The sequence below is a fragment of the Streptomyces sp. NPDC046759 genome (genome assembly GCF_040645475.1).
Taxonomy (GTDB): domain Bacteria; phylum Actinomycetota; class Actinomycetes; order Streptomycetales; family Streptomycetaceae; genus Streptomyces.
The window spans coordinates 228,002-282,873 of sequence record NZ_JBEYYJ010000006.1; the positions used below are offsets into that span (position 1 = coordinate 228,002).

55 protein-coding genes, 1 tRNA gene and 3 pseudogenes (1 of these 59 cut by a window edge) are annotated in these 54,872 nt (G+C 70.5%); 33 read left to right on the top strand and 26 right to left on the bottom strand.

Annotated features, from left to right (window positions below; all coding sequences use genetic code 11):
* The first annotated feature begins 62 nt into the window (after positions 1 to 62).
* The 5 genes from ABZ919_RS11045 (at position 63) to ABZ919_RS11065 (ending at position 4,964) form a co-directional block, all read left to right on the top strand.
* Positions 63 to 971, top strand: coding sequence for a serine/threonine-protein kinase (locus tag ABZ919_RS11045; RefSeq protein WP_361245477.1), 909 nt, complete (start codon positions 63 to 65; stop codon positions 969 to 971).
* Between the two features lie 201 nt (positions 972 to 1,172).
* On the top strand, positions 1,173 to 2,111 hold the full coding sequence (locus ABZ919_RS11050; RefSeq protein WP_361245480.1) for an ATP-binding cassette domain-containing protein: 939 nt from the start codon (positions 1,173 to 1,175) through the stop codon (positions 2,109 to 2,111).
* Positions 2,108 to 2,959 carry an ABC transporter permease gene (locus ABZ919_RS11055; protein WP_361245483.1) on the top strand — a complete coding sequence of 284 codons (852 nt, stop codon included), beginning with the start codon at positions 2,108 to 2,110 and terminating at the stop codon, positions 2,957 to 2,959. Before ABZ919_RS11050 ends, ABZ919_RS11055 begins: the two co-directional genes overlap by 4 nt.
* A 17-nt stretch (positions 2,960 to 2,976) precedes the next feature.
* Positions 2,977 to 4,299 (top strand): histidine kinase, encoded by a 1,323-nt coding sequence (locus ABZ919_RS11060; protein ID WP_361245486.1) that lies wholly within the window; start codon positions 2,977 to 2,979, stop codon positions 4,297 to 4,299.
* Positions 4,296 to 4,964, top strand: coding sequence for a response regulator transcription factor (locus tag ABZ919_RS11065; protein WP_361245488.1), 669 nt, complete (start codon positions 4,296 to 4,298; stop codon positions 4,962 to 4,964). Before ABZ919_RS11060 ends, ABZ919_RS11065 begins: the two co-directional genes overlap by 4 nt.
* A gap of 218 nt (positions 4,965 to 5,182) precedes the next feature.
* Here ABZ919_RS11065 and ABZ919_RS11070 read toward each other — a convergent pair whose 3' ends face one another.
* Positions 5,183 to 6,679, bottom strand: coding sequence for an MFS transporter (locus tag ABZ919_RS11070; protein ID WP_361245491.1), 1,497 nt, complete (start codon positions 6,677 to 6,679; stop codon positions 5,183 to 5,185).
* Positions 6,680 to 6,781: 102 nt separating this feature from the next.
* On the opposite strand from ABZ919_RS11070, the gene ABZ919_RS11075 reads away from it, so the two are divergent.
* On the top strand, positions 6,782 to 7,654 hold the full coding sequence (locus ABZ919_RS11075; RefSeq protein ID WP_361245494.1) for a helix-turn-helix transcriptional regulator: 873 nt from the start codon (positions 6,782 to 6,784) through the stop codon (positions 7,652 to 7,654).
* 57 nt (positions 7,655 to 7,711) lie between these two features.
* On the opposite strand, the gene ABZ919_RS11080 is transcribed toward ABZ919_RS11075, so the two are convergent.
* Positions 7,712 to 8,371 (bottom strand): sulfotransferase, encoded by a 660-nt coding sequence (locus ABZ919_RS11080; RefSeq protein WP_361245497.1) that lies wholly within the window; start codon positions 8,369 to 8,371, stop codon positions 7,712 to 7,714.
* 515 nt (positions 8,372 to 8,886) lie between these two features.
* On the opposite strand from ABZ919_RS11080, the gene ABZ919_RS11085 reads away from it, so the two are divergent.
* The 7 genes from ABZ919_RS11085 (at position 8,887) to ABZ919_RS11115 (ending at position 16,890) form a co-directional block, all read left to right on the top strand.
* Positions 8,887 to 9,384: a MaoC family dehydratase N-terminal domain-containing protein gene (locus ABZ919_RS11085; protein WP_361245499.1), complete on the top strand. Its 498-nt coding sequence runs from the start codon at positions 8,887 to 8,889 to the stop codon at positions 9,382 to 9,384.
* Entirely contained in the window at positions 9,381 to 9,815 is a 435-nt protein-coding gene (locus ABZ919_RS11090; protein WP_361245502.1) for a MaoC/PaaZ C-terminal domain-containing protein, read from the top strand. Before ABZ919_RS11085 ends, ABZ919_RS11090 begins: the two co-directional genes overlap by 4 nt.
* Before the next feature lie 373 nt (positions 9,816 to 10,188).
* A complete protein-coding gene (gene pabB, locus ABZ919_RS11095) occupies positions 10,189 to 12,300 on the top strand; it encodes an aminodeoxychorismate synthase component I (RefSeq protein ID WP_361245505.1) in 2,112 nt (703 codons plus the stop codon).
* Positions 12,297 to 13,214 carry an aminotransferase class IV gene (locus ABZ919_RS11100; protein WP_361245507.1) on the top strand — a complete coding sequence of 306 codons (918 nt, stop codon included), beginning with the start codon at positions 12,297 to 12,299 and terminating at the stop codon, positions 13,212 to 13,214. Before pabB ends, ABZ919_RS11100 begins: the two co-directional genes overlap by 4 nt.
* A 6-nt stretch (positions 13,215 to 13,220) precedes the next feature.
* The gene (locus tag ABZ919_RS11105) at positions 13,221 to 14,162 is read left to right on the top strand and encodes a diiron oxygenase (protein WP_361245510.1); all 942 of its coding nucleotides are present in this window, start codon (positions 13,221 to 13,223) and stop codon (positions 14,160 to 14,162) included.
* Between the two features lie 54 nt (positions 14,163 to 14,216).
* The gene (locus tag ABZ919_RS11110; RefSeq protein ID WP_361245513.1) at positions 14,217 to 15,353 is read left to right on the top strand and encodes an acyl-CoA dehydrogenase family protein; all 1,137 of its coding nucleotides are present in this window, start codon (positions 14,217 to 14,219) and stop codon (positions 15,351 to 15,353) included.
* Between the two features lie 259 nt (positions 15,354 to 15,612).
* Positions 15,613 to 16,890 (top strand): vanadium-dependent haloperoxidase, encoded by a 1,278-nt coding sequence (locus ABZ919_RS11115; RefSeq protein ID WP_361245515.1) that lies wholly within the window; start codon positions 15,613 to 15,615, stop codon positions 16,888 to 16,890.
* Positions 16,891 to 16,933: 43 nt separating this feature from the next.
* Here the strand turns inward: ABZ919_RS11115 and ABZ919_RS11120 are convergent, their stop codons facing one another.
* The 9 genes and pseudogenes from ABZ919_RS11120 to ABZ919_RS11160 form a co-directional block, all read right to left on the bottom strand.
* Positions 16,934 to 17,230, bottom strand: a complete 297-nt coding sequence (locus ABZ919_RS11120) for an SCO5918 family protein (protein ID WP_361245518.1) — start codon at positions 17,228 to 17,230, stop codon at positions 16,934 to 16,936.
* Between the two features lie 20 nt (positions 17,231 to 17,250).
* Positions 17,251 to 17,586 carry a CBS domain-containing protein gene (locus tag ABZ919_RS11125; RefSeq protein ID WP_361245764.1) on the bottom strand — a complete coding sequence of 112 codons (336 nt, stop codon included), beginning with the start codon at positions 17,584 to 17,586 and terminating at the stop codon, positions 17,251 to 17,253.
* 151 nt (positions 17,587 to 17,737) lie between these two features.
* The gene (locus tag ABZ919_RS11130) at positions 17,738 to 19,231 is read right to left on the bottom strand and encodes a DEAD/DEAH box helicase (protein ID WP_361245521.1); all 1,494 of its coding nucleotides are present in this window, start codon (positions 19,229 to 19,231) and stop codon (positions 17,738 to 17,740) included.
* 216 nt (positions 19,232 to 19,447) lie between these two features.
* Positions 19,448 to 19,651 carry a cold-shock protein gene (locus ABZ919_RS11135; RefSeq protein WP_361245524.1) on the bottom strand — a complete coding sequence of 68 codons (204 nt, stop codon included), beginning with the start codon at positions 19,649 to 19,651 and terminating at the stop codon, positions 19,448 to 19,450.
* 230 nt (positions 19,652 to 19,881) lie between these two features.
* On the bottom strand, positions 19,882 to 20,220 hold the full coding sequence (locus tag ABZ919_RS11140; RefSeq protein WP_361245527.1) for a MerR family transcriptional regulator: 339 nt from the start codon (positions 20,218 to 20,220) through the stop codon (positions 19,882 to 19,884).
* 210 nt (positions 20,221 to 20,430) lie between these two features.
* Positions 20,431 to 20,601: pseudogene (locus ABZ919_RS11145) on the bottom strand (DUF5994 family protein); the annotation flags it as partial.
* 43 nt (positions 20,602 to 20,644) lie between these two features.
* Positions 20,645 to 21,154, bottom strand: a complete 510-nt coding sequence (locus ABZ919_RS11150) for an STAS domain-containing protein (RefSeq protein ID WP_361245530.1) — start codon at positions 21,152 to 21,154, stop codon at positions 20,645 to 20,647.
* A 71-nt stretch (positions 21,155 to 21,225) separates the two neighbouring features.
* The gene (locus tag ABZ919_RS11155; RefSeq protein ID WP_361245533.1) at positions 21,226 to 21,660 is read right to left on the bottom strand and encodes a DUF5994 family protein; all 435 of its coding nucleotides are present in this window, start codon (positions 21,658 to 21,660) and stop codon (positions 21,226 to 21,228) included.
* Between the two features lie 357 nt (positions 21,661 to 22,017).
* Entirely contained in the window at positions 22,018 to 22,278 is a 261-nt protein-coding gene (locus tag ABZ919_RS11160; RefSeq protein WP_361245536.1) for a hypothetical protein, read from the bottom strand.
* A gap of 442 nt (positions 22,279 to 22,720) precedes the next feature.
* Between ABZ919_RS11160 and ABZ919_RS11165 the strand changes: the two genes are divergently transcribed.
* The 4 genes from ABZ919_RS11165 (at position 22,721) to ABZ919_RS11180 (ending at position 26,045) form a co-directional block, all read left to right on the top strand.
* Positions 22,721 to 23,395 carry a hypothetical protein gene (locus ABZ919_RS11165; RefSeq protein ID WP_361245539.1) on the top strand — a complete coding sequence of 225 codons (675 nt, stop codon included), beginning with the start codon at positions 22,721 to 22,723 and terminating at the stop codon, positions 23,393 to 23,395.
* A 180-nt stretch (positions 23,396 to 23,575) separates the two neighbouring features.
* The gene (locus ABZ919_RS11170) at positions 23,576 to 24,547 is read left to right on the top strand and encodes a GlxA family transcriptional regulator (RefSeq protein WP_361245542.1); all 972 of its coding nucleotides are present in this window, start codon (positions 23,576 to 23,578) and stop codon (positions 24,545 to 24,547) included.
* Complete coding sequence (locus tag ABZ919_RS11175) at positions 24,544 to 25,179, top strand: DJ-1/PfpI family protein (RefSeq protein ID WP_361245545.1); 636 nt, start codon at positions 24,544 to 24,546, stop codon at positions 25,177 to 25,179. The genes ABZ919_RS11170 and ABZ919_RS11175 overlap by 4 nt, the downstream gene beginning before the upstream one ends.
* The gene (locus ABZ919_RS11180) at positions 25,164 to 26,045 is read left to right on the top strand and encodes an MOSC N-terminal beta barrel domain-containing protein (protein WP_361245548.1); all 882 of its coding nucleotides are present in this window, start codon (positions 25,164 to 25,166) and stop codon (positions 26,043 to 26,045) included. The genes ABZ919_RS11175 and ABZ919_RS11180 overlap by 16 nt, the downstream gene beginning before the upstream one ends.
* Before the next feature lie 64 nt (positions 26,046 to 26,109).
* Here the strand turns inward: ABZ919_RS11180 and ABZ919_RS11185 are convergent, their stop codons facing one another.
* Entirely contained in the window at positions 26,110 to 26,898 is a 789-nt protein-coding gene (locus ABZ919_RS11185) for a GvpL/GvpF family gas vesicle protein (RefSeq protein ID WP_361245549.1), read from the bottom strand.
* A 3-nt stretch (positions 26,899 to 26,901) separates the two neighbouring features.
* The gene (locus ABZ919_RS11190; protein WP_361245551.1) at positions 26,902 to 27,300 is read right to left on the bottom strand and encodes a gas vesicle structural protein GvpA; all 399 of its coding nucleotides are present in this window, start codon (positions 27,298 to 27,300) and stop codon (positions 26,902 to 26,904) included.
* A 433-nt stretch (positions 27,301 to 27,733) separates the two neighbouring features.
* On the opposite strand from ABZ919_RS11190, the gene ABZ919_RS11195 reads away from it, so the two are divergent.
* Entirely contained in the window at positions 27,734 to 28,015 is a 282-nt protein-coding gene (locus tag ABZ919_RS11195) for a hypothetical protein (protein ID WP_361245552.1), read from the top strand.
* Positions 28,016 to 28,436: 421 nt separating this feature from the next.
* On the opposite strand, the gene ABZ919_RS11200 is transcribed toward ABZ919_RS11195, so the two are convergent.
* Complete coding sequence (locus tag ABZ919_RS11200) at positions 28,437 to 28,973, bottom strand: hypothetical protein (RefSeq protein ID WP_361245555.1); 537 nt, start codon at positions 28,971 to 28,973, stop codon at positions 28,437 to 28,439.
* Between the two features lie 219 nt (positions 28,974 to 29,192).
* Here ABZ919_RS11200 and ABZ919_RS11205 point away from each other — a divergent pair.
* Positions 29,193 to 29,358: pseudogene (locus ABZ919_RS11205) on the top strand (site-specific integrase); the annotation flags it as partial.
* A 90-nt stretch (positions 29,359 to 29,448) separates the two neighbouring features.
* On the opposite strand, the gene ABZ919_RS11210 reads toward ABZ919_RS11205, so the two are convergent.
* A tRNA-Gly gene (locus ABZ919_RS11210) sits at positions 29,449 to 29,522 on the bottom strand.
* A gap of 280 nt (positions 29,523 to 29,802) precedes the next feature.
* Between ABZ919_RS11210 and ABZ919_RS11215 the strand changes: the two genes are divergently transcribed.
* From ABZ919_RS11215 to ABZ919_RS11225, 3 genes are all read left to right on the top strand, one after another.
* Positions 29,803 to 29,961, top strand: coding sequence for a hypothetical protein (locus ABZ919_RS11215; RefSeq protein WP_361245558.1), 159 nt, complete (start codon positions 29,803 to 29,805; stop codon positions 29,959 to 29,961).
* Positions 29,962 to 30,089: 128 nt separating this feature from the next.
* Positions 30,090 to 30,665: a dCTP deaminase gene (dcd, locus tag ABZ919_RS11220; protein WP_361245561.1), complete on the top strand. Its 576-nt coding sequence runs from the start codon at positions 30,090 to 30,092 to the stop codon at positions 30,663 to 30,665.
* 13 nt (positions 30,666 to 30,678) lie between these two features.
* Positions 30,679 to 31,197 carry a phosphoribosyltransferase gene (locus ABZ919_RS11225; protein WP_361245564.1) on the top strand — a complete coding sequence of 173 codons (519 nt, stop codon included), beginning with the start codon at positions 30,679 to 30,681 and terminating at the stop codon, positions 31,195 to 31,197.
* Positions 31,198 to 31,401: 204 nt separating this feature from the next.
* Here the strand turns inward: ABZ919_RS11225 and ABZ919_RS11230 are convergent, their stop codons facing one another.
* Together ABZ919_RS11230 and ABZ919_RS11235 are read right to left on the bottom strand one after the other, a co-directional pair.
* On the bottom strand, positions 31,402 to 32,169 hold the full coding sequence (locus tag ABZ919_RS11230) for an alpha/beta hydrolase (RefSeq protein ID WP_361245566.1): 768 nt from the start codon (positions 32,167 to 32,169) through the stop codon (positions 31,402 to 31,404).
* Positions 32,170 to 32,480: 311 nt separating this feature from the next.
* Positions 32,481 to 33,425: a Yip1 family protein gene (locus ABZ919_RS11235; protein ID WP_361245569.1), complete on the bottom strand. Its 945-nt coding sequence runs from the start codon at positions 33,423 to 33,425 to the stop codon at positions 32,481 to 32,483.
* Positions 33,426 to 33,649: 224 nt separating this feature from the next.
* Between ABZ919_RS11235 and ABZ919_RS11240 the strand changes: the two genes are divergently transcribed.
* Positions 33,650 to 33,979, top strand: a complete 330-nt coding sequence (locus ABZ919_RS11240) for an antibiotic biosynthesis monooxygenase (protein ID WP_361245572.1) — start codon at positions 33,650 to 33,652, stop codon at positions 33,977 to 33,979.
* A 90-nt stretch (positions 33,980 to 34,069) separates the two neighbouring features.
* Here the strand turns inward: ABZ919_RS11240 and ABZ919_RS11245 are convergent, their stop codons facing one another.
* Complete coding sequence (locus ABZ919_RS11245; protein ID WP_361245574.1) at positions 34,070 to 34,507, bottom strand: YrdB family protein; 438 nt, start codon at positions 34,505 to 34,507, stop codon at positions 34,070 to 34,072.
* Between the two features lie 182 nt (positions 34,508 to 34,689).
* The gene (locus ABZ919_RS11250) at positions 34,690 to 36,957 is read right to left on the bottom strand and encodes a (Fe-S)-binding protein (protein ID WP_361245577.1); all 2,268 of its coding nucleotides are present in this window, start codon (positions 36,955 to 36,957) and stop codon (positions 34,690 to 34,692) included.
* Positions 36,958 to 37,130: 173 nt separating this feature from the next.
* On the opposite strand from ABZ919_RS11250, the gene ABZ919_RS11255 reads away from it, so the two are divergent.
* From ABZ919_RS11255 to ABZ919_RS11275, 5 genes are all read left to right on the top strand, one after another.
* Positions 37,131 to 38,150, top strand: a complete 1,020-nt coding sequence (locus tag ABZ919_RS11255) for an MraY family glycosyltransferase (protein WP_361245580.1) — start codon at positions 37,131 to 37,133, stop codon at positions 38,148 to 38,150.
* A gap of 94 nt (positions 38,151 to 38,244) precedes the next feature.
* Complete coding sequence (dnaK, locus tag ABZ919_RS11260) at positions 38,245 to 40,083, top strand: molecular chaperone DnaK (protein ID WP_361245582.1); 1,839 nt, start codon at positions 38,245 to 38,247, stop codon at positions 40,081 to 40,083.
* Positions 40,080 to 40,742, top strand: a complete 663-nt coding sequence (gene grpE / locus ABZ919_RS11265) for a nucleotide exchange factor GrpE (protein WP_361245584.1) — start codon at positions 40,080 to 40,082, stop codon at positions 40,740 to 40,742. The genes dnaK and grpE overlap by 4 nt, the downstream gene beginning before the upstream one ends.
* A gap of 36 nt (positions 40,743 to 40,778) precedes the next feature.
* Positions 40,779 to 41,954: a molecular chaperone DnaJ gene (gene dnaJ, locus ABZ919_RS11270; RefSeq protein WP_361245587.1), complete on the top strand. Its 1,176-nt coding sequence runs from the start codon at positions 40,779 to 40,781 to the stop codon at positions 41,952 to 41,954.
* Between the two features lie 5 nt (positions 41,955 to 41,959).
* On the top strand, positions 41,960 to 42,409 hold the full coding sequence (locus ABZ919_RS11275; RefSeq protein ID WP_361245589.1) for a helix-turn-helix domain-containing protein: 450 nt from the start codon (positions 41,960 to 41,962) through the stop codon (positions 42,407 to 42,409).
* Here ABZ919_RS11275 and ABZ919_RS11280 read toward each other — a convergent pair.
* Positions 42,322 to 43,230 carry a PA14 domain-containing protein gene (locus tag ABZ919_RS11280; RefSeq protein ID WP_361245592.1) on the bottom strand — a complete coding sequence of 303 codons (909 nt, stop codon included), beginning with the start codon at positions 43,228 to 43,230 and terminating at the stop codon, positions 42,322 to 42,324. The two genes, ABZ919_RS11275 and ABZ919_RS11280, sit on opposite strands and share 88 nt — an antisense overlap.
* Positions 43,231 to 43,525: 295 nt before the next feature.
* On the opposite strand from ABZ919_RS11280, the gene ABZ919_RS11285 reads away from it, so the two are divergent.
* Positions 43,526 to 44,632 carry a substrate-binding domain-containing protein gene (locus ABZ919_RS11285; RefSeq protein WP_361245767.1) on the top strand — a complete coding sequence of 369 codons (1,107 nt, stop codon included), beginning with the start codon at positions 43,526 to 43,528 and terminating at the stop codon, positions 44,630 to 44,632.
* A gap of 400 nt (positions 44,633 to 45,032) precedes the next feature.
* The gene (locus tag ABZ919_RS11290) at positions 45,033 to 46,079 is read left to right on the top strand and encodes a LuxR C-terminal-related transcriptional regulator (protein ID WP_361245595.1); all 1,047 of its coding nucleotides are present in this window, start codon (positions 45,033 to 45,035) and stop codon (positions 46,077 to 46,079) included.
* Here ABZ919_RS11290 and ABZ919_RS11295 read toward each other — a convergent pair.
* The 4 genes and pseudogenes from ABZ919_RS11295 to ABZ919_RS11310 form a co-directional block, all read right to left on the bottom strand.
* Positions 46,042 to 47,024, bottom strand: a pseudogene (locus ABZ919_RS11295) (helix-turn-helix transcriptional regulator). The gene ABZ919_RS11290 and the pseudogene ABZ919_RS11295 sit on opposite strands and share 38 nt — an antisense overlap.
* Positions 47,021 to 48,019: a helix-turn-helix transcriptional regulator gene (locus ABZ919_RS11300; RefSeq protein WP_361245597.1), complete on the bottom strand. Its 999-nt coding sequence runs from the start codon at positions 48,017 to 48,019 to the stop codon at positions 47,021 to 47,023. The pseudogene ABZ919_RS11295 and the gene ABZ919_RS11300 overlap by 4 nt, the downstream one beginning before the upstream one ends.
* A 76-nt stretch (positions 48,020 to 48,095) precedes the next feature.
* Entirely contained in the window at positions 48,096 to 49,040 is a 945-nt protein-coding gene (locus ABZ919_RS11305; RefSeq protein ID WP_361245770.1) for a helix-turn-helix transcriptional regulator, read from the bottom strand.
* 244 nt (positions 49,041 to 49,284) lie between these two features.
* Positions 49,285 to 49,407: a hypothetical protein gene (locus ABZ919_RS11310; protein ID WP_361245600.1), complete on the bottom strand. Its 123-nt coding sequence runs from the start codon at positions 49,405 to 49,407 to the stop codon at positions 49,285 to 49,287.
* A gap of 24 nt (positions 49,408 to 49,431) precedes the next feature.
* Here ABZ919_RS11310 and ABZ919_RS11315 point away from each other — a divergent pair, with 24 nt between their 5' ends.
* Positions 49,432 to 49,767, top strand: a complete 336-nt coding sequence (locus ABZ919_RS11315) for a hypothetical protein (RefSeq protein ID WP_031172594.1) — start codon at positions 49,432 to 49,434, stop codon at positions 49,765 to 49,767.
* A 138-nt stretch (positions 49,768 to 49,905) separates the two neighbouring features.
* Here the strand turns inward: ABZ919_RS11315 and ABZ919_RS11320 are convergent, their stop codons facing one another.
* Positions 49,906 to 50,298, bottom strand: a complete 393-nt coding sequence (locus tag ABZ919_RS11320) for a PPOX class F420-dependent oxidoreductase (RefSeq protein WP_361245603.1) — start codon at positions 50,296 to 50,298, stop codon at positions 49,906 to 49,908.
* A 115-nt stretch (positions 50,299 to 50,413) separates the two neighbouring features.
* Between ABZ919_RS11320 and clpB the strand changes: the two genes are divergently transcribed.
* Together clpB and ABZ919_RS11330 are read left to right on the top strand one after the other, a co-directional pair.
* Positions 50,414 to 53,011 carry an ATP-dependent chaperone ClpB gene (gene clpB / locus ABZ919_RS11325; protein ID WP_361245606.1) on the top strand — a complete coding sequence of 866 codons (2,598 nt, stop codon included), beginning with the start codon at positions 50,414 to 50,416 and terminating at the stop codon, positions 53,009 to 53,011.
* Positions 53,012 to 53,212: 201 nt separating this feature from the next.
* Positions 53,213 to 53,743, top strand: a complete 531-nt coding sequence (locus ABZ919_RS11330; RefSeq protein ID WP_361245609.1) for a YbjN domain-containing protein — start codon at positions 53,213 to 53,215, stop codon at positions 53,741 to 53,743.
* 15 nt (positions 53,744 to 53,758) lie between these two features.
* On the opposite strand, the gene ABZ919_RS11335 is transcribed toward ABZ919_RS11330, so the two are convergent.
* A protein-coding gene (locus ABZ919_RS11335) for a hypothetical protein (protein ID WP_361245772.1) crosses the window boundary here: on the bottom strand, positions 53,759 to 54,872 show its 3' portion. It continues 2 nt past the right edge of the window; 1,114 of the gene's 1,116 nt are visible here — the last part of the coding sequence; its start codon straddles the right edge of the window (only 1 of its three bases is visible, at position 54,872); it ends in the stop codon at positions 53,759 to 53,761.

The window sequence follows — 54,872 nt, forward strand, 5'->3', positions numbered from 1 at the left end:
TCCCGCCTCCGCCCGGCCCCGCCGTGGTTCCGGCCCCGACGCCTCGGGCAGAATGTCGCCGCATGCAGAAGCTGGGCCGTTATCTCCTCGAGGAGAGACTGGGAGCCGGTTCGTTCGCCACCGTCTGGAAAGCATACGATCCCGAGCTCGACACGGATGTCGCGGTCAAGGTGCTGGCCGACAACTGGGCGTCGAACGCCGATGTACGACAGCGATTTCTGGCCGAGGCGAGGCTGCTCCGCAGGATCTCCAGCCCACGTGTCGTACGGGTGCACGACGTCGGTGTCCAGGACGACCGGCCCTACTTCGTCATGGACTACGTCCGGGGCGGCACGCTGGCCGAGCGGATCGGGCACTGCCGGCCCGCGGAGGCGCTGCATCTGGCGGCCGAGGCCGGGTACGCCGTCCAGGTGCTGCACGACGCAGGCGTCGTCCACCGTGACATCAAGCCGTCGAACCTCCTGCTCGACACCGGCCGCACGCCCACGGCCGTACTAGTCGCGGACCTCGGCAGCGCGAAGCAACTGGCCGACGCGTCGGGACTGACCGTGACCACCGGCACCCCCGCCTACATGGCACCCGAACAGGCGTTCCAGACCGGCGGATTCGACGGCCGAGCCGACGTGTACGCCCTCGGTGCCGTCACGTTCGAACTGCTCACCGGGCGCAAGCCGTTCGGTCCGGGCGGCCGCACCATCCCCCCGACGGGGCAGGCATCGGCGTCGACGTCGCCGACGATTCCCGGAGAGCTGGGCGTTCCGAACGGCATCTCCACACTTCTTCGCGCCGCGCTGTCCGTGGAACCGGAGGGCCGGCCGAGAACCGCGCAGGCGTTCGCGGACGCGCTGCTGTCACCGGGAGGACAGGAGTGGGCGTCGGCCGGGCCCACGGGGCCGGCACGCCTCCTGGTCTGGCTCGCGGCGGTCGTCGTGTTCCTGGTGACAGCGGTGCTGACCTGGCTGGCCCGCTGAACGCGGACGACGACCGCGTCCCGCACGAAGCCGCCGGGAGGGCGACCGCTTCAGGCGGTGCGGCGAAGCCGTAGTACCCCGGTACCACCTGCCCGCCAGGGATCGGCCCCCGGTACCACCGGATCGGGGAGACCCCGACCTTAGCGTGGAGGAGGAGGCGTCGGGCGTGCCGGGCGCCGGAGTCCGAGAGAGAGAACGCGAATGATCGAGGCCCAGCAGCTCACCAAGAGGTACGGGGAGAAGACCGCCGTCGACGGTCTGGACTTCACCGTGAAGCCGGGTACGGTGACCGGATTCCTCGGCCCGAACGGTGCGGGCAAGTCCACGACGATGCGCATGATCGTCGGCCTCGACGCGCCGACGAGCGGCTCCGTCACGGTGAACGGGCAGCGCTACGCCCGCCACCAGGCACCGCTGCAGGAGGTCGGGGCGCTGCTGGAGGCGAAGTCGATCCACCCGGGCCGCTCGGCCTACAACCACCTCCGCGCCCTCGCACTGACCCACGGCATTCCGCGCCGCCGCGTCGACGAGGTGGTCGAACTCGCCGGTCTCGGCAGCGTCGCGAGGAAGCGGGCCGGTGCCTTCTCCCTCGGCATGGGACAGCGGCTCGGCATCGCGGCGGCCCTGCTCGGCGATCCGCAGACCGTGATGCTGGACGAGCCCGTCAACGGGCTGGACCCCGAGGGCGTCCTCTGGATCCGGAACCTGCTCACCGCCCTCGCGGCCGAGGGGCGTACGGTGTTCGTCTCCTCGCACCTGATGAGCGAGGTGTCGCTGGTGGCGGACCACCTCATCATCGTCGGGCGTGGCCGGCTGCTGGCCGACACGACCGTGCGGGACCTGGTGCGCGAGGCGGGCGGCGACACCGTGAAGGTCGCGACGAACGACCCCGCGCGGCTGCGGGACGCGCTGGCCGGGCCGGGCGTGGAGATCACCGGCCGTATCGGCTCCGAGGACCTGCAGGTCACGGGCATGTCCGCCCGGGAGATCGGACTGAAGGCGGCCGATCACGGGATCCCCCTGTTCGAGCTGACCACGAAGGCGGTCTCGCTGGAGGAGGCATTCATGGAACTGACCAGGGACGCCGTGGAGTACCACGGCTCCACGACCGGCATCGAGACCTCCGGGAGCGCCGCATGAGCACCCTCACGGCAACCCCCGAGACCCCCGAGACCGCCCCGGCCACTCCCGCCCGGCCCGCCTACCGGGTGACCGGCCGACGCGTGCTGGCCTCGGAGTGGGCCAAGCTCTGGTCCCTGCGTTCCACCTGGATCACCCTCGGCCTCGGCCTGTTGTTCCTCGTCGCCTTCGGCGTCATCGCCGCGAGCCACTACAAGTCCAATCTCGACTCCGGCCGCCACATGGACCGCGACTTCGCCACCGCGACGGCCGTGAGCCTGTCCCTCTTCGGCACGAACTTCGCCCAGCTCGCACTCGGCGTGCTCGGCGTGCTGGTCACGGCGGGCGAGTACTCCACCGGCATGATCCGCTCGACCCTCGCGGCCGTACCGCGCCGGCTGCCCGTGCTGTGGTCCAAGGCGGCGGTGTACGGACTGGTCGCTCTGGTGGTCGCGACCGCCGGCGCGTTCGTCGCCTTCCTCGTCGGCAGCCGGATCGTGTCCGGCACGCCCGCCGCCATGGGACTCGGTCACGCCGGCGTCGTACGCAGCCTGCTGGGCGCCGGGCTCTACCTCGGCCTGGTCGGTGTGATCGGCACCGCCCTCGGGGCGCTGCTGCGGTCAGTCGCGGGCGGCATCTCGGTCCTGGTCGCCGCCCTCATGCTGGTGCCCGGACTGGTCTCCTTGCTGCCCACCTCGTGGCAGGGCGACATCGACCCCTACCTGCCGAGCCACGCGGGCGAGTCGATCTTCGCGCTGACCCATGACTCGACCGCCCTGTCGCCCTCCGCCGGGCTGCTGGTCTTTCTCGCCTGGACGGCACTGGCGCTGGCAGGGGCGGCGTACCGGCTGCTGCGCAGCGACGTCTGAGCTGCGGCACCCGCGTCATGGGCGCGCATCATGGGCGGGTGAGTTCCACGACCACCGATGATCTCAGCGGGATGGGGCCGCTGGTCGCCCGGCTCGGCCGGGCCGGCCAGCGGCTCCGGCACGCCGACCGGGCCCGGCCCTGGGTGCTGGACACCGCGGTGGTGGTGCTGGTCTTCGTGCTGTTCTGCCTGCCGGACCTGCTGCACGCGGTCGGCGCGATCGGCGGGGACGGTGACGGTGACGGCCCGCGCCGCTTCCGCCTGGCGTTCACCAGGCTGCCCGCGGTCGGCATGCTGGCCCTGCAGGCCGGGCTGGTGCTGCCGCTGCTGTGGCGGCGGCGGGCGCCCGCGGTGGCGTTCGGTGCCGTCACGGCCGTGTTCGTCGTCCAGTGGTCCCTCGGGGCCGCACTCCGTGCCGACGTCGCCCTCTTCGTCGCCCTGTACAGCCTGGCCCTGCACGGGCCGCTGCGGCAGCTGCCGTGGGCCTGTGCGGTCATGGCGGGTGCGCTGGGCCTGGTCGCGGCGCGGGTCTCGGCGGCGGTGTCGGTCTGGGACGCGCTCTTCTTCCTGCTCAGCACGGCGACCGCGGCCCTGGCGCTCGGCCTGATGATCCGCATCCGGCGGGCCCAGCTGGCCGGGCTGCGGGACCGCGCGGCCCGGCTGGAGATCGAACGCGACCAGCGGGGCAGGCTCGCCGTCGCGGCCGAGCGGGCGCGGGTGGCCCGCGAGATGCACGACATCGTCGGCCACAACCTGTCCGTCATCATCACGCTGGCCGACGCGGGCGCCTACGCCGGCGCCCCGGAACGGGGAAAGGAGGCCCTGTACCTCATCGGCGACACCGGTCGCCAGGCGCTGAGCGAACTGCGGCGGGTGCTCGGTGTCCTCCGTGCGGCGGACGGCTCGCGGAGCGAGCCCGAGCTGAGCCCGCAGCCCGGTCTCACGGACGTCGACGCGCTGTGCGAGGGGGTACGGGCCGCCGGTCTGGAAGTCGTCTACCGTACCGCCGGTGACGTCGACGCCCTGGACAGCGGGGTGCAGCTGACCGTCTACCGCATCGTGCAGGAGGCCCTGACGAACACCCTCAAACACGCCGGCGCGGGGGCCCGTGCGAACCTGGCGATCGTCGTCGAGGACACACGGCTGACCATCACCGTCCGGGACTCCGGCTCACCCGCACCGGCCGATCGTCCCGGCACGGCGAACGAGGAGGGACACGGCCTGGTGGGCATGCGAGAACGAGCGGCTCTCTACGGCGGCCACGTCAGCGCGGGGCCGGCAGGCCCGGGATGGACGGTGCGGGTCACCCTCGACCTCGCTCCCCGGGGCGGTGCCCGGTGACCACCGTGCTCGTCGTGGACGACCAGCCGCTCCAGCGGTACGGCTTTCGCATGCTCCTGGACTCCGTACCCGGGACGGAGGTCGTCGGGGAGGCGGCGCACGGCGCCGAAGCCGTGCGCAAGGCCGCCGAACTCCGCCCGGACGTCGTCCTCATGGACGTACGCATGCCGGGCATGGACGGCATCGAGGCCACGCGCCGTATCGTCGCCTCCGGAGACCGCTCCCGCGTCCTGGTGCTCACCACGTTCGACCTGGACGAGTACGTCCACGCTGCCCTGCGCGCCGGAGCCAGTGGCTTCCTCCTCAAGGACGCCCGCCCCGAGGAGCTCCTCGCCGGCATCCGCGCCGTGGCCGTCGGGGACGCGGTGATCGCGCCCGCGCTCACCCGCCGTCTGCTGCACGAATTCGCCCGGCTCGTACCAGCCGGCGGCGACGGCTCCGCCGAGGATCCGCGCCTGAGCGCCCTCACCGACCGCGAACGCGAGATCCTCGTCGCCATCGGCAAGGGCTGGACCAACGGTGAGATCGCCACGTATTTCGTCCTGTCGGAGTCCACGGTGAAGACGCACGTCGGCCGCGTCCTGTCCAAGATCGGCGCCCGCGACCGCATCCAGGCGGTGATCTTCGCCTACGACCACGGCCTGGCCCGACCTCACTCGCCCTGAGCGGCGCCGCCGCCCACCGTCGGCCAGGGCGAGCGGATCGCCGCGGGACGCGAGCGGACAGCCGTGTCCCGACGATGCGGAGGCCGCCTCGACGGACTGCGCCCAGCGACGGAGGCCGCCTCGACGGACTGCGCCCAGCGACTGCGGCCCGAGAAACGCAACAGCCCCGGGCCGTCGGCCCGGGGCTGTTGCGGAGGAAGCCCGTCGCGGACCGGCCGTCAGACGGCCTCGGCCGGCTTCTGCCGGGGCAGGGCAAGGAGCAGCGCGGTGGCGACGGCTGCGATGACCAGGTTCAGGATCGCCGCCGTACCGAAGGCGTGCGCGTACTGAGCCACCCGGCTGCCGTGCGGCGTCAGGGCGTCGAAGAAGAACACGCCGATCACCGCGACTCCCACCGCGCCACCGACCTGCTGGCCGGTGGACAGGACACCGGAGGCCATGCCGACCTCGCTCGGACGGATCCGGCCGAGCACCGCGTTCAGCAGCTGGGGGAGCAGCAGGCCGTTGCCGAGGCCCACCAGGGTGAGCGGCGCGATCAGCGGGCCGGCCGAGAGCCGACCGCCCTCGGCGAAGGCCACCAGCAGTGTGGCGAGGAATCCCGCCGCGGCCAGCAGGCTGCCGAGTTCCAGCACACGCCGGCCGTAGCGCGGCGTCCAACGTGCGGCCAGCAGGCTGGTGGCGAAGAACGCGACCGCCAGCGGCGTGTATTCGAGACCCGCGCCCAGGGCGGACATCCCGAGACCGTTCTGCAGCATCAACGACAGGATCAGGAAGAAGGAGTTCACACCGGCGTAGGCGACGACCACGAGTGTGATGCCGACGGCGAACGGGCGCTCGGCGAACAGCCGCAGGGAGACCAGCGGGGCGCGCCCCGCCCGTTCGACCCGGCGCTCGACCACGACGAACAGCGCGAACGCCACCGCGCTGCCGGCGAGGCTGGCCCAGGTCCAGGCCGGCCAGCCGGCGTCGCGTCCCTCCACCAGCGGGATCACCAGGAGGAACAGCGCCACCGTGAGGACCGCAAGACCGGGCAGGTCCAGCGAACGGGCCTGCGGCGCGCGGGTCTCGGGCACCATCCGCGCCGCCAGTGCCAGGGTGATCAGGCCGATCGGGACGTTCACCCAGAACACCGGGCGCCAGGTGGTGCCGAACAGGTTCGCCGCGATCAGCAGGCCGCCGACCAGCTGGCCGATGATCGTCGACACCCCGATCACCGAACCGAGCGCGCCGAACGCGCGGTGCCGCTGCTGCGCCGGGATCAGGACCTGGATCATCGAGAAGACCTGAGGGAACATCAGCGCCGCGCTCAGGCCCTGTGCGAGGCGCGCCACGATGAGCACCGCCGCGGTCGGCGCCAGTGCACAGGCGGCCGAGGTGAGGGTGAACAGGGCCATGCCGAGCATGAACAACCGCTTGCGCCCGAAGGTGTCACCCAGCCGGGCCCCGGTGATCAGGGCCACGGCGTAGGTGACCTGGTACCCGGCGACGATCAACTGGATCTCGCCGTCGGAGGCGTGCAGGTCGGTCTGGATGGCCGGGGCGGCGACCAGCACGATGAAGGTGTCGAGGATGGCCATGAAACTGCCGACCAGGATGATCGGCAGCGCCCGCCAGGGTGAGGCGGCGGTCGACTGCGCCGGGGCGGCCTGCCCTTCGGTCGCATGCGGCGCGCTCGTCGATCCCTGGGCGGCCGTGTCGGCCTTTCGGTGTGTCATGTTCCTCAGCGTTCCATCGCCTTGGGCCGCTGCACATGGGCGCGGATATGCTAGTGGTGGCGGCACCAGCATCGACGGCTACGGTCCGTACCGGGGGATGGGATGGACAACACGGCGCAGCGGCAGGAGCTCGCGGATTTCCTGCGTGCCCGGCGCGCGCAGATCGCACCGCGTGACGTAGGGATCGAACCGGGGCCGCGGAGGCGGACTCCGGGGCTGCGGCGCGAGGAGGTCGCGCAGCTGTCCGGGGTGAGTGTGACCTGGTACACCTGGCTAGAACAGGCCCGTGACATCACGGTCAGCCGACAGGTGCTCGACAGCCTGGCGCGTGCCCTGCGCCTGACGACGGCCGAGCGGCTGTACATGTACACGCTGGCGGACAAGCAGGGCGTCGTGCGTCAGGAGGACGCCGACGCGCCGAGCGCGGAGCTGCAGCGCCTGGTGGATGCGCTCAACCCGAACCCGACGTACCTCATCGGCCCGAGTTGGGACCTGCTGGCCTGGAACGCGGCCGAGGCCGGCCTCATCGGCGATCCCACCCGGCTGGCCGGCCCCGAACGCAACATCATCCGGATGGTGTTCACCGACCCGGAGACCCGCCGGCTGCTGGTGGACTGGCAGGCGCAGGCCTCCGGGCTGCTCGCGCAGTTCCGCGCGGACGCTGCCCGCAACCTCGGCGATCCCCGCTTCGAGCAGCTGAGCAACGAACTGTATGCCGTCAGCGACGAGTTCCGGCAGCTGTGGGACGAGCACCGCGTGGCCGACTTCGGCTCGGCGCGCTGGGAGTTCGACCACCCCCGGCTCGGGCGGCTGGCCGTGGACTACGTCCGGCTGGCCGCGCTGCAGTCCCCCGGGGTGAAACTGTTCACCTGCCTTCCGGCCGATCCCGAGACCGAGGCGAAGCTGCCCGGTCTGGTCGACCCGCACCACAGGTTCGGGCCGGTCGGTGCCGAGGCCGTGGCAGGAGCGTTCTGAGGTCGTGAGGGGGGATCAGCGGGAGGCCGGCCGCTGATCCCTCCTCACGTCGGACGCTCAGCCCTGCTTCTCCGTGGAGTGGGCCCCGGTGAGCGACGGGGTCTCGCACAGAAGTGTCACGGTGATGACATCCTTCGTGTGCGCCGCCAGCACGCGGACCGTGACCACACCTCGTCGGGCGTGGCGCAGTTGGCGTGCCTCGTCCCCGATACCGATGGGCGCGTCCTCGATGTGCCGCGTACGCGGGTCGTTCCGGACGGCGTCACTCAGTTTCTGGAGAGCCGGGTCGTCCGGGTGCCGGGCGACGGCAAGGCGCAGGTCCGCGAGCAGGTAGGGCGCCCAGTCCCGCTCCCAGTCCTGCAGGACGTCCTCGCGGGCCTCTGCGGAGAGCAGTGCCCACTCCGTCATGTTGGCCGGCGGCGCACCGGACGGGAACAGCTCCGCGAAGGCGTCGTTGCCGGCGATGACGTCGCCTGCCGGAGAGCACACGTAGGCCATCTCGGTGTGACTGCCGGCCCAGCGGTGCCAGTGCGGGGAGGCGGCTCCCGTCGGCAGCACCGGATCGGTCTTGAAGAGGTCCAGATGGGCGATGCGCAGATGGTGGTCGCTGAAGCCCAGGGTCCCGGCGACCCGCAGGAAGAGTTCGGGTGACGGAACCAGGACGCCGTTCTCCAGTTTCTGGTACGTGCCCGTACCACCTCGCAGAGCCTCGTCCATGTCGGATTGGCGCAGGTGAGTACTGCGTGAACGTCGTGTGGAGATACGTGGCGGCAACCCGATTAACTCACGGGTGCTCTTTGTGCGATACCGGCGGAGAAGTTCCTGGTAAGCACGGTCGGTCGGTCGTTTCTGATTCATTTTTTCCCCCGTTTCGGACAAGCCCGAACCCGTTTCAGAATAACGACGTGTGCGGGGCGGGGCCGAGGCCCGCCAACCCTCTTTACGGACGGGTTGGTTCCGTTTCGACTCCTTGGTGCGCTCTTGACGACGTCGACATGAGACGCACCTCAACGGCACGCACTATATGTGCACGCACAAGGCAACCGTTGCCAGCCGCTTGTCATCCCTGAACCATTGTGTCCGGAACAGATCGGGTGGCTGCCCGGATCTGATCGCATGCCAAAGTGACGTAGGACACGACGAAGTAAAGCAGTCGTCAATTCTTTACTGGGAGCATGTCTCCAATCACGGGGGAGCCCCGAACCACACGGGGGAGGAAAGGTGGTTCGTTCATGCCGTTGAATCGCGCGGTCATTGGCCGCAGTACCAAATCAGATGCCGTTCTGGTGGTGACCGAGGGCACGCTGCACGATGCGGCGGCTCAGTTCGAGGAGCCGCTCGCGGTGTACCAGGACCCGGAGGCGGCCCGTTCGCTCGGGCACCCCGCGCCCATCGCACCGCCCGCGTTCGCCTCGCGGCTGTGGTTCCGCATGGTGTGGGCCTGGCCGATGTACGAACCCGACCTCGGGCGCAAACCCGGCGCGAACCTGCTGCTGGCCGACCTGCACACGGTCTCGTTCCGCCCGATCCGCCTCGGCGACAGGCTCACGCTGACCTCGACCGTCGCGGACATCACCGAGATCAGCAGGCAGCGCGACATCATCCACATCCAGAACGAGATCGCCACCGAGGACGGCGAACCGGTGTGCAGCACGGGCTACAAGTTCGTCATCTCCCATGCGGACACCTTCGATCCGGCCACCGGGACCGAGAAGGGTGGTCCGGCATGACCACGAAGGTGCGCTACGAGGACATCAGTGTCGGACAGGCGCTGCCGGACAAGGAGGTCGCCGTCGACCGCCTCGCGCTGCTGCTGTTCGGCGGTCAGACCATGCGCCTGGACTTCGCCGCGACCCACTGGAGCGAGCGCATCTCGCGATCCGTGGGACTCCCCGACGTGATCATGCACGGGCCCTTCACCCTCGGCAAGGTACTGGAGATCGTCAACGGGTGGACCGGCGACCCGGGCGCCCTGGTGGAGCACCGTATCCGCCTGGTCCGGCCGGTCCCGGTCCCGGACGACGGGACGGGAGCGGTCTTCCGGCTGTCCGGAACCGTCGAGGAGAAGCTCTCCGACAACCGGGTGCGCGTCGGGGTGACCGCCGCCTCCCCGGAAGGCCAGGTGCTCGCCACCGTGCAGGCCACCGTTCAACTCGCCTGAGAACCCGGGCAGGCGCCGCCGGGCGGCCAGGTGATCGCCGGCCGCCCGCCCGCCCCTGAGCCCTCCGGCCGGGCGTGCACCGCTGCGGCACCCCTTTGCGCACACCGCCGTGCGCTTGTGGCCCCGGACGTCCTGTGACACCACACCCACCAGGTTCTTGTACCGACCAGGTCGGGCGACCGGAGTGCGGTCGGTCCCATCGGCGTGACCACCGCCCCTTCAACGGCCGAGTGGAGCGCGTGCTGTTCACCGCCTGGCACGCGCCGCTCCGCGGCGCGCTCGAACGCTGACCGCGTCGAGCACGGCTCCCACACCCGACTTTCCGAGGCGAGCCCGACCGGCTGCCGAACGCCCTTGAACCAGGAGTATTCGAGTGCGCACCCTGCTTGTCGACAACCATGACTCGTACAGCTTCAATCTCTTCCAACTGATCGCCCAGGTCACCGGCGTCGACCCGGTGGTGGTCGTCAACGACGACCCCGCCCTGGCCACGATGCCGCTGGAGGGGTTCGACAACATCGTCGTCTCGCCGGGCCCCGGCCGACCGCAGAACGGCCGCGATCTCGGGTACGTCGGTGACCTTCTGCTGCGCACCGACCTGCCGGTGCTGGGGGTGTGCCTGGGCCACCAGGCCATCGCGCACCTGGCCGGCGGTTCCGTCACGCCGGCCCCGCAACCGCGGCACGGCCATCTGACCACGGTCAAACACGCGGACGACGAGCTGTTCGCGGGGATTCCCACCGAGTTCACCGCGGTGCGCTACCACTCGCTGTGCGTCCAGGAGCCGCTGCCCGACACCCTGATCGCCACCGCCCGTTCCGAGGACGGCGTGATCATGGCCCTGCGCCACCGCGACCTGCCGCGCTGGGGCGTGCAGTTCCATCCGGAGTCGATCGCCTCGGAGTTCGGACGCGAACTCATCGCCAACTTCACCGAGTTGACCCGCCGGGCCGCAGCCGCGCCCGTCCAGGCCGAGGAACAGCCGTCGGCCGCACCGGCCCGGGCCGACGCAAAGGTTCCGGCCACCGGTTCCACCCCGGCCGGCCGGCTGCGGGTACTGAGCACCGATCTGCCCGAAGCGGTCGACACCGAGGCGGTGTTCCTGGAGCTGTTCGCCGACAGCCCGGACAGCTTCTGGCTCGACAGCAGCCGGGTGGAGGCGGGACTGTCGCGCTTCTCGTTCCTGGGTGACGCCGGCGGGCCGCTCAGCGAGGTGCTCACGTACCGGACCGGGGCCGCGGCGGTCAAGGCACGCGACGCCTCCGGCATCCGCGTGCTCAGCGGCAGCGTGTTCGATGTGCTTCAGACACGGCTGCGCGAGCGCGCGGTCGATCCCGGCTCGCTCCCGTTCGACCTGACCGGCGGCTACGTGGGCTACTTCGGCTACGAGCTGAAGGCCGAGTGCGGCGGGAGCGCCCGGCACACCGCCGACACCCCGGACGCGGCCTGGATGCTCGCCGATCGGCTGGTCGCGGTGGACCACCTGGAGAACCGCACCTACGTGCTGGCCCTCTACGACGAGCGGACCGAGGACGAGGCCCGCGCCTGGGTCGAACGCACCGCGGCCCGCCTGGTGCAGCTGCGTCCGGCACCGGTGCCGGAACAGGCCGACGCGGGACCGGCGCCCGACCCGGCCGACCATCTGGTGCGCGGGCAGGCCGGCTACGAGGACGACATCCGCGCGGCGCAGCGCCAGCTGGTCCGCGGCGAGAGCTACGAGATCTGCCTGACCAACAAGCTGCACCTGCCCTTCGACGACGACGACACGGAGTTCTACCGTCGTCTGCGGCGGCTGAACCCGGCGCCGTACTCCGCGTTCCTCCGCATCGACGGAGTGACGGTGTTCTGCTCCTCACCGGAGCGCTTCCTGCGGATCGAGCGGGACGGGCGGGTGGAGAGCAAGCCGATCAAGGGCACCGCCCCGCGCGACGCCGACCCGCAGCGGGACGCCGCACTCGCCGCCGAGCTCCGGGCCAGCGCCAAGACGCAGGCGGAGAACCTGATGATCGTCGACCTGCTGCGCAACGACCTCGGCCAGGTGTGCGACATCGGCAGTGTGCACGTCGACCCCTACATGGCCGTGGAGAGCTACCAGACGGTGCATCAGCTGGTCTCCACCGTCAAGGGGCGGCTGCGTCCCTCCGTCGGCGCGGTCGAGTGCGTGCGACGCTGCTTCCCCGGCGGGTCCATGACCGGTGCGCCCAAACTGCGCACCATGGAGATCATCGACCGCCTCGAGACCGAGGCCCGCGGCGTCTACTCCGGCACCCTCGGCTACTTCGGCCTGTCCGGCGGGACCGATCTCAACATCGTGATCCGCACCGCCGTCCGCAACGGCGACGTTCTGAGCATCGGCGCCGGAGGTGCCATCGTGCTCGACTCCGATCCGCACGACGAGTACCAGGAGATGATCCTCAAGGCCGACGCTCCGTTGCGCGCCTACCGCGCACCGTTGCCGGCTCAGGCGGGCACCGCGGCCCGATGAACACCTCCCCCCCGGCACCGGCCGGCCGCTACGTCTGGGATCCGGCCGCCGGCCCGCACGGCGCCCTGCTGCCCGAGCGGACCGCGGGACCGGCGCCGACCGCGGCCCCCTTGCTCGTCGCCGACTCATGGCTGGTCGAGGACGGCAGGGTACGGGCGCTGGCGGTCCACGCGCGGAGGTTCAGGGACACCTGCGGCCGTCTGCTCGGCATACCGTCCGGCCAGGTCACCGGTTTCCTGCGGGCGGCCGTGGACCTGCTGCCGGCCCGGGGCCGCTGGTTCCCGCGGGTCGAGGCCCGGTCGGATGCGTACGGCCGGCGCCTGATCCTGTGGCTGCGCCCGGCCCCGCCGCGCGGCGGGCCGGTGACGCTCTGGAACCCAGGCATGGCGGACCCCCGTGAGCTGCCGTGGGCCAAAGGACCGGACCTCGATCTGCTGGGGCGGCTGCGCGAGGCGGCCCGCGCGGCCGGCGCGGACGAGCCGCTCCTGCTGTCCGCGTCCGGACACGTCCGCGAGGGCGGCACCACCAGCCTCGTCTGGTGGCGCGGTACGACCCTGTGCGCCCCGCCACCCGGGCCGGAACTGCTGCCCGGAGTGACGCGCGCGCTCCTGACCGCCGAAGTGGCCGAAGCCGGCCACCAGGTGGTCCACGAGACGGCCACCGCGGCCGACCTGGCCGGCCTGCCCGTGTGGGCGGTCAACGCCCTGCACGGCATCCGGCCGGTCGGCGGCTGGCTGAACCAGGCCGACGAGTTCCCACCACCCCCGGACTCGTCGGCCGAAGTACGGCGCTGGCAGGCGCGCCTCGATCGGCTCGCCCTGCCCGCCCACCCCGGCCTGGTGCCCGACGCCGCTGATCCGGCGCCGGGCACCGGGGGGACCCTCCTTTTCGCCGACCCGCAGCAGCGAGGCTGACATCGCATGTCCACCAACACCCCTACGCAACGACCGAGCTACGAGCGCGACCTGCTGGCCCAGCTCACCCTGCGCTGGGGCCGACGCGTCGCGGTGAAGAAGGACGAGCTCGACCTCGACGGGCACTTCGACCCGGACCTGCCGGACTTCCCCGAGCATCTCGTGCCGGTGCTCTCGCTCCAGGGCGTCGAGCCGCTCGACCGGCAGGCCCGCCAACGCGTCCTCGCGGCCGCGTGGATCGCCTACAACGCCAAGACCGCGGCGATCGAGAACGAGATCATCCTGCCGGCCTGCCGGCTGATGCTGGAGGAGCGCATACCGGTACGTCGCGACGACGTGTCGTACACCGCCCTGCACCAGACCATCATCGACGAGCACTTCCACATCCTGATGTGCCAGAACGCGGTCGGTGTCGCCAAGCGCCGGCGTGGGCTCGACGACCTGGCCTTCGACCCGCGTGGCTGGGCGGTGGTACAGGGCCTCGACCGGGCCCGCGAGGGCTTGTCGGGCTTCGAGCGCGACCTGGTCGAGATCGCCTTCTCCCTGGCGGCGGAGACCACCATCAGCGGCTTTCTGTCGAGCCTGGCCACCGCGGAGGACATCCAGCCGATGAACCGGATCACGGTGGACATGCACCGGCGCGACGAGAGCGGACACGCCGTCGTCTTCCGCGAGCTCGCCGGATCGCTCTATCGCTCGCTGGACGGCACCGAGCGCGCGCTGTTCCGCGAGGCGCTGATCAGCGGGCTGACCGCGTTCCGGGCCGCGGACCTCGACCCGTGGGTGGAGGTGGCCGCGGTCGCCGGCCTGCGGATCGAGTCCGGGCAGCTGGCCGAGTGGGCCTCGGGCCGCCCGACGCCACGGCGCGACACCGGCCCGCTGCAGCTCCTGCTCGACGACCTCGGCATCGACCAGTCACTCGTCGACGCGGCGCCGCAGAGCGGCTGAGCCCGGGCCGCGCGCCGCGGCGTTCGATCCGTCACCACGGGAATCGAGGAGAAGATGTTCACCCTGACCGACGAGCTCCAGGACATCGCCCGTACCGCACGGGACTTCGCCGAGGAGCACCTGGCGCCGTGCGCGGTGGAGTGGGACGAGACCCACCACTTTCCCGTGGACACCTTGCGCAAGGCCGCCCAACTCGGCATGGGCGGCATCACCGTGCGGGAGGAGGCGGGCGGTTCCGGTCTGTCCCGGCTGGCCGGAACCCTCGTCTTCGAGGCGCTGTCCACGGGCTGCCCGGCCGTGGCGGCGTACCTGTCCATCCACAACATGGTCGCCACGATGATCGACACCTTCGGCGACGACCGGCAGCGCGGCCGCTTCCTGCCCCCTCTGTGTTCGATGCAGTTCCTGGCCAGCTACTGCCTGACCGAGCCGGGCTGCGGCTCGGACGCCGCGGCCCTGCGCACCACCGCGGTGCGCGACGGTGACGCGTACGTGCTCAACGGCGTCAAGCAGTTCATCTCCGGCGCCGGGGCCTCGGACGTCTACCTCGTGATGGCACGCACCGGCGGCCCCGGCCCTGGCGGCATCTCCGCGTTGCTGGTCGAGGACGGCACACCGGGTCTGTCCTTCGGTCCCGAAGAGCGCAAGATGGGGTGGCACGCACAGCCCACCCGCCAGGTCGTGCTGCGGGACGTGCGGGTGCCGGCCGCCAACCTGCTCGGCGGCGAGGGCCGCGGCTTCCGCATCGCGATGGCGGGCCTGAACAGCGGGCGCCTCAACATCGGTGCCTGCTCGCTCGGCGGCGGTGCGGCCGCGCTGGAGCGCACCGTCGCCTACCTGCGCGAACGGGAGGCCTTCGGCAGGCCCCTGATCGAATCGCAGGCCCTGCAGTTCCGGCTGGCCGATCTGGCCACCGAACTCGAGGCCGCCCGTGCCCTGCTGTGGCGTGCCGCGGCCGCGCTGGACGCCGACGACACGAACGCGGTCACGCTCTGCGCGATGGCCAAGCGGGTGGCGACCGACGCGGGCTTCGCGGCTGCCGACGGCGCGCTCCAGATGCACGGCGGCTACGGCTACCTGACCGAGTACGGCATCGAGAAGATCGTCCGTGACCTGAGGGTGCATCAGATCCTCGAGGGCAGCAACGAGATCATGCGCCTGATCGTGGCGCGCTCCCTGGTGGCGAACTGAAGTCCCCTCTGCTGCGCTTGCGGTGCCGGGGGATGCCGTACCTCCGGGACGCGTCGTCGGCGATGCCGGTCGACGATGCCGGAGTTGCGGCGCGGACCGGGTCCCTTCAGGCTGTATCTGTCGAGCGACCTTGATGACGCGAAGAGGTGATCGGGGTGCGGGGGGTGTCCGCTGACCGTCCGGTCCGCCGTGGCCCGAGTGGGCGACGTGGACGACCACCGTCGCCGCAGCCCACCACCAGCGACAGGAGCCGCAAGACATGGGTGGAAGGCAGAAGACGCTCGCCGTACTGACCGGAACCGCGCTGGCAGCCGGACTCGCCGGCCCCGCTCTCGGGTCCGGCGCCGCTCACTCGCCGGCCCCGGCCACCGCGGCCACCGGGCCGGGGACATTGGTCGTGGAATGGAACCGCGAGCTCATCACCATCCTCGGTGATCCGAAGGCGCAGCCGGCCGGCGTCCACCCCACGCGCAGCTTCGCGCTCCTCCAAGCAGCCGAGTACGACGCCGTGGTGTCGATCACCCGGGCCGGCCCCGCCTACAAGTTCTCGGTGTCGGCGCCGCGAGGCGCTCGTGCGGACGCCGCAGCGGACCAGGCGGCCCACGATGTGCTGGCCGCCCTGTACCCGGGCGAGCGTGCAGGGGTGGACCAACGGTTGAGCAGCCGGTTGTCCGTGATTCCGGGCGGCCCGGACAAGGCGGCGGGGATGGCTGTGGGAGCCGCGGTGGCCCGCCGGCTGATCAGCCTGCGATCCGACGACGGGTCCGCAGCGAAGGCTCCGCCGTTCCGCCCGGGCGACAGGCCCGGCGACTACCGGCCCACCCCTCCCGACTTCCCGGCACCGGTGTTCACCGACTGGGGATCGGTCAAGCCGTTCGTACTGGCCCGCGGACGCCAGTTCCGTCCGGCAGCGCCGCCGGCCGTGAGCAGCGCCGCGTACGCCACCGCCCTGAACGAGGTCAGGAACCTGGGGAGCAGGACCAGTACCACCCGCACCCCCGATCAGACCGCTGCCGCGAAGTTCTGGGCGGCGGCGCCCGTCTGGAACGTCTGGAACCAGATCGCGCAGAACCTGGTCACTTCCCGGAACACGACCCTGGAGCAGGCGGTGAAGATCTTCGCCCGGCTCGACCTGTCCCTTGCCGACACCGCGATCGCGCTCTACGACGCCAAGTACGGCTACCGCGTATGGCGGCCCGTGACCGCCATACGGCTCGGCCCAACGCGCTACACCCCGCGCATCGTCGGCGATCCTCACTGGACCCCCCTGCTGGCGACCGCCCCGGATCCGTCCTATCCCAGCGCGCACGCCGCCTTCAGCCAGGCGGCGGCAACGACGCTCACCGATTTCTACGGTGCGCGGCACCACCTCTCGGTGACGTCGAAGGGCATGACGCGAACGTTCGCCGGCTTCCAGGACGCCGCCGTCGAAGCGTGGCTCAGCCGCATCTGGTCCGGCCAGCACACGTCTTTCGACAACCGGGCGGGCCGGGACCTCGGCACGCAGGTGGCCGGCACCGTGGCAGGTCACCTCTAGTGCTGTGACCGGAAAGGTCTGCCGGAAAGCGCAGACGCTCGGCTCAGTCCAGCGGACCGAGCACACGCTCGTTGGCCTGCGCGTCCCACTCCGGCGGTGCGACCGGGCGCGCATCGTGGCAGGTGAACCCCAGGCGGGTCAGTGCCCGGCGCATCTCGCCCGACGTGAAGTCGCGGCGGTTCTGCCTGGTGATCACTTCCCCGACCTGCATCACGGGGTAGACACGGCGGCCGATGGTCACGCACACGCCGATGGCGGGTTCGGGTGTGATGCCGCTCATCGACTGCTCGACCTCGCTCTTGGCCAGGTCGAAGGGGAAACGGGCGATGACACAGCGCATGGATGCCTCCTCGGAGCGGTTCAGGGGGTGCGGACGAGGACGCCCAGGGCGTAGCCGTGTTCGTCGATCACGGGGGACACGTCCAGGGTCCGGTCCCGCATCGCGTCCTCCGCCTCGCCGAGTGCGGCGACGGACGAGGTGAACGGTCCGCGGTCGAGCGGGATGTCCCGCAGCCGGGTCCGGTCGCTGTACCACGAGCCGCCGCGGTGTGCGGCGAGCTGGGCCCGGGTGACCAGTCCCGCGCACCGCCCGTCCTCGTCCTGGAGGAGCAGGTGCGGAACACGAGCACCGATGAGCACGGACAGGGCCACGTCGACCGTCATGTGGTCGTCGACCTGTGGCCCGGGAGCGTGCATGGCGTCGCGGGCGGTCAGACCGGTGTCGTCGGCGCCGTCGGCCTGCGGTGCTCGGGACGGACACTGCGTCAAGGGCTTCTCCTCTTCGTCGGGGCGGGCGGGACGGGCGACGGATCTGGCTGACTGCTGGGAGCGCATCCCCGTACGGGGGCTACGGGGTGTTCCTCGGGGCGGAGCGACGGGTTCGGGCGGCGGGCCGGCCGCTCCCGCCGCGCCCGGCGGCTGCGCCCCTGCGATTCCGGCCGGCGGATTGCTTGTCCTCGCGTCGTCCGTCGACCGGCGCGGCGAGGGTGACGGGCACGCCGGAGGGGGTCCGGGCGCCGGTGATGTGCTGCAGTTCGGCCTCGCCGGGACGGATCCGCGCGGTGCTCGGAGCGATGCCGGCGTCGGCCATCAGGCGCTCCACCGCGCGGCGCTGGTGCGGCAGGACGAGGGTGACGACGGTGCCTGACTCGCCGGCGCGCGCCGTACGGCCGCCGCGGTGCAGGTAGTCCTTGTGGTCGCCGGGAGGGTCCACGTTCACGACGAGGTCGAGGCCCGAGACGTGGATGCCGCGGGCGGCGACGTTGGTGGCCACCAGGGCCGTGACCTGGCCGTCCTTGAACTGGGCGAGCGTCCGGTTGCGCTGCTGCTGCGACTTGCCGCCGTGCAGGGCCGAGGCGCGCACCCCGACGGACAGCAGGTGCTGGGCGAGCCGGTCCACCGCGTGCTTGGTGTCCAGGAACATGAGCACGCGTCCGTCGCGGGCGGCGATCTCGGTCGCGGCGGTGTCCTTGTCGGCATCACGCACGTGCAGCAGATGGTGCTCCATGGTGGTGACGGCTCCCGCGGACGGGTCGACCGAGTGCACCACGGGGTCATGGAGGTAACGGCGCACCAGGAGGTCGATGTTGCGGTCCAGGGTGGCCGAGAACAGCAGTCGCTGGCCGCGGGCGGGCACTTGGTCGAGCAGTGCGGTCACCTGCGGCATGAAGCCCATGTCGGCCATCTGGTCGGCCTCGTCCAGGACGGTGACGGCGACCCGGTCCAGCCGGCAGGTTCCCCGCTCGATGAGGTCCTTGAGGCGGCCGGGCGTGGCGACGACGACTTCGGCTCCGCCGCGCAGGGCGCTCGCCTGCCGGCCGATCGACATGCCGCCCACCACGGTGGCGAGCCGCAGCCGCAGGGCGCGGGCGTACGGGGTCAGCGCGTCGGTGACCTGCTGGGCCAGTTCCCGGGTGGGGACGAGGACGAGCGCGAGGGGATGCTTGGGCTGGGCCCGCTGTCCGTCCAGGCGGGCCAGCAGAGGCAGGCCGAAGGCGAGCGTCTTGCCCGAACCCGTACGACCCCGGCCCAGCACGTCCCGGCCCGCCAGCGCGTTCGGCAGGGTGGCCGCCTGGATCGGGAAGGGAACGGTCACGCCCTCGACGCGAAGCGCGGCCAGCAGCCGTTCGGGCATGTCCAGGTCGGCGAACGTCTCGACCGCGGGCAGCGGTTCGGTGACGGTGACCGGCAGGGCGAACTCCTGTCGGGGTGCGGCGGAGCGTGCTCGCCGGCCGTACTGGTGCCGGGGGCCCGGACCAGAACTTCGACGGGCCGGTTTCTGCGTCCGGGAGCGGCTGGAAGCACTGGAGCTACTGGAACGAGCGGAACGGGCGCGGTCCACGATGGAGCCTTCCTCGATGCGGCACGTATCGAGGAATTCCTTGAGGGGGAATCACAGGAATGAGCCGAGTGAAATCCGCAGACCTCGGGTTGACGTTCCTTACGTTCCTCGCGGCCTTGCAGGAGTAGAAAAAATGGGCTGGGGCCCGCACCCCAAGAGCGCGGGCCCCAGCCACATGATGCGCGAACCAGTGGCTCGCGACGGTTCGCGTCAGCGTCAGGCGGGAACGATGTTCTCGGCCTGCGGGCCCTTCTGGCCCTGCGTGACGTCGAAGGTAACCTTCTGGCCTTCCTGAAGCTCGCGGAAGCCGTTGGTGGCGATGTTCGAGTAGTGGGCGAACACGTCAGCGCCGCCACCGTCCTGCTCGATGAAGCCGAAGCCCTTTTCCGCGTTGAACCACTTCACGGTGCCAGATGCCATATTGAATCTCCCTTGAGGGGCAGTGCCGGACTCCGCACTTTACGGAGCCGAGTCGCCGCGATGATCACCCCTCCGGAAGGATCCGGAAAGCTTGCAAAGAATAAAATCTCTGGCAACCAAAACTGCAACTGCTATCACGCTAACACAGGACGGGTGACGGCGGCCATGTGATTTCCGGGCCGTCCGGAAAGTGTCATCCCATTGGGGGGTACATTTCTGTATCGGCGAGGCTAGGTATCCGCACCGCGCTCATCCAGCTTCCGGCGCATTTCCCGGTTCAGCCGGAGGGCGTCGTCGAGCTGGTCCTCCAGGGTGATGATGCGGCATGCGGCCTCGACGGGGGTGCCCTGGTCGACCAGCTCGCGGGCGCGGGCGGCGACGCGCAACTGGCGGCGGGAGTACCGGCGGTGGCCGCCCTCCGAACGCAGCGGAGTGATCAGTCCGGATTCGCCGACGGCCCGGAGGAAGGCGGGGGTGGTACCGAGAACATCGGCGGCCCGCCCCATGGTGTAGGCGGGATAGTCGTCGTCGTCGAGGTTGCCGCCGACAGGGGCGTTCTCAGCGGGCATGGCACCTTCGTTCCGGGGGCGCGGCGAGGGATCCGGGCGTCCGTGGCACCCGTGCTGCGAAGGATTCGGCGCCATCCGCCTTCGGCGCCATCTGCCTCGTGCCACAACCCTAACTCCGGCGGGTGCGGAGATGTGGTCCCGCCGTGACAGATGTGCCTCCGGGCACGGCCCGACGAGCCGCCGTACGTCGTGGCCGGCCGCCGACGCGCCGGCGATCCTGCCCCAGGGCAGACCGCAGAGAAGTGGCGGGAGTTCCGCCCGGAGATCGGAGGTGCGCGGCCACCAGGCCCCGTCGACACGGCGTGGCGCGGGCTCTCGGGCGCGAGGCGGGGACGGGTGAGGGGGCGGGCCGGCGGCGGGTGGCCGTAGCCGCTCGCTCAGCTCATGAGGCGTCCTGTGGAGTGGTTCGGCGTGGGACGTCGTCCTAGGCCGGACGGTGCGCCTCGGCGGCGAGGACTGCGCTCGCGGCGGGACGGAGGGCGGGGACGGCGGCTGCGACGTCCGGGTGGCCCCGGTCGCCCTCGGGACCGGGCCGGCGGAGTCCGCGGACGGGTGCCGCCCCGGGCCCTGCTCCGCGGGTGTCGGCCGTTCGTCCCTCCCAGGCGTCCTGTGCGTTCGCGTAGGCGGGGAAGCGGTCGAGCAGGCCGGTGTGGCGGAAGACCAGGGCGGTCGTGCGGTTGTCGTAGACGATGCGCATCCAGCCGCCCCGGGCGCGGCAGTCCGACCAGGCCTCGCACAGGGGCCTGAGGATGCTGCAGTCGGTGAAGGTCACCTCGCTCAGGTCCACGATCAGGAGGAGCCGTCCGGGCCGGGCCGCGCGGGCCTCGGCCAGGGTGCGGACCAGGGGCGCCAGGGTCTGCGCGTCCAGTTCGCCGCGTACGCGGACGATGCGGCACGCCTCGAAGAGCGTGGGCGGTTCGTGCCGAGTGGTCAACGGCTCGCGCCGGTACGGCGGTTGTGGCCGGTCGGTCGTCCCTGTCGTGGGCTCCCGCGGGGTCCCGTGCCTCATTCCGCATCCCCGGTCGTGTCCACCGGTCGCCCCTTGTCGGCGAGCGCCGGCATCCGTGCGGCGGTCAGCGGGTTCTCGGGGTCGGCGGCGGCGGCCAGCAGCCGGGCCGCTGTTCCGGCCGGCGCCCCGGGCGGGACGACCAGAAGCACCCAGTGTCCCGCGGTGCCGCAGTCCAGGGTGATGACGTGCGCCCCGCTACCGGGTTGGGCCGGTTCCACGGCGATCACCCGGCCGGGCGCCATGACCGTGTGCGGGGCGTCGGGCCATTCGGCGGGGTCCACGGTGACTCGTATCGTGGCGGCCGTGCCGGCCTCCAACGAGCTGACGAGCGACGGAAGTTCGAGTTCCAGCGCGTCGCAGCGAGGCCACCAGGCTCCGTCCAGCGGACCGTGGCTGACGTCCGGGGTCAGGGTCAGGCGGGGCAGGGGCATACGGTATGTGTGTGCGTCGGCACCGGATGCGCTTCCGGCCTGCGTTCTGCTGGGTTCCATCGTGCGGTCCCGTCCCGGGAGTCGTGGGACGACTGCCCGTTTGGTCGCTCGCCGGGAACGGCACCGCCGGTCGCGCTGCGCGAAAAGCCCTCGGTACGGTCAGGCTACTCCTGGTCGACGGGGGGCGGCCTGGATCAGTCGTCCGGCTACGCCTTCTGTGCTTTGTCGTGGGCCCCCTGCGTTTCCCGTTCCTGGTGTTCCCCTTGTTACACCTGTTCCTCCTGTTCGTTGAACAGCTCGGCGCGGCGCACCGGCCCGCCGGCCCCGGGGTGATTCGCGGCTGAACGGATCCAGGGGTCATACCTCGTCGGCGTGTGACCGGTCCTGATCTGTCGATTCGCTGGTCGCGAGCCAGGACCGTGCGGGTTCCGCGGCGCTCGCGGTGTCTAGGGTGAGATGGAGCCGGGTCCCTCCTTCACGACCGGCGGGGTAGCTGCGCTGCTCGGTCGAGGCGAAACAGCGCCGGAGCACTTCGGCGACGCGACGGGCGACCTCCGGCGTCGCGGCGACGACGCGGACCTCGGCGCGGTCCTTGGAGGGCAAGGGCTCGTGCTCCATACGGACCTCCTGGCGGCGACGGGTACGAACCACGAAACCGGCCCCCCGACACACCGGGTGAGGTGCGGGGGCTGCGGCGCGTTTCCGCGGCGGCCCCCTTCTGAAGGGTATGCCGGGTGAGGGCGGCCGTGCGTGTCATGGCCTACCGGCGGTCCGGCAGGCCGCCCGAGCCTGGTGGCCGTGCGAACCGACCCGGGCCGGAAGGCGGCGCCGGATCCCGGAGCGGCGGTGCCGGATCCCGGAAGGCGGCACCGGATCCCGTAGGCCGTTGCCGTTGCCGGCCGCCGCGGTCGTCGGCGACTGCCGGGCCGCCGAGGTGGGGCCCGCCGGGAGTACGGTGGAGTTACCGAGGGCACGCCGCGCACCGCCTCAGGCACCGGTGCCGTTCTCGGGGATCGACGACACCGGGGCGGCCTTGCCCGTGCCCGGGGCAGGGTTGGTCATGACCACGCAGGTGTTCCTCCCGACGACCTTGGCCCTCCCCGCGCTCCGGCCCGCACGGGGCGGCCCGCGTACCCGCGTACCGGCCCCGCCGAAAGGGGAGCGCACGTCCTCGCCCCGGGTCGCAGAACGCGTCCGCCCGCTGACGCGTGGTCAGGTCGCGGACCGTCTGCAGGAGCTGGGCGACTTGTACGCGATGACCTCCGGTGGCGACCCATGGGCGTGGAACGAGGCGCGTGCCGCCTTCCTGCGCCATCTCGCGGCCGACGCACGACGACCGGGGTTCTCGCTGCTGATCGCGGAGACCACCACCCTGACCGGATACGCCTACGGCTTCCCCACGGGCGCAGGTCCGTGGTGGGCGGGGTTCGACGGACGCGTTCGGGGGCTGCTCCGCCGCGCCGGCTCCGGGCGGATCTTCGTCGTGTCCGGAATCGTCGTTCCGCCTCGCGCGCGCCGGGAGCACCGGGACCACGTCTGGAACCTCGCCCGGCGCCTGCAGCGGCGGTTGCTCGCCGACCACGGCGCTGCGCTCGGCGTCACGCTGGTGGACGTCCGGGACGACAGGACCCTTGAGACGCTGCGCTCCTGGGGCTGGCGGTACGCCGGAGACGGCACCCTCCCGGCCGTAGCGCCCGGTGCGTTCCGCATTCTGGTGCTGGCTCCGGGGACGTGAGCAACCCCGTCAGGGACCGCACTTCGGCTCGGGTCAGGGGCACGGCGAGAACAGGACGGCACAGCCGGCCGAGCCCGCTGTTCGACGGTGGCGCGGGCGGTAACGCAACGCACCGCGACGGCGCGAATCGTGGGATGCATGTCGTTGACGCCATACCGTCGAAACCAGCAGGCTCGGGACGTGCAACGACGACGCATCGTCTTCGTGATCTTCGACGGCTTCCAGGCTCTGGACCTGGCCGGCCCGCACGAGGTGTTCCATCATGCCGGGACGCTCGCAGGAGGGTACGACTGCCAGGTCCTGGCGCCCACCGCCGGTCCGGTCCGGTCGAGCAGCGGCCTGCCCGTGCACGCCGGACATGGCGTGGCCGACCTGGACCCGCGCGGAGTCGACACCTTGGTGGCGGTGGGCGGCAACGGCGTCGACCACGCGGCAGGGGACGGGACGCTGACCGGGTGGATCGCCGCGGCCGGGGAAACCGCCCGCCGCGTCACCTCGGTGTGCAGCGGGGTGTTCCTACTGGCAGCCGCCGGGCTCGTCGAAGGCCGCCGGGTGACCACCCACTGGTCCCGGGCCGAGCAGCTCGCCCAGCACCATCCCGAACTGCGGGTGGACTGCGACCCGATCTTTCTCAGGGACGGGCGGGTGTGGACCTCAGCCGGTGTGACCGCCGGCATGGACCTCGCACTCGCTCTGGTGGAAGACGACCTCGGCCGGGGCATCGCCCATGCCGTCGCTCAGGAGCTGGTGCTCTTCCTGCGTCGGCCCGGCAACCAGTCGCAGTTCAGCGTGCCGCTGTGGTCGCGCCAGCCGTCCACCGATCCGGTCCGGGCAGCGGTGTCGGCGATTCACGCGGATCCCCGGGCCCGGCACGGGATCGCCGAGCTGGCCGCTCACGCGGGCCTGAGTCCCCGTCACCTCCAGCGCCGGTTCACCGCCGAACTGGGCACGCCTCCGGCGGCGTACGTGGAGAGGGTGCGCGTGGAGGTGGCACGCAGGGCCCTGGTCGAAGGCGACGACCCCGTCGAGGCCATTGCCCACCGCTGCGGCTTCGGTACCGCGGAGACGCTGCGGCGCTCCTTCCACAGGCACGTCGGCGTCGCGCCGTCCGCGTACCGGGCCAGATTCCGATCCGACAGGGAGTACGCATGACCGCCTATGGGCTGCTGCTGTTCGAGGGAGCCGAGGAACTGGACTTCGTCGGGCCCTGGGAGGTGTTCACTTCCTCGGCGATGATCCGCGAGCAGCAGGACACCACCGTGCTGATCGCCGAACGGCCAGGCCCCGTCCGCTGCAACAAGGGCATGCGGGTACTGCCCGACCACACCTTCGACGATCACCCGCCGCTCGACGTGCTGCTCGTGCCCGGCGGGAACGGCACCCGGACCGAGGTGTCCAACCCCGTACTCGTCGAGTGGATCCGCACAACCTCCGCCCAGGCCACCTGGACCACCGGTGTGTGCACCGGAGCCCTGCTGCTGCACGAGGCCGGCCCCGCCCGCGGCCGCCGCGTGGCCACGCACCACGCCTTCGAAGACACGCTCCAGGCACGCGAGGACATCACCGTGGTCCGTGACGCGCGCTATGTGGTCGACGGCCACCTGGTCACCAGCCAGGGAGTGTCCGCCGGAATCGACATGTGCCTCTGGCTGATCGGCCGGCTGCACGGCCGTGATCACGCCCGTGCCGTGCGCCGTTACATCCAGTACGAGCCCGCCCCTCCCTACCTCGCCGACGAGCCTCAGCCCGCTGCGGAAGGAGGCGGCACATGGCCGACGTCGTAGACCTGATCTGCTACCCCGTCAAGGGCTGCAGGGGTACGTCCGTGCGCGATGCGTTTCTCACGCCGGCGGGCCTCGCGCACGACCGCAGCTTCATGGTCGTCAGCGAGGACGGGGTCTACCGCACCCAGCGCCACCACCCCCGGCTCGCCCTGATCCAGCCGACCGTCAGCCATGACGGCAGCCGGCTCACGCTCGACTCGGCCGACACGGCGAGCGGTTGCGGCAGGGTGCACCTCGACGTCACCACCTTGGCGCCGCGCCGCGACGTCGACCTGTTCGGCGCCACCTTCCAGGGAATCGATCAGGGTGACGAAGCCGCCGCCTGGCTCTCGGAGTTCCTCGGCACCGCCAGCCGCCTGGTACGCGTGCCGCCGGGCCACGACCGAATCGCCGACGGCTGGATCCCCGGCACCTCCGGCTACGCCGACAGCAGCGCCGTACACCTGCTGTCCCGGTCCTCCCTCACCCTTCTCAACCGGCGGATGGCCACCGAGTACGGCGCCCCGCCCCTGCCCATGGACCGCTTCCGCCCGAACATCGTCGTCGACAGCGGCCGAGGCAGGGACGGGGACAGGGACGGCGGTGACTGGGCGGACGTGGCGCACGCCGAGGACCGCGTACGCCGCGTCTGCATCGGCGCAGCCGAACTGGGCTATGCCAAGCTCGCGGTGCGTTGCGCGGTCACGCTGGTCGACCAGGAAGCCGGGGCCCGTCACGGGCCAGAACCGCTGCGTACGCTCGCACGCTACCGCCGTTCGCCAAGCGGAGGCGTGGTGTTCGGCGCGAAGTTCTCCGTGGTGCGGCCGGGGAAGCTGTCCGTCGGCGATGAGGTGGTCGTGCAGGAGTGGGGGGAGGCCGAGTCGTAAGCCCCGACGTACGGACGCGCGCGGGACACGGACAAGGCGCCCACGCCGGCCGGACCGCCACTTCTTACCCGGTCCGCCGGGTTGTCACGGTTCCGAACGCGTCCGTGGTGCCTCCTTCGGCCTGCTGGGACGAGGGGGTTTCAGCGAAACTGTAGGGCGGCAGCGGGCCGTTGACACGCAGCTCGAGGTGCGGGTGCTCCTGGCCGAAGGCATCGACCGCGCTCAGGAACTGTTCCGCTGAATCGCGGTCCACCAGGAAGGAGAGGTTGGCCAGCCAGCCGGTGCTCTTCGGGCCGGCGCTGACTGCCTCGGCCATCGGTGCCAGCGCGTGGTGAAGCAGCTCCGCGTCGGTCGCCTCGCGTTCCTGGACGGCGGCGGCGATCATTTCCCCGAGCCGGACCTTCTCCTCCTGTGTGCCACCCTCGGCCTCGCGGGTCGCTTGCGCCAGGGACCGGATGTCGTCGTGGGCCGCCATGATCAGACGGAGCACGGCCTCCTCGTCGTGGTTGGCCTTGATGTTGTACTCCGCGGTGCCGTCCAGGGTCTGCAGCCGCTCAAGGAATTCTTCCGTACGCTCGGCCAGCACCGTCGCAACCGTGTCGTCGTCCGGAGAGGCGCTGCCGAACCGCATGGGCAGGACCGCGCCGCCCGCCCCGGCTTCGTCCAGGACGTGCTGGTGGGCGAGCAGGTCACGGCGTTTGGGCCGCAGCTCCTCGGGGGCCTCACTGACGATCGCGGCAAGATCGCCCTGGCGCAGCACGCGTACCGGTCGCGGAGGGTCCCCGATGCCTTCCATGTCCTGGGGGAGGGGGGAGTGGGAAGCGCGGATGATCCCGTAGACATAGGTGCTCATCTGCTATTCCCCCCTCCTGTGCGTGGCCCGGTCGCCCTGACGCTCCTGGCCCTCCTCGCGCGCCTGCCTGAAGGCATCGGAGATGGTCTCCGCGGCGCCGGACAGGGCTCCCTTGGTCTTGCCGCGGGCGCCGGACTCCGTCATTTTTCCCGTGAGTTCCGTGAGCCCGGCCGGCTTGCGCGGTCCCGCTTCCAGGTCGAGGCGGTTGCACGCCTCGGCGAAGCGGAGGTAGGTGTCGACGCTGGCGACCACGACCCGTATGTCGATCTTGAGTATCTCGATACCGACGAGGGAGACGCGCACGAACGCGTCGATCACCAGTCCGCGGTCGAGGACGAGTTCCAGGACGTCATAGAGGCCGCTGGAACCGCCCCCGCCACCTTGCTGTGTCATCACGGTCATCGCGACCAACCCCTTGTCATCTGTTCTGCACCGTCTCGTCGGCGGAGACCACCGGCAGCACCGCCTCGACCTCGCTGTTCCTCGCTGTGAGCAAGCCTCAGGGGCGAGTAGCCGCGACCCCCGCGGCCAAACACCAGTACGAGAGCCATCGGATTCCGTGGGATGACCCTGGCTCTGGCCAGGCGTCGCTGCCTCGGCCGCCGGGTAGGGGGGTCGCCCCGCAGGGCTGAAGGGCGCCTACGCGGCTTTACCCCTTCGGTTGTCGGTCACGAGGGCAAGGGACAGAACGACGTGTTCAGTTCGTTCAGCAACTTCGTGATGTATACGGCCGTAGGAGTGATCAAAGGATGAATGGCGTTACGCTCTGATCCCTTTTGCGCATCGTTCTCTACGGCGTCTGCCCGATCTGGGGCAGAGCAGCGGAGGAGAACACATGAGGAACGTCCAGAAGATCGCAGCGGTGGCCGTGGCCACGTGCGGAATCCTCTTCGCCGGCATCGGCGGGGCCAGCGCCGACCCCCGTAACGGAGGGGACAACAGCGGAGGGGACAACATCCCCGTGCTCAGCAACATCGACCAGCTCAACTGGGACGATTCGCCCTTCTGCGGAATTCAGGTCAAGACCGATCACAGCGAGCAGAAGACGTCCTGTCCGGTGGTGCACAACGAGGGCAGCACCAACAGCCCGGTGTACATCATCACCTTCGGATCCTGATCTTCCAAAACGGCCTGGCGATTCACCCGCCGGGCCGTTTTGGCTTGTCGGGGTGTCGGCGGGCAGCTCAGTGGCCCGGCTGTCGGCCCGGCTGGCGTGACGGGTCGGCGTCCAGGCCTTCGGCATGGGCCTTCTCCATGGAGCGGGTGACGAGAATCGAACTCGCGCTCTCAGCTTGGGAAGCTGCGAGCATTTGAGGCCGGTCCGGGTGCTGACCTGCTGCGACCAGGAGGTGATCAGTCGGGCACGTGCCATTCATCGAGGCGGATCTTCACCTGACAGTTGTGGTCCGCGTGCCAGATCACCTCACCGGCGACGGTGGCGCCCAAGGAAGCTGCTGAGTACGCAGGGGGGAATTCGGATCATGTGCAGGGTTCGTGGGGAGGGCCGGGCAGGCGCGGGGCTGCCCACGAAGGAACGGTCAGGCGCGTGCGAGCCAGAGTTCGAGCGCGGCCTCCCGCTCCCGTGACCGGAGGACCTTGGTCGGCCGGGTCTGTTCCCACCACTCGGTCAGGACGGCGGGCGTGGCGGCGCCCTGGATGAAGTGGCTGATCAACCTGTGTGAGAGAGCGACCTCGCGCGGAGAGTAGGCGACGGCGGCGCTGGAGTAGACAGGCGTCCGGTAGGTGCCGTCGGACGCGATGACGGAGAGGGTCATCTCGGTCGGGCTGCTCGGCACCCAGGCGTCCAGAGCTGCTGCGACGAAGCTCGCGGCGTGGGTAGCCCAGCGTTGCGGAGCGGAGCGGGCCGGGACCTCGGTGATCTCCAGGCCGACGAGGTCGGACCATGTCCACTCCCGTGGGTGCGGACCGGTGACGCGGGGCCCCGCTGCCGTGAGCACCACGTTGGGGACCGGTGCCGTCGCAGGGGCTCCCACGTACACGCCGTCCGCCGAGACCCAGAAGAGTCCCACCGTGGCGCCGTCCTCGGCGGGGTGGAGGAGCGGGGTTTCTTCCATGTCCTGTCGGTCTCCTTGGCCGATCCGGTGAAACTGGGAGCTTGCCCGGCGCCGGGCGTCGATGCGTCGTTTCCGGCCAAAGACGCCGGGAGTTATACGAATTCCTCGGTGAGCGCTCCTTCGCGGGCATGCTCGGAGTGTGCCCAACTCGACGCCTGAGGCTGTCGGTCGGGCCGTTGCAGCCCGTGTGGATCGGCAGAGCGTGTTGTACGAGCTGCCGTGGGTCTTCCGGACGGCTTCCGGTTCTACGACCTCCGTCACACCGGCGCACACTCTTTCGACCCGCTCGGGTGCCACCCTGAAGGACACGATGGTCCGCGCCGAGCGTGCGAAAAACCACAACGGCGACCGCGCGGACCACAACGAGAAGCCCAACGGCAGCTGACAGCGGCCTATGGTGCCGTTGTGGTGCGTCCGCCGCTCACCGGTCTAGACAACAAACAAACCCCCAGGCCTCTGACCTGGGGGTTTCTCATGGAGCGGGTGACGAGAATCGAACTCGCGCTCTCAGCTTGGGAAGCTGATGTTCTACCATTAAACTACACCCGCGTAAGTACGGACGCGGTGCTCGCGGAGCGCCTTGTCCGGACCTTGCTCACTGTACATCATCGCAGACCCCCGGTGCTCGGGCGCCGGAGGCTGAGTCTGCTTCAGGGGCGGATCCGGCTGCGGACAGGCTGAGTTGGGGCGTACCGTGGAGGCTCGGCGGAGGGGCCGGAGGAAGCCGGAGTGCCGCCTGGAGGGTCGTCTCTTTGATCCCGTAATGTGGCTTTTGTCGTCAGGGCGGTAAGCCCGACGAGGCTCTTGGGGAAGGGACTTAAGGGACTTGATGCAACGCACCGTCGTCCGCTGTGCGGACGGGCACGTCTTCAGCACCGCTTCGTTCCCGATGCAGCAGGCCGAGCGCCTCGGGCCCGGCCGGCTCATGAGGTGTCCCCGGTGCGCCCGGCTCCGCAGTGTGGTGCCGGTCGCCCTGGAGAAGCGCTAGCGGGGCGGCGCAGCGGTACGGCACCGGTAGGTCAGCGGTAGTCGGTAGTACCGACAGGCAGTGGTAACCCAGGCGCGCGGAGTCGTCACGATTGTCACGGCTCCGCGCGCCTTGCGTATCCTCGCTACGTGCTTCTCTCAGACAAGGACATCCGGGCCGAGATCGACGCCGGGCGGGTACGGATCGATCCCTATGACGAATCCATGGTGCAGCCGTCGAGCATCGACGTACGGCTGGACCGGTACTTCCGGGTGTTCGAGAACCACCGGTACCCGCACATCGACCCCTCGGTCGAGCAGCCCGACCTGACCCGGCTGGTCGAGCCGGAGGGCGACGAGCCGTTCATCCTGCATCCCGGGGAGTTCGTCCTCGCCTCCACCTACGAGGTCATCACGCTGCCCGACGATCTCGCCTCGCGGCTGGAGGGCAAGAGCTCGCTCGGGCGGCTGGGTCTGGTCACCCACTCCACCGCCGGGTTCATCGACCCCGGCTTCAGCGGGCACGTCACCCTGGAACTGTCCAACCTCGCCACGCTCCCGATCAAGCTCTGGCCGGGGATGAAGATCGGCCAGCTGTGCATGTTCCGGCTGACCTCTCCCGCCGAGTTCCCGTACGGCAGCGAACGCTATGGCTCCCGGTACCAGGGCCAGCGCGGGCCCACCGCCTCGCGGTCCTACGTCAATTTCCACCGGACCCAGGTGTGAGGGCGGCAACGGCATGAGTGACACGCAGGACGTACGGGAGAACCTGACGTACGAGGCGTTCGGCAGCGCCGTCCGCGAGCTGGCGCAGACCATCGCCGACGACGGGTACCAGCCCGACATCGTGCTCAGCATCGCCCGCGGCGGGGTGTTCGTCGCGGGTGGGCTCGCCTACGCACTGGACTGCAAGAACATCCACCTGGTGAACGTCGAGTTCTACACGGGCGTCGGAACCACGCTCGAGATGCCCGTCATGCTCGCGCCCGTCCCCAACGTGATCGACTTCTCCGACAAGAAGGTGCTGATCACCGACGACGTCGCCGACACCGGCAAGACGCTGAAGCTCGTGCGCGACTTCTGCCTGGACACCGTCGCCGAGGTGCGCTCCGCGGTGATCTATGAGAAGTCCCACTCGCTCGTGAAGTGCGAGTACGTCTGGAAGCGGACCGACGACTGGATCAACTTCCCGTGGAGTGTATTGCCTCCGGTACATAAGTCCGGCGAGGCGCCCAAGGAGAACAAGGAAGCGCTCTGACCCGGCCCCAGGTCTTCGCCGTGTGGATGAACAAGGCCCCTCGGCAGGAATCGAGGGGCCTTGCGGCCGTTGGTGTCAGTCGCTGGTGTCAGAAGCAAGACCGGGCTTGATACGCCTCTGGGCGAGCCCCGTCGCGATCGCCTGCGTGGCGGGCAGAACCCTCCTCGTGTCGGCGCCCGGCAGCGGACACCGCAACCGCCCGCGTCAGGACGACGCGGTGACCGCACCGCCGAAGTGCCTGGCGAAGAACCGTACCGCGCTGTCGGCCTCGAACCTGGGCAGCTCCTTGTGCTTGCCGGAGTTCACGTGCAACGACTTCTCCTTCGAGGCGAAGGCGTCGAAGAGGGCGAGACCCTCCTCGCGCGTGATGTGCTCGTCGTCCCACTGCATGTCGAACTCGATCGGGATGGTGATCTGCTTCGCCTGCTCGACCAGGACATCGGGCCAGTGCTGGCCGAAGACCGCAGCGGTGATTCTGGGCTCGGCCGCCACGAACGGTATGCCGATCGCGGTGCCCATGTTGATGCCCCAGAAACCGACCAGCCCGTCGGTGCCGATCTCGGGGAGTTCCTGGAGGGCGTCCAGAGTCGCCTGGTACTCGGGCACGGCGAGCTCCGCCAGGTGGGCGTTGTAACGCACGACGATCGGGCCTTCCGGCTCGCCGGCCGCCCTCGCCCGGAACAGCTCGGCGATTTCTGCCTCGTCGTGTTCCGTGCGCGGCCGGTCGCCGTGACCCGGTGCGTCGATCACGGCGACATGGAAGTTGCAGCCAGTCACCAGGAGCCGCGCACGGCCCGCCATCGCCGGGTGCTTCTTGTGGTTGCCGCCGCCGTGGGCCATCAGAATCAGTGGTGCGCGATCGGACACATCGGAAGCCGGCGACCAGAGGACGCCGGGGACTGCGCCCACGGTGAAGTCGCGTTCGAGGATGCCGTTCGACGAGGACTCAGCGGTGAACTGCAGAGAGTGCATGGTGTTGCCTTTCGAGAGGGCCTGGTTGTCGAGGCGCTCCCGGCGACACCTGGGTCAATCGCCGGCCGTGACGGGAAGGGGGAGCACCCACGTCGATACAGCGTTCATGGGTCTCACCTCCTCGGGCGGCGTCACGGTCGACTCGAAGCTACCGGCTTGATCATCATCTCTTCAACCCTTTTCCCCGGAACCGGGCTCGTTCCAGCCGGGCAGGTGCTCGACGCCGGAGGCGCACCGGCATGCGAACGGCCCCCGGCGGCGGTGCCGGGGACCGTTTCTGTGCGGCGGCCGCCTTCTGCGCGGCGGCCGCGCTAGAACGTGCCCAGCTTCACGATCGACAGCAGCGCGATCAGCTGGATCGCCGACGCCCCCAGCGCCTTCGGCCAGGGCAGGTCGTGGGAGCGGGACACCATCAGGGTCAGCAGCGCGCCCGCGCCTATCCAGGTGGCCCAGCCGAGCAGCTGCACGAAGCCGGCGTCGCCGCCGAAGAACATGGCGAAGACCAGCCGCGGCGCGTCCGTGAGCGCAGTGATCAGCATGGACAGGCCGACCGTGGGCTGCCAGGCGCCGTCGCCGCCGAGCTGGCGGGCCAGGGTGTGGGTGACCACGCCCAGGATGAACAGGCCGAGCACCATCACGACGGCCGTGATCAGCACGATCGGCACCGCGTTGGAGAGCGTGGCGCCGATCGCGTCCTTGCGGGCGCCGTCGAAGCCGAACACGGCGAGCAGGCCGTAGAGGAAGGTCACGATGGTGGCGGGGGCCCACATCGTGTAGTCCCGCATGCGCAGGAAGGTCTGGCCGGGGGAGAGGATGATCCCCTTCAGCAGCTCCTTCCAGTGCAGGGGCGGGCCGAGCGGGGCGGCGGGTGCGGCGGCCGAGCCGGCCTGGTAGGTCGCGCCCTGGGTGTAACCGGCGGCCTCGTCGACCGAGAACGCCTGGGTGTGGCCCGGGTTGTTGGCCGCGTACGGGTCCGGCCCCGGGTGAGCGGCCCCGTCCCCGAAGTACTCCGGACCGTCGCCGGCCGGGTAGCCGTACGGCCGGCCCTGCTGCCCGTACGACTGCTGCGGGTACGGCGGCTGCTGCGCCGGCGGGTAGCCGTACGACGGTGCCGCGGGCTGCCCGTACGGCCGTCCCGACGGTCCCTGCTGTCCGTGCGACGGGCCCGGCCGGCCGTACGACGGTCCCTGCGGCGCCTGCTGTCCTTGGGGGGTGCGGTTGTCCCGCCCCCCGCGTCCGATCCTGAATCCAGCCACTCATCGAACGTACCTGGTCCCGGAGGGCGACGTGCCGGGCCCGCGTGTCCGGGCACGGCTTTGCGGCCGACCTGTGACATCCCCTAAGGGACCGTCAGCCGCCCGACCAGGGGCAGTTCAGGGCTCTCCCCGGTCCAGGCATGCGGGTTCCCTCCGCTTCTGCGACGCGCGGTGACACCGCGGGGCGGCGCCCGCGCGCGGTGGCGGTGGGTCAGGATGGTCGCATGAGCGTAGTGAAGATCAACGTGCTGAGCGTGCCCCCCGAGCAGCGGGAGGTGCTGGAGAAGCGGTTCGCCTCCCGGGCCCACGCGGTGGAGAACTCCGACGGCTTCGAGTGGTTCGAGCTGCTGCGTCCCGTCGAGGGCACCGACACCTATCTCGTGTACACGCGCTGGCGTGACGAGGAGTCGTTCCAGGCGTGGCTGGAGGGGCCGATGAAGGCCGCGCACCAGGGCGGCGGCGGGGAGGGCGGCGAGCGGCCGAAGCCGGCGGCCTCCGGCTCGACCCTGTGGTCCTTCGACGTGGTGCAGCAGGCGGGCCCCAAGGGGGTGTGAGCCGGGCGGTTGCGCCGTCGGCCCGGCCGGACCGGGTCACGGCGCAACCGTCGGCGCGGGGGAAGGGGGCGCGGTCGCCCAGCCGGCTGCCTAGCCGGGGGGTTCGGGGACCTCAGAGGTGACGGGGGCCGGTGGGGCCGAAGACACCGGCGGGGTACGGCGGAAGGTTTCCGCCAGCGCCGTGTTCGTGACCACGACGACCGCCATGGCCACCGCGGCCACGGGGTGTCCGACCGCGTAGAGGGCCACCGCCGCGCCGCCCAGCACCACCGCCTTCACGGCGAGCACGAACGGGAGCCCCGGTCGCAGCCGTGCCCGCGGTGCCGCGAACAACGACCACAGCACGATCGCCGCAAGCGGGGTCCCCAGGCCGAGCAGGAGGTGTACGGCCTCCTCGTCACCGGCGGTGAAGCCCCACCAGCCCAGGCAGGCGAGCGCGGTGAGCTCGAGCAGGAACGCCAGGAGCTCGTTGGCGGTGTACCAGCGCCGCTCATCGAGAACGGCCGTGGCGCCGGGGCGAGTGGGCACGGGGATCCTCTCCGGTGCGGTGGGACACCCAGCATGGCAGCCCGGCGGCCCCGTCGTCCCGGGTGCGGTCGCCTCAGGATCGCGTTGACCGGGACCGTGGTCGTGCCGGCCGGGGCCGGACGGACGACGGCGCCCCCTGCCTGTGCGAAGCAGGGGGCGCCGTACGCGGGGGAGCCGGGGGACTACTTCACCGGCTCGGGCTCCGGCTCGGTCTCGGCCGCGGACTCGCCGGCCGGGTCGACCGGGGTCTTCACCGAGTCGAGCAGCAGCTGGGCCACGTCGACCACCTGGATGGACTCCTTGGCCTTGCCGTCGTTCTTCTTGCCGTTCACGGAGTCCGTGAGCATCACGAGGCAGAAGGGGCAGGCGGTGGAGACGATGTCCGGGTTGAGGGAGAGGGCTTCGTCGACGCGCTCGTTGTTGATGCGCTTGCCGATCCGCTCCTCCATCCACATCCGGGCACCACCGGCGCCGCAGCAGAAGCCGCGCTCCTTGTGCCGGTGCATCTCCTCGTTCCTGAGGCCCGGGACCTTGCCGATGATCTCGCGCGGGGGCGTGTAGATCTTGTTGTGGCGGCCCAGGTAGCAGGGGTCGTGGTAGGTGATGATGCCCTCGACCGGGGTGACCGGGACGAGCTTGCCCTCGTCCACCAGGTGCTGCAGCAGCTGGGTGTGGTGGATGACCTCGTAGTCGCCGCCGAGCTGCGGGTACTCGTTGCCGATCGTGTTCAGGCAGTGCGGGCAGGTCGCGACGATCTTCTTCGCGGACTTCGGCTTCCTGGTCGACTCGTCCTCGTCGTCCTCACCGAAGGCCATGTTCAGCGCGGCCACGTTCTCCATGCCGAGCTCCTGGAAGAGGGGCTCGTTGCCGAGGCGGCGGGCGGAGTCACCGGTGCACTTCTCGTCGCCGCCCATGATCGCGAACTTGACGCCCGCGATGTGCAGCAGCTCGGCGAAGGCCTTGGTGGTCTTCTTGGCGCGGTCCTCCAGGGCGCCGGCGCAGCCGACCCAGTACAGGTACTCGACCTCGGAGAGGTCCTCGATGTCCTTGCCGACGACCGGGATCTCGAAGTCGACCTCCTTGGTCCACTCCAGGCGCTGCTTCTTGGCCAGGCCCCAGGGGTTGCCCTTCTTCTCCAGGTTCTTGAGCATCGTGCCCGCCTCGGACGGGAACGCGGACTCGATCATCACCTGGTAGCGGCGCATGTCGACGATGTGGTCGACGTGCTCGATGTCCACCGGGCACTGCTCGACGCAGGCGCCACAGGTGGTGCAGGACCACAGCACGTCGGGGTCGATGACGCCGTTCTCCTCGGCGGTGCCGATGAGCGGTCGCTCGGCCTCCGCCAACGCTGCCGCGGGCACCGAAGCGAGCTGCTCCTCGGAGGCCTTCTCCTCGCCCTCCATGGTCTTGCCGCCGCCGGCCAGCAGGTACGGAGCCTTGGCGTGGGCGTGGTCCCGCAGCGACATGATCAGCAGCTTCGGGGAGAGCGGCTTGCCGGTGTTCCAGGCGGGGCACTGCGACTGGCAGCGGCCGCACTCGGTGCAGGTGGAGAAGTCCAGCAGGCCCTTCCAGGAGAACTGCTCGACCTGGGAGACACCGAAGACGTCGTCCTCGCCGGGGTCCTCGAAGTTGATCGGCTTGCCGCCGGAGGTCATCGGCTGCAGGGCGCCGAGGGCGGTCTCGCCGCCGGCGTTGCGCTTGAACCAGATGTTCGGGAACGCCAGGAAGCGGTGCCAGGCCACACCCATGTTGGTGTTCAGGCCGACGGTGATCGCCCAGGTCATGGTGACGCCGAGCTTGATCATGGCGACGAGGTAGGTGAGGTTCTGCAGGGTGGAGAGGCTCAGCCCCTTGAAGGCGGCGACGAGCGGGTACGAGGCGAAGTACGCGGCCTCGTAGTGGTCCACGCCGTGCAGGGCGCCCTCCAGGCCGCGCAGGGTCATGATGGCGAGGCCGATGACGAGGATCACGTACTCGACGAAGTACGCCTGGCCCATCTTCGAGCCCGCGAACCGGGACTTGCGTCCGGGACGCGAGGGCAGGCTCAGCAGGCGGACGACGATGAGGACGATGATGCCGAGAGTGGTCATGGTGCCGATGAACTCGGTGTAGAGCTCGTACGGCAGCCAGTCGCCGATGATCGGCAGCGTCCAGTCGGCCTTGAACAGCTGGCCGTAGGCGTTGACGATGGTCAGGCCCAGCGTCAGGAAGCCGACGGCGACGAACCAGTGCGCGACGCCGATGATGCCCCACCGGTTCATCCGGGTGTGTCCGACGAACTCCTTGGCCAGCGTGAGGGTGCGGGCCTTCCAGTCGTCGGTGCGGGAGCCCGCCGGGACGGGCTGGCCGAGCTTGATGAACCGATAGATCTGCGCGACAGCTCGGGCAATGAGCGCAACGCCGACCACGGTCAGGACCAGCGACACGATGATCGCGGCGAGTTGCATTGGGGCTCCTGAGGCGGCCTCGAAATTACTAAGCGGTAACTTATGCAGTCCGTCTGAGACTACCCCCATCTTCCTGCGGGATGCAGCCGAGCGCGGGGTGATGAGCGTCATCCCAGGGTCATCAGATCGTGTTATTCGTACCGAATTGCTACATTCGCCCCTACCTTAGAGCCGTGCTCTACGGGATCGCCGCCGCCACCAGCGCCCTGTTCCTCGCCGCCGTCCTGTCGGCGCTGTTCAGGGTGCCCGCGCTGCGGGCGGGCATCGTCGACCGGCGTCGGCTGCGGCGGCTGCCGCTGCTCGGCGGCCTCGCCGTGGTGGTCGTGACCTGCCTGGTCGCCTGGGTGGGGCAGTGGACCGCGGTCGCGCCGCTCGGGCAGGGGGTCGGTGAGCTGCTGGTCGCCGCGGCCTCGGTCGCGGCGCTGGGCCTGGTCGTCGACGTCTGGCGGCTGCGCCCGCGGGTGCTGGTCGCCGGTACGGTCGTGGCGGCGGCCTGGGTGGTTCCGTACGGCGAGACGGGTGTACTGGGCGGGATCCTCGCCGTGGGCTGGATCGTCGGCGCCTCCCTGGCCTTCAAGGGGCTCGATCACGCGGACGGGCTGGCCGGGACCGTCGGGGTCGTCACCGCGTTCGGGGCGGGGGCCTGTGCCGCCGCCGAGGTGATGGACGGGCTCGCCGTCCTGCTGAGCGTGTTCGCCGCCGCCCTCACCGGTTTCCTGATGCACAACTGGCACCCCTCGCGGATCGGGCTCGGCGCCTGCGGCTCCCTGTTCACCGGGTTCCTGCTGTCCTCGTCCCTCGTCTTCACGCGCGCGGGGTACGGGCTGGAGTCCAGCGCCGCCGTGATGTTCTGCTTCGGCGCGCCGGCCCTCGCCGACGCCCTCCTCGTGGTGCTCTCGCGGCTGCTGGCCCGGCGCCCGCTGCTGCGGCGGGGCCCGGACCATCTCGCGCACCGGCTGCGGCCGCTCGGGCTCACCCCGCCCGGCTCGGTCGTTCTCCTGGGCGCCGGCACCTTCTCCTCGGTCCTCGTGGGGGTGCTCGTGCACACCGGGTGGACGGGGGAGGGTGCCGTGCTGTGGGTGGCCGGAGGGGCGTTGCTGGTCGTCCTCGTCCTCCTTCGCATCCGTGTTCAGCCACCGCGGCGGCTGCCGTCCACGCAGGTCAGCGGGCCGTTGCGTGTAAGGAACGGATAAGACTTGAGCCTCGGTGACTCAGGTCTGTTGACCGAGCGGTGGGCGTCATGCACACTTGAGTCCGTTCCACTCAAGTCAGCTGGAGGAATCAACCATGGCACGTGCGGTCGGCATCGACCTGGGCACGACTAACTCCGTCGTCAGCGTTCTGGAGGGCGGCGAGCCCACCGTCATCACCAACGCCGAGGGCGCCAGGACCACGCCGTCCGTCGTCGCCTTCGCCAAGAACGGTGAGGTGCTCGTCGGCGAGGTCGCCAAGCGTCAGGCGGTCACGAACGTGGACCGGACCATCCGCTCGGTGAAGCGCCACATGGGCACCGACTGGAAGATCCAGCTCGACGGCAAGGACTTCAACCCGCAGCAGATCTCCGCGTTCATCCTGCAGAAGCTGAAGCGGGACGCCGAGGCCTACCTGGGCGAGAAGGTGACCGACGCGGTCATCACCGTCCCGGCGTACTTCAACGACTCCGAGCGTCAGGCGACCAAGGAGGCCGGTGAGATCGCCGGTCTGAACGTCCTGCGCATCGTCAACGAGCCGACCGCCGCCGCGCTGGCCTACGGCCTCGACAAGGACGACCAGACGATCCTCGTCTTCGACCTCGGTGGCGGCACCTTCGACGTGTCCCTGCTGGAGATCGGCGACGGCGTCGTCGAGGTGAAGGCCACCAACGGTGACAACCACCTCGGTGGTGACGACTGGGACCAGCGCGTCGTCGACTACCTGGTCAAGCAGTTCGCGGCCGGCCACGGCGTGGACCTCGGCAAGGACAAGATGGCCCTGCAGCGCCTGCGTGAGGCCGCCGAGAAGGCCAAGATCGAGCTGTCCTCCTCCACCGAGACCTCGATCAACCTGCCCTACATCACCGCGTCCGCCGAGGGCCCGCTGCACCTGGACGAGAAGCTCACCCGGGCTCAGTTCCAGCAGCTGACGGCCGACCTGCTGGAGCGCTGCAAGACGCCGTTCCACAACGTCATCAAGGACGCCGGCATCTCCATCAACGAGATCGACCACGTCGTCCTCGTCGGTGGCTCCACCCGTATGCCCGCCGTCGCCGAGCTCGTCAAGGAGCTGACCGGCGGCAAGGAGGCCAACAAGGGTGTGAACCCGGACGAGGTCGTCGCCATCGGCGCCTCGCTCCAGGCCGGTGTCCTCAAGGGCGAGGTCAAGGACGTCCTGCTGCTCGACGTCACCCCGCTGTCCCTCGGTATCGAGACCAAGGGCGGCATCATGACCAAGCTGATCGAGCGCAACACCACGATCCCGACCAAGCGCTCGGAGATCTTCACCACGGCCGAGGACAACCAGCCGTCGGTGCAGATCCAGGTCTACCAGGGCGAGCGCGAGATCGCGGCGTACAACAAGAAGCTCGGCATGTTCGAGCTGACCGGTCTGCCGCCGGCCCCGCGCGGCGTCCCGCAGATCGAGGTCTCCTTCGACATCGACGCCAACGGCATCATGCACGTGACCGCCAAGGACCTGGGCACGGGCAAGGAGCAGAAGATGACCGTCACCGGCGGCTCCTCGCTGCCGAAGGACGAGGTCGACCGGATGCGCCAGGAGGCCGAGCAGTACGCGGAGGAGGACCACCGCCGCCGCGAGGCCGCCGAGACCCGCAACCAGGGCGAGCAGCTCGTCTACCAGACGGAGAAGTTCCTCAAGGACAACGAGGACAAGGTCCCCGGCGAGATCAAGACCGAGGTCGAGGAGGCCGTCGCCGAGCTGAAGGAGAAGCTCAAGGGCGAGGACACCGCCGAGATCCGCACCGCCACCGAGAAGGTCGCGGCCGTCTCGCAGAAGCTCGGCCAGGCCATGTACGCCGACGCCCAGGCCGGTGGCCCTGAGGGTGCCGCCGCCGGCGGTGCCAAGGCCGCGGAGGACGACGTCGTGGACGCCGAGATCGTGGACGACGAGCGCAAGGACGGTGCCGCGTGACGGAGGAGACCCCGGGCTTCGAGGAGAAGCCCGACGTCCCCTCCGGCGCCACCCCCGACGACGCCGAGTCGAAGGCCGCGCCCGAGGAGGGCGCGGCCCCGGCCGGGGACGCAGCAGCAGACGCCGGTCTGGTGGCCCAGCTGGACCAGGTGCGCACGGCGCTGAACGAGCGCACCCTGGACCTCCAGCGGCTCCAGGCCGAGTACCAGAACTACCGCCGCCGGGTCGAGCGCGACCGGATCGCGGTCAAGGAGATCGCCATCGCGAACCTCCTGACCGAGCTCCTGCCCGTGCTCGACGACATCGGCCGCGCGCGGGAACACGGCGAACTGGTCGGCGGCTTCAAGTCGGTGGCCGAGTCGCTGGAGACCGTCGCGGCCAAGATGGGCCTGCAGCAGTTCGGCAAGGAGGGCGAGCCCTTCGACCCGACCATCCACGAGGCCCTGATGCACAGTTACGCACCGGACGTCACCGAGACGACCTGCGTGGCGATCCTGCAGCCCGGGTATCGCATCGGCGAGCGCACCATCCGCCCCGCGCGGGTGGCCGTCGCCGAGCCGCAGCCCGGCGCGCAGACCGTCAAGGCCGAGGGCGCCGAGGAGAACACCGAGGCGAAGCAGGCCGACGACAAGGAGAGCGGTGGCCCGGAGGAGGGCTGACGTAATCACTGCCGACAGGAAGGAGGGACGTCGGGGATGAGCACCAAGGACTTCATCGAGAAGGACTACTACAAGGTCCTCGGCGTCCCCAAGGACGCCACCGAGGCCGAGATCAAGAAGGCGTACCGGAAGCTCGCCCGCGAGTTCCACCCGGACGCCAACAAGGGCAACACCAAGGCCGAGGAGCGCTTCAAGGAGATCTCCGAGGCGAACGACGTTCTCGGCGACCCCAAGAAGCGCAAGGAGTACGACGAGGCACGCGCCCTGTTCGGAAGCGGCGGCTTCCGGCCCGGGCCGGGTGCCGGCGGCGGCTCCTTCAACTTCGACCTGGGGGACCTCTTCGGAGGCGGCGCGAGCACCCAGACCGGAGGCGGCTTCGGCGGTGGGCTCGGTGACGTCTTCGGGGGCCTGTTCAACCGCGGCGGCACCGGTGCGACCCGCACCCAGCCGCGCCGCGGCCAGGACATCGACACCGAGGTGACGCTGAGCTTCACGGAGGCCATCGAGGGCGCCACGGTGCCGCTGCGGATGTCCTCCCAGGCGCCCTGCAAGGCCTGCTCGGGCACCGGCGACAAGAACGGCACGCCGCGCGTGTGCCCGACGTGCGTCGGCACCGGGCAGGTCGCCCGGGGCTCGGGCGGCGGCTTCTCGCTCACCGATCCCTGCCCCGACTGCAAGGGCCGCGGCCTGATCGCCGAGCACCCCTGCCTGGAGTGCAACGGCAGCGGACGCGCCAAGTCGTCGCGCACGATGCAGGTCCGCATCCCAGCGGGCGTCACCGACGGGCAGCGGATCCGGCTGCGCGGCAAGGGCGCGCCCGGTGAGCGGGGCGGACCGGCGGGCGACCTGTACGTGGTCGTCCACGTCGGCGCGCACCCGGTGTTCGGGCGCAAGGGCGACAACCTCACCGTCACCGTCCCGGTGACGTTCGCCGAGGCGGCACTCGGCGGCGAGGTGAGGGTGCCGACCCTCGGCGGCCCGGCCGTCACCCTGAAACTGCCGCCCGGCACGCCCAACGGCCGTACCATGCGCGCCCGTGGCAAGGGCGCGGTCCGCAAGGACGGCACCCGCGGCGACCTGTTGGTCACCGTCGAGGTGAGTGTCCCGAAGGACGTCTCGGGGAAGGCTCGTGACGCGCTCGAGGCGTATCGCGAGGCGACCGGGGGCGAGGATCCGCGGGCGGAGCTGTTCGAGGCTGCGAAGGGAGACTGAGGGAGATGGACGGCCGTCGACGTAACCCGTATGAACTGACCGAGGAGACCCCGGTCTACGTCATCTCGGTGGCGGCCCAGCTCTCCGGACTCCACCCGCAGACGCTGCGCCAGTACGACCGCCTGGGCCTGGTCTCCCCGGACCGCACCCCGGGCCGGGGCCGGCGCTATTCGGCCCGCGACATCGAACTGCTCCGTCAGGTGCAGCAGTTGTCGCAGGACGAGGGCATCAACCTGGCCGGCATCAAGCGCATCATCGAACTGGAGAACCAGGTTGCCGCGCTGCAGTCCCGCGTCGTGGAGCTCCAGGCGGCCCTGGACGGCGCGGCGGCCGCGATGCAGCAGCGCGAGGCCGCCGTTCACGCCTCCTACCGTCGCGACCTGGTCCCGTACCAGGAGGTCCAGCAGACCAGCGCGCTGGTGGTGTGGCGGCCGAAGCGGCAGCAGCAGGACTGAGGGACACACCGACCCCGAAGGGGCCGGGAGGAGCGATCCTCCCGGCCCCTTCGCGCGTCCGGCGCCGGGCGCGCGGCGCCGTGCCGTGCCGAGGCCGCGCCGGGGCCCTGCAGCGTGTCGAAGGCGTACGTGTAGCCGGTGGCCGTCAGCCGGTTGGCCTCGGTGAGCGCGACCGGCGTGCTCCTCGAGCGGTACACCCGGTAGCCGGCCAGGTCGGGCTCGGTGTTCGCGTCCCAGTACAGGGTCACCTTGTCGGTGGTGCCCGCATGCCAGTTGTCCTCCACGCCGGCCGGCGCGGCCGGGGCGGTGGTGTCCACGGTGGTCACGCCCTGGTCGGCGGTGCCCGCCGACTCGTTGCCCGCCTTGTCGTGGGCGCGGACCTCGTAGTCGTACGTGGCGCGCAGGGTGTGCCGGCCCTTGGGAACGGCGACGTTCACGGTCCTGGCGCGCGCACCGGAGGTGTGGGACCACAGATCGACCTCGCGGCTGCCGTCGAGGTAGACGCGGATCCCGTCCGTCCCGGAGACGGCGAAGGAGAAGGGGCCGCCCGAGCCGAAGTCGCGGGTGACGGTCCAGCGGACGCCGAAGTCGTCCTTCGGCAGCCCGGAGGCGGGCGCGCCGCTCCAGCTCTGGTCGATGACGGAGTCGCAGTCGGTCTTCTTCGGGATGCCGGAGAACGTGGTGTTCGCGTAGAACGTCCGCGTGTACGCCGGTGCGGCGCACGCCGTGGCGGCGGTGGCGGACAGGGTGACCGTGTTCAGCAGGGTGCCGGCGGTGGCGAGCACGACGGCCGTGGCGGTCGCACGTCTGGCTGGGTTCATTCGGTCCTCTGCTCGAGTCGGGGCGGCGGCGCACGACCGCTGGTGATCGCGACGCGTGGAGAACCGGGTTGGTTGTGCCGTTCTTTGCCCGCCCGTGAACTCCCCTTGAATGGAGGGTCCGTAAAGAGAGTTTGGAGGTGATTCCGCTCCTCCTTCACAGAGTCAGCTGAGCGTGGTGTTGCGGACTCGTTAAGTAGTTCCGCTTGACGCCGGGTACGGCCTCCGCGTTGTCTTTTCAGACACCTGGGTCGTATAGCAGCCCTACGTCCGGAACGCACCTGAAGTGAGCTCTCGAATGCGTCGTATCGCCATATCCGTGGCCGCGTCCACGATGACCCTCTCGCTCGCCGGCTGTGGCGTGCTGAACGCGACGGGGGACGGTGCGAGCGCGAGCCCGAGCAAGGGCGACGACATCACCGTGGCACTGCTGCTCCCGGAGAAGGCGAACACCCGTTACGACAAGTTCGACTACCCCATCATCAGGGACAAGGTGGCCGAACTCACCGGGAAGAAGGGCCGGGTCGAGTACGCCAACGCGAACGCCGACGCCTCCCGGCAGGCCTCGCAGATGCAGAAGATGATCGACGAGAAGGTCGATCTCATCATGATCGACGCGGTCGACTCGCACGCCATCGCCCCCGAGGTGAAGAGGGCCAAGGACGCGGGCATCCCGGTCATCGCCTACGACCGTCTCGCCGAGGGGCCGATCGACGCCTACGTCTCCTTCGACAACGAGCTCGTCGGCGAGGTGCAGGGCCGCACCCTGCTGGAGGCCCTCGGTTCGAACGCCGACACCTCCGCCAAGGTCGTCATGGTGAACGGTTCGCCCACCGACCCGAACGCCAAGCAGTTCAAGGAGGGCGCGCTCTCCGAGCTGAACGGCAAGGTGACGATCGCCGCGTCGTACGACACCACGGACTGGAAGCCGGAGCTCGCCGAGTCCGAGATGGCCAAGGCGATCGGTGCGATCGGCAAGAACAACATCGCGGGCGTCTACGCCGCCAACGACGGCATGGCGGCCGGCGTCATCAAGGCCCTGAAGGCGGTCGGCGTCACGAACCTGCCTCCGGTCACCGGTCAGGACGCGGAACTCGACGCGGTCCAGCGGATCCTGGCCGGCGAGCAGTACATGAGCGTCTACAAGGCCTACCCGGACGAGGCCGAGGCCGCCGCCCAGATGGCCGTCGCCAAGGTGCAGGGCAAGGACATCCAGTTCGACGCGCTCACCCAGGACAAGGTCGACAGCCCCACCACCAAGAGCATCCCGTCCAAGCTGATCCAGCCGGTCGCCCTGACCAAGGGCACCATCAAGTCCACCGTCATCGCGGACGGCATCTACACCGCGGGCGACATCTGCACCGCCAAGTACAGGGCTGCCTGCGCGGCGATCGGCCTGAAGTAGCGCGCGGTTCCCCGGGCCCCCGAAGGGGCGCGGGGAACCGCGCGACCGGCCACGACGGCGCCGCAGACGAACGACGGCACATCCCGTGGCCCTCCCGGCGGAGCGCATCCGCGCCACCCCCGTGGGCGCGGATGCGGTGGCCCCGACGAGGCGGCTGGAGCCGGGCCGGGGCCGCTCCGGGTGTCCTGTGACACCCGGGGGAAGCGGGACCAACGATGCCGTGGCGCACTCCGCCTCACCACCATCATCTTGTTGCAATGTGAGGGGCGGAGCCTGACCGATACCGGGACATAACCGCGTTTTGCGACGCCCCCGTTGGGGAGAGCCGTGTTGCGGAGCCGGTCGGCGCCGCGCATAGTTGCGCTGCGGAAGTGGCAGCACACCGGGGGTGAAATGCGCGATGGCCGGGCGCGGGGCGGAGGAGCATCCACACGGCGCCGACCGACTGTGCGCGGCCGGGGACCGTGTCTATTCCCGCGCCGTACGCCGGGGGCGGGTGCCGCGCACCGATGCCGAGCCGGTGCCCTGTCTGCTGGAACTGGCTCTGCTGCACCCGGACCCGGACGACATGGACTGGCTGGTGCCGACCTCCCCGCAGGAGGTCATGACCAGGCTGCTGCGCGGGGTCTACGACGAGGTCAGTGAGAGCCAGCGCCGGGTGGGCTCGGCGGTGGCCGCCTTCGAGTGGTACGCCGGGCTCGGCCGCCAGCTGGGCGCGCTGGCCGCGCCGGCCGAGGGCAGCGCGATCCGGGTGCTGGACGGGCTGTCCCGGATCCAGGCCGCGATGGACGAGGCGACCGAGGCGTGCACCACCGAGGTGCTCACCGTGCAGCCCGGCGGCATCCGGCGGGAGGCCGAGCTGACCGAGGGGCTGCACCGGGCGCTGGCGCTGCGCGGCCGTGGCGTGCGCATGCGCGACCTGTACACGCACGTGGCCCGGCACGGTCAGGGGCTGCTCAACTACCTGGAGCTGATGGGCGACACGGTGGAGGCCCGTACCCTGGACGAGGTCATCGACCGGCTCATCCTGTTCGACCGGACGGTGGCCTTCATCCCCGCCAACACCGACCGCACGATGGCCCTGGAACTGCGCCACCCGGCCCTCGTCGAATACCTGGTGACGGTCTTCGAGCGCCTCTGGCGCCTCGCGATCCCGCTGACGGCGCCCCTCCCCGACACCGGTATCGAGGGCATCTCGCACCGCGAGCAGTCCATCGCCGCGCTGCTCGCCGAGGGCCATCAGGACGCGGTGATCGCCGAACGGCTCGGCATCAGCGTGCGTACCTGCCGCGCCCACATCGCCCGCCTGTCGGAGACCCTCGGCGCGGCCAGCCGCACACAGCTGGGCGTCCGGATCGCCCAGGTCGGCCTCGACGGCCACCGCGGCACCGGTCTGCCGGCCGGCGCGCTCACGGCTCCTGATCAAGGATCCCCGAGCGTGCGATGAGATAGCCGAGCTGGGCCCGGCTGTCGCTGCCGAGGGTGGCGGCGAGCTTGGCGATGTGCAGGCGCGCGGTGCGGATGTTCATGCCCAGGCGGTCGGCGATGACGGCGTCGGTGTGGCCCTCGACCAGGAGGGCGGCGATGGCGCGCTGGCGGGGCGTGACGCCGTTCACCGACGGCGGCTGCACCGCCTTGGGGAACATCGGCGTGGCCAGCCGCCAGAGCCGGTCGAAGGTCGTGACGAAGTACTTGATCAGGGCCGGGTGGCGGACCTCCAGGGCGAGGGTGCCGTCCTCGTCGGCCGGGAGGAAGGCGATCTTGCGGTCGATGACGATGAGCCGGTCCGGCACCTCGTCCAGGCTGCGGGCCTCGGTGTCGCCGCGCCGGAACTCCTCCAGCGGGCCGTACACGAGCGGCACATGGCGCAGGGTGTGCTGGTAGAGGACGCGGATGCGGCCGCCGCGGTCCAGCAGGGCCTGGTCGCGCAGGAAGGCGGCGTCGCGGGCCGCCTCGCCGCGCGGGCCCGTGAGGCCGGAGTGCGGCTGGATGGTGAGGGACTCCTCGCTGGCGTCGACCATCGCGTCGGTGATGGCCCGGTTGATCTGCTCGGTGCCGCTGAGCAGGCGCAGCATGGCCGTCTTGGTGTCGGGGGCGTGCCGCGCGTCGATCCGCAGGAGCGGTTCGAACCGTTCCACCAGGCGGTCCTCGCGTCGCCGTTCCTCGGCGACGCGTGCCGAGGACGCGCGCAGCAGCCGGTGCAGTGCGGCGGAGGGCGCGACCGGTTCGAGCAGCCCGGGGTCGTCGAGGGCGGGGTGGAGCAGGCCGAAGTCGGTCAGACAGGGCACGTCGGCGGCGTCGGCGGCCGGTACGCGCCCTGCCCGCAGGGCGCGCTCGTCAGCCCTTCCCCGGCGGCACACAGCTCCTCCACGCCGTGCTCCCGATGGATCACGGGCTCTCCTCCCCCTGCGGGTCGAGAATGCCGGACCGCCCGATGAGATAGCCGAGCTGGGCGCGGCTGTCGCTGCCCAGGGCTGCCGCGAGCCGGGCGATGTGGGCCCGGCAGGTGCGTACGTTCATGCCGAGGCGGTCGGCCATGTCGGCGTCGGTGTGGCCCTCGATCAGCAGGGCGGCGATGGCGCGCTGGCGGGTGGTGATGCCGTTCAGGGTGGGCGGCTGCACGGCCTCGGGGTGCATGGGGGTGGCCAGGCGCCAGAGGCGGTCGAAGGCGGTGGCGAGGAACTCGACGACGGCGGGGTGGCGGATCTCCACGGCGACGGTGCGGTCGGCGTTCGCCGGGATGAAGGCCACCGTGCGGTCCACGACGATGAGCCGGTCGGTGATCTCGTCGAGGGTGCGCGCCTCGGCGGGGCCCCTCAGCTGCTCGTAACGGGCGACGACCGAGGGCGCGTGCCGGAGGGTGTGCTGGTAGAGCGTGCGGATACGGCCGCCGCGGTCGAGGAAGTCCTGGTCGCGGACCAGGGCCTCGGCACGTGCCTCGGCGGGGGTCTGGGTGTGGCTGATGTGCGGCTGGACGGCGAGCAGTTCGCCGTGGCCGCCGGCCATGGCCCGGGAGATGGCCCGGCCGATGCGGCGTGACCCGCTCAGGACGGTGACCGCCGGCGCGTCGTCGGTGCCGTTCGGCGGGCCGCCGATCCGCATCAGGGGTTCGAACAGCTCGGCGAGCCGGGTCTCGCGCCGCCGTTCGTCGGCGATGCGGTCCTCAGCGGCCCGCAGCAACCGGTGCAGGGCGACGGTGGGTGCGAGGGGCTCCAGCCGGTCCGGATCCCCCGCCGACGGGTGCAGCAGGCCCAGATCGACCAGGCAGGGCGCCTCCTCGGCGTCCTCGGCGCGCAGGTGGCCCTCCCGCAGCGCGCGTGTGTACAGCGCCGCTCCCTCGGGGCACAGGTCCTCCGCTCGGTGTGCCGCGTGCGTGGCCGGGGCCATCGCGCCCTCCCCTCCCGGACTCGGATCCCGGACTCGGATCCCGGACTCACAGATCCCGGACTCACAGATCCCGGACTCAGAGATCTTGCTCCAGGATCCCCGACTGCGCGATGAGGAACCCGAGCTGGGCTCTGCTGCCGCTGCCCAGCGCGGTGGCGAGTTTGGCGATGTGGGCCCGGCAGGTGCGGACGTTCATGCCCAGGCGCCGGGCGATGGCCTCGTCGACGTGCCCCTCGACCAGGAGCTTGGCGATGGAGTGCTGGATCTCCGTGATGCCGTCGGGGGCGGTCTCGTAGGGGGCGCCGGCGCTCAGCGGCACCGCGCGGGCCCACATGAACTCGAAGACCTTGATCAGGTAGCGGACGAGCCCCGGATGGCGGAGCTCGAGGGCGACCTCCCCGTCGTCGCGGGTGGGGATGAAGGCCACGGTCTCGTCGCAGACGATGAGCCGCTCGACGAGTTCGTCGATGGTGCGGTACTCCACCTTGCCGTCGGTGAACTGGGCCACGTAGGCCAGCGTCTCCGGGCTGTAGCGGGCCGGGTGCTGGTAGAGCGTGCGGATGCGGCAGCCGCGTTCGATCAGCGGTCTGTCGCGCTCCAGCGCCTTGTTGAGCGTGTGCTCGAGACGACGGCGGCTCGGCTGGACGGTGAGCATCTCGGTCCGGCACTGGGCGGTGGCCAGATCGAGCGCCGCGTTGATTCTGTCGAGGCCTTCCAGCACGGTGATCGAGTGCGTGGTCGCCGTGGGCTGGGCACTGATGTTCATGAAAGGCTCGAAAGCATCGGCCAGTTCGATCGACCGCCGCCGTCGCTGGCTGATCTCGTGCTCGATGGGGTTGAGCCGCTGGGCCAGGGCGATCGACGGGGGCACCGGGCGCAGCCAGTTCGGGTCGTCGGGGTCGGGATGAAGGAGGGCGAACTCCATCAGGCACGGCGCCGGTTCCACGTCCGCACGGGCTAGGCGTCCCGTCCGGAGAGCGTTCCCGTAAAGGCGTCGCCCGTCCTCGCACAGGTCGGTCAGCCCGTGGGGATGTGCCCGCTTAGTCTCATTTATTGTCAAATCTCCACCCCCCAGGGTCCTGAACGTGCAGGAACATGATGCATCGTTTGTGTGGCCATGACGTGCCGGAATGGGCCATCGTCGTATTCGGACGGGGGAGAGGTGACCTTCAAATGAGGACGAAGCCGACTATGCATAAGAGAATGCTTCGCTCGGCGCTTGTCGCCGCCTTCTCCGCCGTGGTGGCCTTCGGAGTGGTGACCGGTCATGCGGGGGCGAAGAGTGTCGCGCAGGACAGCAGCTGGCTGGTGAAGGCAGCGCCAGGGGACAGCAGCTGGGTGATCGCGGCGTCCAGCACCCCGGGCGACAGCTCCTGGGTCGCCCCCACGGACAGCAGCTGGGCCGTGCGGTCATGACCACTCCACCCGACGACCGCTCCTTCCGTCGTGAAATGGCCACGGCCTACCGATCCGGCTGGCACTTCATCGACCTGGTCACCGCCATCCCCCACAGCGGTGACTCGTTGATGGTGACCGTGTTCGGCGAGCCGGTGGTCGTGACCCGTGACGACGACGAGGACGTGCGGGCGTACCGGTGCCTGCGCAAGCCGCGGGGTGCGCCCCAGCCGGTCCGGTGTGCCATCCGGTACGGAATGATCTTTGTGAACCTTGACCAGCGGGACCACCGGCTCGCCGAGCCGACGGACCAGGACCTGAGGACCATCTCGGCCACCCCCCGCAGTGCCTGACGCGATTCCCCCGTCGTAAAAGATCGCTCAGGTGCTTCCCCCCGCAGCGGCGTCACCGTGACCTGAACACGGTGACGCCGCTGCAGTTTGTGGGGACATTTCGGGGTACGGGCGTGCTCCTGGTGTGGCTGAAACTGTTCACCCATGCCCCAGCACCCGTTCCACCTCGATCTCGATCACGACGCGCGCCGGATTCGGTGACGGCACCCGCTGGTAGCGCTCCGCATAGCGCTTCTCCGCCTCCCTGACCCGTTCCGGTTCCGTCCGCACCCTCGCCCGCCCCTCCAGCGTGGCCCAGCGCCGGCCGTCCACCTGGCACACCGCGACCCGGGCGCCCTCGGGCCCGGCCGCGCGCACGTGCCTCACCTTCGCGCTGGTGCCGTTGGTGATGACCCTGGCCGTCCCGGCCTCCGCGTCGTACGTCACCCCCACCGGCACCACGTGGGGGCTGCCGTCGGGTCGGAGCGTCGTCAGGGTGCACAGGTGGCGTTCTCGCCAGAACGCCAGGTACTCCTCGGAGTGCTTCGCCATGCCCCGCAACCTAGTCCCCGCAAGGCATCGCTCCCACCTTGAGCGGAATGGACTCAACTTTGTGTACGCTGACTAAGTCAGCAGTGGAGAGTGGCCGAGGAGGAGAACGGACAACGTGGACGCCGAGCTGACCAACAGGAGCCGGGACGCGATCAACGCAGCCAGCAGCCGGGCCGTGACCGAGGGGCACCCGGACCTCACCCCTGCTCACCTGCTGCTGGCTCTGCTTCAGGGGCAGGACAACGAGAACATCACCGACCTGCTCGCGGCCGTCGAAGCCGATCAGGCCGCCGTGCGCGCGGGCGCGGAGAAGATCCTGGCCGCGCAGCCCAGCGTGACCGGGTCCACCGTCGCGCCCCCGCAGCCCAACCGGGACCTGCTGGCCGTCATCGCCGACGCCGGCGAGCGCGCGAAGGACCTCGGTGACGAGTACCTGTCGACCGAGCACCTGCTGATCGGCCTCGCCGCGAAGGGCGGCCGTGTCGCCCAGCTGCTCCAGGAACAGGGCGCCGAGGCCAGGAAGTTGCTGGAGGCCTTCAAGAAGGCCAGGGGAGGACGCCGCGTGACCACCGCCGACCCGGAGGGCCAGTACAAGGCCCTGGAGAAGTTCGGCACCGACTTCACCGCCGCCGCGCGCGAGGGCCGGCTGGACCCGGTCATCGGGCGGGACCAGGAGATCCGGCGGGTCGTGCAGGTGCTGAGCCGCCGTACGAAGAACAACCCCGTCCTCATCGGTGAGCCGGGCGTCGGCAAGACCGCCGTCGTCGAGGGGCTCGCCCAGCGGATCGTCAAGGGCGACGTGCCCGAGTCGCTGCGGGACAAGCGGCTGGTCGCGCTCGACCTCGGCGCGATGGTGGCCGGCGCCAAGTACCGCGGCGAGTTCGAGGAGCGGCTGAAGGCCGTACTCGCCGAGATCAAGGACTCCGACGGCCAGATCATCACCTTCATCGACGAGCTGCACACCGTCGTCGGCGCCGGTGCCGGCGGCGACTCGGCCATGGACGCGGGCAACATGCTCAAGCCCATGCTCGCCCGCGGTGAGCTGCGCATGGTCGGCGCCACCACCCTGGACGAGTACCGGGAGCGGATCGAGAAGGACCCCGCCCTGGAGCGGCGCTTCCAGCAGGTGCTGGTCGCCGAGCCGACGGTGGAGGACACGATCGCGATCCTGCGCGGCCTGAAGGGCCGCTACGAGGCCCACCACAAGGTCCAGATCGCCGACAGCGCGCTGGTGGCGGCGGCCACCCTCTCCGACCGCTACATCACCTCCCGCTTCCTGCCCGACAAGGCCATCGACCTCGTCGACGAGGCGGCCTCCCGCCTCCGTATGGAGATCGACTCCTCGCCCGTCGAGATCGACGAACTCCAGCGCGCCGTCGACCGGCTCAAGATGGAGGAACTGGCGATCGCCAAGGAGACCGACCCGGCCTCCGTCGCCCGCCTGGAGAAGCTGCGCCGCGACCTCGCCGACAGGGAGGAGGAGCTGCGGCACCTCACCGCCCGCTGGGAGAAGGAGAAGCAGTCCCTCAACCGCGTCGGTGAGCTCAAGGAGCGCCTGGACGACCTGCGCGGCCAGGCCGAACGTGCCCAGCGCGACGGCGACTTCGACACCGCCGCCAAGCTGCTCTACGGCGAGATCCCGCAGCTGGAGAAGGAGCTGGAGGCCGCCTCCGAGGCCGAGGAGGAGGTCGCCAAGGACACCATGGTCAAGGAGGAGGTCGGCTCCGACGACATCGCCGACGTCGTCGCGGCCTGGACCGGGATCCCCGCCGGGCGCCTGCTGGAGGGCGAGACGCAGAAGCTGCTGCGCATGGAGGACGAGCTGGGCAGGCGGCTCATCGGCCAGACCGAGGCCGTGCGTGCCGTGTCCGACGCCGTACGGCGCTCGCGCGCGGGCATCGCCGACCCCGACCGCCCCACCGGGTCCTTCCTGTTCCTCGGCCCGACCGGTGTCGGCAAGACGGAACTCGCCAAGGCGCTCGCCGACTTCCTCTTCGACGACGAGCGGGCGATGGTCCGCATCGACATGTCGGAGTACGGCGAGAAGCACAGCGTGGCCCGGCTGGTCGGCGCGCCTCCCGGGTACGTCGGTTACGAGGAGGGCGGCCAGCTCACCGAGGCGGTCCGCCGCCGCCCGTACTCCGTGGTCCTGCTGGACGAGGTGGAGAAGGCCCACCCCGAGGTCTTCGACATCCTCCTGCAGGTCCTGGACGACGGCCGCCTGACGGACGGTCAGGGCCGGACGGTCGACTTCCGCAACACCATCCTGGTGCTCACCTCCAACCTGGGCAGCCAGTTCCTGGTCGACCCGCTGACATCCGAGACGGAGAAGAAGGAACAGGTCCTCGAGGCCGTCCGGGCCTCCTTCAAGCCGGAGTTCCTCAACCGGCTCGACGACCTGGTCGTCTTCTCGGCGCTGACCAAGCCCGAACTGGAGCGGATCGCGCAGCTGCAGATCGACCGGCTCGCCAGGCGGCTGGCGGAACGCCGGCTCACCCTGGACGTCACCCCCGGGGCGCTGGCCTGGCTGGCGGAGGAGGGCCTGGACCCGGCCTACGGCGCCCGCCCGCTGCGCCGCCTCGTCCAGACCGCGATCGGCGACCGCCTCGCCAAGGAGATCCTCTCCGGAGAGATCAAGGACGGCGACACGGTCCGCGTCGACCGCTCCCGCGAGGGCCTGCTGGTGGGACCTGCCACCGGGAAGACCCTGTGACGCTCATCCGGTGAACGCCGCGCACCGTACGAGGGCCCGGTCGCGGCCCTCGTACGTCACTCTCCGCCCCGCTCGTTCACCGGCCGTCCACCCGGCCAGCCGGATCATGTCAGCCATTGGCGGACAGGCGGGCGTCGGGGCTTGCCTCCCCCCGCCCCGCATGGGGGAGGATGGCGGAATCCGCATGAAGGGAAAAACACGGTGAGCATCGACCCGTCCTCGATTCCGAACTTCGGGGGCCAGCCCGAGCCAGAGCCCCAAGGACCGGCGGGCCCCGTCGTCCCGGATCAGGATCTTGTGAAGCAGCTCCTCGACCAGATGGAGCTGAAGTACGTCGTCGACGAGGAGGGTGACCTCGCGGCGCCGTGGGAGCAGTTCCGCACGTACTTCATGTTCCGCGGGGAGGCCGAGCAGGCGGTCTTCTCGGTGCGGACGTTCTACGACCGTCCCCACCCGATCGACGAGAAGCCGCAGCTGCTCGAGTCCGTCGACGACTGGAACCGCCGCACCCTGTGGCCCAAGGTGTACACCCACACCCATGACGACGGCACCGTTCGCCTGATCGGCGAGGCTCAGATGCTGATCGGCACCGGCGTCGACATCAACCACTTCGTCTCCTCCACCGTCAGCTGGGTGCGGGCCGCGATCGAGTTCGACCGCTGGCTCGTGGAGCAGCTCGGCCTGGAGCAGGAGGTCAACGAGGCCGACAAGCCCGAGGAAGACGGCGAGTAGGCCGCACACCACCGCTCACAGCGGTGCCTGCGCGTACACCACCAGGTACGCGCCGTAGACATAGCTGAGCCCGGCCAGGGCCGCGACCAGCACGGCCGCGTGCCAGGGCCGGGTTTTCGCCGTGCGCACCAGGCTCTGCGCGAGTGGCAGCAGCAGCGGGAACGCCGGCAGCAGGAACCGCGGCTTGGACTCGAAGAAACCCGACCCGCCCAGCGTGATCAGCAGCAGCACCCCGCTGAAGACGAGCAGCGGCAGCGGGGCGCGGTCCAGGAGCAGCAGCGCGTACAGCACCGTGCTCGCCGCCACCAGGACCAGCGCCATCGGGAACTCGAACCGGCTGCCGTGCAACAGCATCGCGCGCAGCAACTGCAGTGAGCCGTGCCCGAAGTCGAACCGGGACCCCCACAGCCGCTGCACCTCGAAGTAGCCGCCGAGCAGATCGTCCCTGCGCCGGCCGACCCACAGCACATACGCCGTCCAGCCCAGCGGGGCCAGCGCCGCGCCCGTCCACAGCCTGTGGGAAACCTCCCCGCGCCGCCGCCACACCTCGGCTCCGGCCGCGGCGAGCACCGCGGCGGCCACCGCGAACCCGTTCGGCCGGGACAGCCCCGCGAGCGCCGCCAGCGCCCCCGCCCACAGCCAGTTCCCGGCCAGCACCGCGCACAGCGACCAGGCCGCGAACGCGGTCATCACCGGTTCGGTGTACGCCATCGACAGCACCACCGCGTGCGGCAGCAGCCCCCACAGCAGCACCAGCGCGAGGCCGGTGGGCCGCCCGTGCAGCCGGGAGCCGGCCACATGGATCCCGGCGGCGGCCAGGGCTGCCGCGGACCACGAGATCAGCAGCCCGGCGGTGCCCCCGCCGAGCGTGGTCAGCGCGGTCACCGCCCGCACCAGCACCGGGTACAGCGGGAAGAACGCGAGGTCGCTGTGCGGCTCCGGGTCGCTGGACGGCAGATCGTGACCGTACCCGTGCGCCGCGACGCCCAGGTACCAGATCGAGTCCCAGGACCGGGCGAGCAGCGTCAGGGGGTGCCGGCCGGCGACATGGGCGACGAGGGCGAGCACGGCCGTCCCGGTGAGCCGGACACCGAGGAAGAGGCCCACGGCGACCCCGCTCGCGCGCAGC

Bases quoted from the DNA above. Each gene is read 5' to 3' on its own strand.
- ABZ919_RS11045 (WP_361245477.1), top strand. From the start codon at position 63: ATGCAGAAGCTGGGCCGTTATCTCCTCGAGGAGAGACTGGGAGCCGGT.
- ABZ919_RS11050 (WP_361245480.1), top strand. From the start codon at position 1,173: ATGATCGAGGCCCAGCAGCTCACCAAGAGGTACGGGGAGAAGACCGCC.
- ABZ919_RS11055 (WP_361245483.1), top strand. From the start codon at position 2,108: ATGAGCACCCTCACGGCAACCCCCGAGACCCCCGAGACCGCCCCGGCC.
- ABZ919_RS11060 (WP_361245486.1), top strand. From the start codon at position 2,977: ATGGGCGCGCATCATGGGCGGGTGAGTTCCACGACCACCGATGATCTC.
- ABZ919_RS11070 (WP_361245491.1), bottom strand. From the start codon at position 6,679: ATGACACACCGAAAGGCCGACACGGCCGCCCAGGGATCGACGAGCGCG.
- ABZ919_RS11075 (WP_361245494.1), top strand. From the start codon at position 6,782: ATGGACAACACGGCGCAGCGGCAGGAGCTCGCGGATTTCCTGCGTGCC.
- ABZ919_RS11080 (WP_361245497.1), bottom strand. From the start codon at position 8,371: ATGGACGAGGCTCTGCGAGGTGGTACGGGCACGTACCAGAAACTGGAG.
- ABZ919_RS11085 (WP_361245499.1), top strand. From the start codon at position 8,887: ATGCCGTTGAATCGCGCGGTCATTGGCCGCAGTACCAAATCAGATGCC.
- ABZ919_RS11090 (WP_361245502.1), top strand. From the start codon at position 9,381: ATGACCACGAAGGTGCGCTACGAGGACATCAGTGTCGGACAGGCGCTG.
- ABZ919_RS11100 (WP_361245507.1), top strand. From the start codon at position 12,297: ATGAACACCTCCCCCCCGGCACCGGCCGGCCGCTACGTCTGGGATCCG.
- ABZ919_RS11105 (WP_361245510.1), top strand. From the start codon at position 13,221: ATGTCCACCAACACCCCTACGCAACGACCGAGCTACGAGCGCGACCTG.
- ABZ919_RS11110 (WP_361245513.1), top strand. From the start codon at position 14,217: ATGTTCACCCTGACCGACGAGCTCCAGGACATCGCCCGTACCGCACGG.
- ABZ919_RS11115 (WP_361245515.1), top strand. From the start codon at position 15,613: ATGGGTGGAAGGCAGAAGACGCTCGCCGTACTGACCGGAACCGCGCTG.
- ABZ919_RS11120 (WP_361245518.1), bottom strand. From the start codon at position 17,230: ATGCGCTGTGTCATCGCCCGTTTCCCCTTCGACCTGGCCAAGAGCGAG.
- ABZ919_RS11125 (WP_361245764.1), bottom strand. From the start codon at position 17,586: ATGCACGCTCCCGGGCCACAGGTCGACGACCACATGACGGTCGACGTG.
- ABZ919_RS11135 (WP_361245524.1), bottom strand. From the start codon at position 19,651: ATGGCATCTGGCACCGTGAAGTGGTTCAACGCGGAAAAGGGCTTCGGC.
- ABZ919_RS11140 (WP_361245527.1), bottom strand. From the start codon at position 20,220: ATGCCCGCTGAGAACGCCCCTGTCGGCGGCAACCTCGACGACGACGAC.
- ABZ919_RS11155 (WP_361245533.1), bottom strand. From the start codon at position 21,660: ATGCCCCTGCCCCGCCTGACCCTGACCCCGGACGTCAGCCACGGTCCG.
- ABZ919_RS11160 (WP_361245536.1), bottom strand. From the start codon at position 22,278: ATGGAGCACGAGCCCTTGCCCTCCAAGGACCGCGCCGAGGTCCGCGTC.
- ABZ919_RS11165 (WP_361245539.1), top strand. From the start codon at position 22,721: ATGACCACGCAGGTGTTCCTCCCGACGACCTTGGCCCTCCCCGCGCTC.
- ABZ919_RS11175 (WP_361245545.1), top strand. From the start codon at position 24,544: ATGACCGCCTATGGGCTGCTGCTGTTCGAGGGAGCCGAGGAACTGGAC.
- ABZ919_RS11180 (WP_361245548.1), top strand. From the start codon at position 25,164: ATGGCCGACGTCGTAGACCTGATCTGCTACCCCGTCAAGGGCTGCAGG.
- ABZ919_RS11185 (WP_361245549.1), bottom strand. From the start codon at position 26,898: ATGAGCACCTATGTCTACGGGATCATCCGCGCTTCCCACTCCCCCCTC.
- ABZ919_RS11190 (WP_361245551.1), bottom strand. From the start codon at position 27,300: ATGACCGTGATGACACAGCAAGGTGGCGGGGGCGGTTCCAGCGGCCTC.
- ABZ919_RS11195 (WP_361245552.1), top strand. From the start codon at position 27,734: ATGAGGAACGTCCAGAAGATCGCAGCGGTGGCCGTGGCCACGTGCGGA.
- ABZ919_RS11200 (WP_361245555.1), bottom strand. From the start codon at position 28,973: ATGGAAGAAACCCCGCTCCTCCACCCCGCCGAGGACGGCGCCACGGTG.
- ABZ919_RS11215 (WP_361245558.1), top strand. From the start codon at position 29,803: ATGCAACGCACCGTCGTCCGCTGTGCGGACGGGCACGTCTTCAGCACC.
- ABZ919_RS11225 (WP_361245564.1), top strand. From the start codon at position 30,679: ATGAGTGACACGCAGGACGTACGGGAGAACCTGACGTACGAGGCGTTC.
- ABZ919_RS11230 (WP_361245566.1), bottom strand. From the start codon at position 32,169: ATGCACTCTCTGCAGTTCACCGCTGAGTCCTCGTCGAACGGCATCCTC.
- ABZ919_RS11240 (WP_361245572.1), top strand. From the start codon at position 33,650: ATGAGCGTAGTGAAGATCAACGTGCTGAGCGTGCCCCCCGAGCAGCGG.
- ABZ919_RS11250 (WP_361245577.1), bottom strand. From the start codon at position 36,957: ATGCAACTCGCCGCGATCATCGTGTCGCTGGTCCTGACCGTGGTCGGC.
- dnaK (WP_361245582.1), top strand. From the start codon at position 38,245: ATGGCACGTGCGGTCGGCATCGACCTGGGCACGACTAACTCCGTCGTC.
- dnaJ (WP_361245587.1), top strand. From the start codon at position 40,779: ATGAGCACCAAGGACTTCATCGAGAAGGACTACTACAAGGTCCTCGGC.
- ABZ919_RS11275 (WP_361245589.1), top strand. From the start codon at position 41,960: ATGGACGGCCGTCGACGTAACCCGTATGAACTGACCGAGGAGACCCCG.
- ABZ919_RS11280 (WP_361245592.1), bottom strand. From the start codon at position 43,230: ATGAACCCAGCCAGACGTGCGACCGCCACGGCCGTCGTGCTCGCCACC.
- ABZ919_RS11285 (WP_361245767.1), top strand. From the start codon at position 43,526: ATGCGTCGTATCGCCATATCCGTGGCCGCGTCCACGATGACCCTCTCG.
- ABZ919_RS11290 (WP_361245595.1), top strand. From the start codon at position 45,033: ATGGCCGGGCGCGGGGCGGAGGAGCATCCACACGGCGCCGACCGACTG.
- ABZ919_RS11300 (WP_361245597.1), bottom strand. From the start codon at position 48,019: ATGGCCCCGGCCACGCACGCGGCACACCGAGCGGAGGACCTGTGCCCC.
- ABZ919_RS11315 (WP_031172594.1), top strand. From the start codon at position 49,432: ATGACCACTCCACCCGACGACCGCTCCTTCCGTCGTGAAATGGCCACG.
- ABZ919_RS11320 (WP_361245603.1), bottom strand. From the start codon at position 50,298: ATGGCGAAGCACTCCGAGGAGTACCTGGCGTTCTGGCGAGAACGCCAC.